The sequence below is a fragment of the Streptomyces sp. NPDC008121 genome, from assembly GCF_042957155.1.
In the GTDB taxonomy this organism is placed as follows: domain Bacteria; phylum Actinomycetota; class Actinomycetes; order Streptomycetales; family Streptomycetaceae; genus Streptomyces.
Map to the genome: position 1 here is coordinate 230,687 of NZ_JBIBHT010000006.1, position 57,671 is coordinate 288,357.

A 57,671-nucleotide genomic window follows, 5' to 3' on the forward strand; every position below is an offset into this window, starting at 1 on the left:
GCCGAATGGCACACCGCCGGGGCCACCCCCGTCACCCGCGCACCCCTCCCGGACGACCTGCTGGGCACCGCCCTGCTACCACTGCGCGTGGCCGGCAAGACGAAGGGGCAACTGGAGGTGCTGGCCGCCGCCGAGCAGGTGGTGGTCGCGCTCCGCTCGGTCTTCGCCTGCGACCCGCAGCCGCGCCGGATGCGGGCACCCGTCCCGACGGGGGAGGGGCGGCTGCACCGCGGCTGCGGCAATCTCGCCGAGGTCCTCCATCGCACCCGCACCGGCTGCCCGCGCCGCCACGCGAGGCTGGCCGCGATCGCGAGCGCCGGCTGCGCCGGGCCGGTGACCGGGCTCGGCGTCGAGGAGCTGCCCGACGACACCGTACGAGCCGTACTGGAACGGGCGGCCAGGACCGCGGACTTCCAGCGGACAGAGGGGGCGGCCCCGACGGAAGAGAGGGGAGGGGCGGAGGGCTCACCGGAGGCGGCGCGGCTCCTGGCCGCGACTCCGCTGGGCAGGCTCGGCGACGGCGAACTGCGCTATCTGGCCCTCGCACTCGTCCTGCTCACCGGTCCCGGCGTGCTCGCCATGGACCAACTCGCCGAGGTTCCCGACGCGATGAAGACCCTGTCCGTTCTCGTCGACGGCGTCGACCGGGGCCTCGACCGGCGCCAGGTGCGGGCGCTGCTCGGACTCGCCGCCGACATCTGCGCCGACGGCCACATCCGGCTCGTCGGAACGATCGGGGAGGCGGCCGCGGCGGAAGCCCGGGAGACGCCCGGGGTGTCGGTGGTAGACCTGGAGCCGTGAGTGAACTGGATGTAGCGGGATTGCAGCGCAGGCTGGCCGAGTTCGCCGCCTCGCGGGAGTGGCAGCCGTTCCACAAGCCGAAGAACCTGGCGGCGGCGCTGAGCGTGGAGGCGGCCGAACTGCTGGAGATCTTCCAGTGGTTGACCCCCGAGGAGGCGGACCGGGTGATGGAGGACCCGGAGTCGGCGCACCGGGTCGCCGACGAGGTAGCGGACGTACTGGCGTATCTGCTCCAGTTCTGCGGCTCCCTCGGCGTCGATCCGCTCGCCGCGCTGGCGGCCAAGATCGACCGCAACGAACTGCGTTTCCCCGTCGGCCGACCGCCGGGACGGGCCGGGCGCGCTGTCGAAGAGGGTGATCGTCACTCTTCGGAGTGATCGGCTTCGCCCTGCCGAGCTTCCTGTCCACAGATTTCCGAATTCCTCTGGAGTTTGGGCTCAGGGTCATTCACTCTGGGTAATGAATGAGTGGGCAGTAAGTCGTACGAACGGGGGCCGCGGACATGGAAGCGGAGCGACTCATCGCGACCGGCAGGCACGCGCTGGCGCAGAGCCGGACGGCGTTGGACATCGTGGCGGAGGCCTGGCAGACCCAGGCCCTCGCCCAGGCGATAGGGAGCCATCTCGCGCTCAGCGGACCGCTGGAGTTGCGGGGCGAGGCGCGCGGACTCAGTGAGATCGGCGGGGTGCGCGGGACGGTCGACCATCCCGTGTTGCGGGCGGGCGGCCTCAGAGCCACCCAGCTCACCGAAGTCGGTAACGCCTGCGCGGCGTTGACGGCGCTGAGCGCCCTGCTCGGAGAGGTGGGGATCGCCCTCGTCGGGGTGGCCTGTGCCACGGACGAGGAGGGCCTGTACTGGCAGTGCATCGAGGCGATCGACGCCGCCGACGAGTCGAACGACCGGGTCTGCGGGATGCTGCGCCGGATCGCCGTGCGCGACCGGGACCGGCCGCCCGACCCGGCCCGCGGTCGGACGGGACCGATGGCGGGCTCACCGTGAACGCGGGGCGCCGGAGAGGGGTGTGCAGGGACGCGGCAGGGGGCGACCGGGGTCGCGAGAGCGGCGGTCCTTCCCGGAGACGTCGGGCGCGGGAGTGTCGCGACGGCCACGGCCACCGCTGTCCGGGCGGGCGGCGACGCCCCGTTTGGTCAGGGGCGGCCGGAGCGCCGTCAGGCAGGCCGGCCCGGTCGGATGGACGGGGACGGGGACGGGGACCGGGCGGGCTGGAACGAGCACGTCGGTACGGCGGGCCGGAGGTGAGGGAGGGGTCAGAAGGAGAGGCCGCCGGCCCGAGGGGGCGCGGCGGGTCCGTCGGCCGGGCCGTCCGCGGGATTCCGCGTCTCCTGGGCGCCTCGCCGGCTCTCCGGACTCTCCTGTCCTTCCTGGCGGTCCGCGGAAGACTGCAGGTCGGCGTCCAGTCGAGAGAGGTCGGCGGTCAGCGCCGCCATCAGCTCCTCCATCTGCTGGAGCAGGCCCTTGGGGGCGCCGGTGCCCTTCTGCTCGGGGACGGACGGGTGCGCCGGCTGCTCGGGCGTCGTCCGTTCGGGAGCGGCTTCCTGGGACATGGCGGCCTCCTCGGCCCAGGCCCCTCCGGCAAGGAGGGACCACACGTGAGAACGACGCGCCGACAGGGGCCGCCGGCGCGCGGGCCGGGCGGTCCGGCTCCGCCCGGGCAACGACGGGTGCCGGGCCACGGTCACTGGCCCGGTGGGCCGTGGCAGGCCGGAAAGGGGATATTCACCCGCCCGGGCACGTGGAGACCGCCTGCTGACGTACCGGTTGACAGGCCACCCGAAGGTGCAGGATGGAGGCATGGATCTTCGAATCTTCACCGAGCCCCAGCAAGGGGCCGACTACGACACCCTGCTCACCGTCGCCAAGGCGACCGAGGACCTCGGCTTCGACGCCTTCTTCCGCTCGGACCACTACGTCAGCATGGGCTCCGGCGACGGTCTGCCCGGGCCGACCGACGCCTGGATCACCCTGGCCGGTCTGGCCCGGGAGACCCGGCGGATCCGCCTCGGCACCCTCATGACCGCGGGCACCTTCCGGCTTCCGGGAGTCCTGGCCATCCAGGTCGCCCAGGTCGACCAGATGTCCGGCGGCCGAATCGAACTGGGCCTGGGCGCGGGCTGGTTCGAGGAAGAGCACCGGGCCTACGGAATCCCGTACCCCAAGGAGAAGTTCGGCCGGCTCGAGGAGCAGCTGGCGATCGTCACCGGGCTGTGGGGCACGGAGGTCGGCAAGAAGTTCTCGTACGAAGGGGAGTACTACCAGCTCACCGATTCACCGGCGCTGCCGAAGCCGGCGCAGTCCAAGGTTCCGGTGCTCATCGGCGGACACGGTGCGACCCGCACCCCGCGGCTGGCCGCGCGGTACGCCGACGAGTTCAACATCCCGTTCGCCTCGCTGGAGGACAGTGACCGGCAGTTCGGCCGCGTCCGCGCCGCGGCCGAGGCGGCCGGCCGTCCCGCCGACGACCTCGTGTACTCCAACGCGCTGGTGGTGTGTGTCGGTAGGGATGACGCCGAGGTCGCCCGCCGGGCCGCGGCCATCGGGCGCGAGGTGGAGGAGCTCAAGGCCAACGGTCTGGCCGGCTCTCCCGCCGAGGTCGTCGACAAGATCGGCCGGTACGGCGCGATCGGGGCGTCCCGGATCTACCTCCAGGTCCTCGACCTGGACGACCTGGACCACCTGGAGCTGATCTCCTCCCAGGTCCAGTCGCAGCTCACCGACCGGAAGGAGTAAACGAAGGGGGAAGCAACAGCAGGGACGTGACCGTAGGGGGAGGACGGCAGGGAGGACACCGTCATGACCGCCACGCCAGAGCCGGACCCGTACTCGTACCCGAGGCCGGAACCGGAGCCGGGGCCGGGCCCGGGGCGGGGCCGCTCTCTGGCCGAAGCGCTGGCCGCGGAGGTGCTCGTCCTCGACGGGGGCCTCTCCAACCAGCTCCAGGCGCAGGGCTGCGACCTCTCCGACGCACTGTGGTCGGCACGGCTGCTCGCCGACGGGCCCGAGCAGATCGAGGCCGCGCACACGGCGTACGTCCGCGCCGGTGCTCGGGTGCTGATCACCTCCAGCTACCAGGCCACCTTCGAGGGCTTCGCCCGGCGGGCGTTCGACCGGGCGGGAGCGGCGCGGCTCTTCGCCCGGAGCGTGGAGTTGGCGCGGGAGGCCGCCGACGCTGCCCAGGCGGAGGAGAGCGGGGCGGCCGCGGGGGTGCGGCGACGGCAGGTGTGGGTCGCCGGGTCCGTGGGGCCGTACGGGGCGATGCTCGCCGACGGCAGTGAGTACCGGGGACGGTACGGGTTGTCGGTCCGGGAGCTGGAGCGGTTCCACCGGCCGCGGGTCGAGGCGCTCGTGGCGGCCGGACCCGACGTGCTGGCGGTGGAGACGGTGCCCGACACCGACGAGGCCGAAGCGCTGCTGCGGGCGGTCGAGGGGTGCGGGGTGCCGGTGTGGCTCTCGTACACCATCGACGGAGAGCGGACCCGGGCCGGGCAGGGGCTGACGGAGGCGTTCGCGCTCGCGGCCGGCAACGACCAGGTGGTCGCGGTGGGGGTCAACTGCTGCGAGCCGGAGGACGCCGCCCGGGCCGTTCCGGTCGCCGCGGCGACCGGGAAGCCGGTGGTCGTCTACCCCAACAGCGGGGAGCGGTGGGACGCGCGGGCGCGGGGCTGGCGCGGGCCCGTCACCTTCGACGCCGAGTCGATGCGGGAGTGGCCGGCGGCCGGGGCGCGGCTCCTGGGTGGCTGCTGCCGCGTCGGGCCCGACCGGATCGCCGGGCTGGCCGCCGCCGTGGCGCCCCGGCCCTGAGGAAAATGCCTGGTCGCGGGGGCGGTGGCGGACCATACTCGGACGTGTGTTCCTGACGATCAGTACCACCGGCACCCATGAACGTCCCGCGACCGATCTGGGCTTTCTGCTGCACAAGCATCCCGACCACGCGCAGACGTTCTCGACCTCGCACGGCACGGCTCACGTCCTCTACCCCGAGGCGTCCGTCGAACGGTGCACCGCCGCCCTCCTCCTCGAGGTGGACCCGGTGGCGCTGGTGCGGCGCGGCAAGGGCAAGGGCCGGGGCGGTGCCCCCGACTCGGCGCTCGCGCAGTATGTGAACGACCGGCCCTATGCCGCGTCCTCGCTGCTCGCGGTCGCGCTCGCCACCGTCTTCAAGAGCGCCCTGCGCGGGGCGTGCAAGGCGATGCCCGAGCGGGCCGCCGAGCCGCTGCCGCTGCGCATCGAGATCCCGGCCCTCCCGGCCCGTGGGGGAGGCGCCGAACTGGTCCGCAAGCTGTTCCGCCCGGCCGTCGAGGGCGGGGGCGGGGGCGGGGCGCCGCGCTGGGACACGGTCGAGGCGGAGCCGGTGGCGCTCGACACCGCGTTCCCCGAGTGGGGCGATTCGCGCTATGTGCGGCTCGTCCTCGAAGGGGAGATGCGGCTCGCCGACGCGCTCAACCAGCTCTATGTCCTGCTGCCGGTGCTCGATGACGCCAAGCACTACTGGGTGGCGCCGGACGAGGTCGACAAGCTGCTGCGCGCCGGTGACGGCTGGCTCGCCGAGCACCCCGAGCAGAAGCTGATCACCAGCCGTTATCTCTCCCGCCGCTGGAGCCTGACCCGTGAGGCGATGGAGCGTCTGGAGCTGGTGCGGCTGGCCGAGAGCGAGGGCGTGGACGTCGACGAGGTCGACAACGCCGTCGACGAGACGACGGACACCGACGAGCGGCCGGTGCCGCTCGCCGAGCAGCGGCGCGAGGCGATCCTCGCCGCGCTGCGGTCCGCCGACGCGGCCCGGGTACTCGACCTCGGATGCGGACAGGGCCAGTTGGTGCAGGCGCTCCTCAAGGACGTGCGCTTCACCGACATCGTCGGCGTCGACGTGTCCGTACGGGCGCTGACGATCGCCGGGCGCCGGCTCAGGCTGGAGCGGCTCGGCGAGCGGCAGGCCGGCCGGGTGAAGCTGATCCAGGGCTCGCTCGCGTACACCGACAAGCGGCTGACGGGCTATGACGCGGCGGTGCTGAGCGAGGTCATCGAGCACCTCGACCTGCCGCGGCTGCCGGCGCTGGAGTACGCCGTGTTCGGCTCGGCCCGGCCCCGCACGGTCATCGTGACCACCCCCAACGTCGAGTACAACGTCCGCTGGGAAACGCTGCCCGCCGGACACGTCCGGCACGGCGACCACCGCTTCGAATGGACCCGGAAGGAGTTCCGCGACTGGGCGGCCGGCGTGGCGGAACAGTACGGCTACACCGTCGAGTTCAGCCCGGTCGGGCCGGACGACCCGGAGGTCGGTCCGCCCACCCAGATGGCCGTCTTCTCGCAGGAGACGAACGACACCCGGACGGCCGGCCGGGGCGTCAGGACCGACGCCGACGACAAGACCGACCCCGACGACAAGACCGACAGCGACCGCACGACCGACCATGACAGCCGGAACACCCGGACCATCACGAAGGAGGACACGGCATGACCGACACCGTCCGCACGCTGCCCGTCACCGACCTGTCCCTCGTGGTCCTGATCGGTGCCAGCGGCTCCGGCAAGTCGAGCTTCGCCCGGCGCCACTTCAAGCCGACCGAGGTCGTCTCCTCCGACTTCTGCCGCGGGCTCGTCGCCGACGACGAGAACGACCAGAGCGCCAGCCGCGACGCCTTCGACGTCCTGCACTACATCGCGGGCAAGCGACTGGAAGCCGGCCGGCTGACCGTCGTCGACGCCACCAACGTGCAGCAGGAGTCCCGGCGCCAGCTCGTCCAGCTGGCGCGCCAGTACGACGTCCTGCCGATCGCGATCGTGCTCGACGTCCCCGAGGAGGTGTGCCAGGCGCGCAACGCGGCCCGCCCCGACCGGGCGGACATGGGACGCCACGTCGTCCAGCGCCACCGCCGCGAACTGCGCCGTTCGCTGCGCGGTCTGGAGCGCGAGGGCTTCCGCAAGGTCCATGTGCTGCGCAGCGTCGAGGAGGTGGAGGCGGCCGAGGTCGTACGGGAGAAGCGGTTCAACGACCTGCGGCACCTCGCCGGCCCCTTCGACATCATCGGCGACATCCACGGCTGCCGCTCCGAGCTGGAGACCCTGCTCGCCAAGCTCGGCTATGTGGACGGCCACCACCCCGAGGGACGGACGGCCGTCTTCGTCGGCGACCTCGTCGACCGGGGCCCCGACAGCCCGGGCGTCCTGCGCCGCGTCATGGGCATGGTCGCGGCCGGCGACGCGCTCTGCGTGCCCGGAAACCACGAGAACAAGCTCGGTCGCTGGCTCAAGGGCCGCAAGGTCCAGGAGACCCATGGCCTCGCCGAGACCATCGAGCAGCTCGGACACGAGAGCGAGGAGTTCCGCACGGAGGTCGGCCGGTTCATCGACGGACTCGTCAGCCACTACGTCCTCGACGAGGGCCGGCTGGTCGTCTGCCACGCCGGTCTGCCGGAGAAGTACCACGGCCGTACCTCCGGCCGGGTGCGTTCGCACGCGCTGTACGGGGACACCACCGGCGAGACCGACGAGTTCGGGCTGCCCGTGCGCTACCCGTGGGCGGAGGAGTACCGCGGCCGGGCGACCGTCGTCTACGGCCACACCCCCGTGCCGAACACCTCCTGGATCAACAACACCATCTGCCTCGACACGGGCGCCGTCTTCGGCGGGAAGATGACCGCGCTGCGCTGGCCGGAGCGCGAACTCGTGGACGTACCGGCGGAGAAGGTCTGGTACGAGCCGGCCAGGCCGCTGGCGACCGAGGCGCCCGGCGGGCACCAGGGACGTCCGCTCGACCTGGCCGACGTGCACGGCCGCAGGGTCGTGGAGACCCGGCGGATGGGCAACGTCTCCGTGCGGGAGGAGAACGCCGCGGCGGCCCTGGAGGTCATGAGCCGGTTCGCCGTCGACCCTCGGCTGCTCGCCTACCTCCCGCCGACGATGGCGCCGACCGCGACCTCGAAGGCGGAGGGTTATCTGGAGCACCCGGCGGAGGCGTTCGCGCAGTACGCCGGCGACAAGGTCGAGCGGGTCGTGTGCGAGGAGAAGCACATGGGCTCGCGGGCCGTCGCGCTCGTCTGCCGGGACGCGGAGGCCGCACGGGAGCGGTTCGGCGTGGAGGGGGCGACCGGCTCGCTGCACACCCGCACCGGACGGCCGTTCTTCGACGATCCCTCGGTGACCGAGCAGGTCCTGGACCGGCTGCGGACCGCCGTCTCGGCCGCCGGACTCTGGGACGAGTTCGACACGGACTGGCTGCTCCTCGACGGCGAACTGATGCCGTGGTCGCTGAAGTCGGCCGGGCTGCTGCGCTCGCAGTACGCGGCCGTCGGCGCCGCCTCGCGCGCCGTCTTCCCCAGCGCGCTCGGCGCGCTGGAGCGGGCCGTGGCGCGGGGCATCGGCGGCGAGACCGAGGCGCTCCTGTCCAAGCAGCGGGAACGGGCGGCGGACGCGGAGGCGTTCACCGAGGCGTACCGCCGCTACTGCTGGCCGACCGAAGGGCTCGACGGGGTGCGTTTCGCGCCGTTCCAGGTCCTCGCCGTGCGGGGCCGCTCGCTGGCGGCCGTGCCGCACGACGAGCAGCTCGGGTGGCTGGACCGGCTGGTCGAGCACGACCCGACCGGCCTGCTCCAGGTCACGCGCCGGCTGATCGTCGACACGGGCGACGAGGAGTCGGTGCGGGCCGGTGTCGAGTGGTGGCTGGAGATGACGGCGGCCGGCGGCGAGGGCATGGTCGTCAAGCCGCTGGCGGCGCTGGTCCGGGGCGGCGACGGCCGGCTGGTCCAGCCGGGCGTGAAGGTCAGGGGACGGGAGTACCTGCGGATCATCTACGGCCCGGAGTACACCCGCCCGGAGAACCTGGAGCGCCTGCGCAACCGCTTCCTCGGCCACAAGCGCTCGCTGGCCCTGCGCGAGTACGCCCTCGGGCTCGAGGCGCTGGATCGGCTGGCGGAAGGGGAGCCGCTGTGGCGGGTGCACGAGGCCGTGTTCGCCGTGCTCGCGCTGGAATCGGAGCCGGTGGATCCGCGGTTGTGAACCGGGCGCGGAGGCGGGGCGGAGGCGGGGCGGAGGCGGGCCGGCGGCCCAGGGACGACGAGTCGGCCCCGCCTCCGCCCCGGTCACCGGTGACCGCCACCGGTGACCGGCCCCGCCGTCCCTGGACCGCCGGCCGCCCCCGCCCCCAGGAGCGGGTATTCGCCGGTATCTCGTCGCGGAGACGGCGTACGGCGGTTCGCTCCGTCAGGATGGGGGAATGGGATTCCATGTCGACTCCGAGACCGGGCGGCTGCGCCGCGTCATCCTGCACCGGCCCGATCTGGAACTGAAGCGGCTCACACCCACCAATCGGGACGTCCTCCTCTTCGACGACGTGTTGTGGGTGCGGCGGGCCCGCCATGAGCACGACGGTTTCGCGGACGTCCTCCGGGACCGCGGGGTCGAGGTGCACCTCTTCGGCGATCTGCTGCGGGAGGCGCTGGAGCTGCCCGAGGCCCGTTCGCTCGTACTGGACCGGGTGTTCCACGAGAAGGAGTACGGACCGGCCGCCGCCGACCATCTGCGCGCCGCCTTCGACGCTCTCCCACCGGCCGCGCTCACCGAAGCGCTCGTCGGCGGGATGACGAAGCGTGAGTTCCTGGCCGCGCACCGGGAACCGACCTCGGTGCGGTTCCACGTCATGGACCTGGACGACTTCATCCTCGGGCCGTTGCCGAACCACATCTTCACCCGCGACACCTCCGCCTGGATCTACGACGGCGTCTCCATCAACGCCATGCGCTGGCCCGCCCGCCAGCGCGAGACGGTCCACTTCGAGGCGATCTACAAGCACCACCCACTGTTCACCGGCCCCGCGGCCGGGGCGTTCCACCACTGGTCGGAGGGGCAGGCCGACTACCCCTCGACGATCGAGGGCGGCGACGTCCTGGTCATCGGCAACGGCGCGGTCCTGATCGGCATGAGCGAGCGGACCACCCCGCAGGCGGTCGAGATGCTGGCCCGAGGCCTGTTCGCCGCCGGCTCGGCGCGGACGATCGTCGCGCTCGACATGCCGAAGCGGCGCGCGTTCATGCACCTCGACACCGTGATGACGATGGTCGACCACGACACCTTCACGCAGTACGCGGGGCTCGGCATGCTCCGCTCGTACACGATCGAGCCGGGCGACGAGGGCCAGTCGCTCCGGGTCACCGACCACCCGCCGGAGCAGATGCACAGCGCGATCGCGGCGGCGCTCGGTCTGCAGGACATCCGGGTCCTCACGGCGACCCAGGACGTCCACGCGGCGGAGCGCGAGCAGTGGGACGACGGCTGCAACGTCCTCGCGGTGGAACCGGGGGTGGTGGTGGCGTACGAGCGGAACGTCACCACCAACACCCATCTTCGCAAGCAGGGCATCGAGGTGATCGAGATCCCGGGCAGCGAGCTGGGGCGGGGGAGGGGCGGCCCCCGTTGCATGAGCTGCCCGGTGGAGCGGGACGCCGTGTGACGAGGGCGAGCCCGTCCCCGTGCTCGGGGACGACCCGATCCCGGGCTGGGCCGGCGTCGCCCGGCGGGCCTTGACGGCATGCCCTGACGCTACGGGACGCCGTGTGAGGGCGGGCCCGGCGGCGTACCGTGACGCTGTGTGACGGCGGGCCCCGGGCGGCATACCGACGGCCCCGGGCCGACGGAGCCAGGTGGGAGGGGAGCCGGTTCAGTGGCCCGCATCACTGTATAGGAATACTGGCCTACGTATAGACTTCCATCGTCAACCGTCGCCGTCCCCGTTCGCGAATACAGGAGCGCCCCCATGGCCACTGACCTCATCGGCCGCCACTTCCTCAAGGAGCTGGACTTCACCGCCGAGGAGTTCCGCGGTCTGATCGCCCTGGCCGCCGAGCTGAAGGCGGCGAAGAAGGCGGGCGCCGAGGTCCAGCGGCTGCGCGGCAGGAACATCGCCCTGATCTTCGAGAAGACCTCGACCAGGACCCGGTGCGCCTTCGAGGTCGCCGCCGCCGACCAAGGGGCCTCCACCACCTACCTCGACCCGTCGGGATCGCAGATCGGGCACAAGGAGTCGGTGCGGGACACCGCCCGTGTCCTCGGCCGGATGTTCGACGCCATCGAGTACCGGGGCGACAGCCAGGCGAACGTCGAGGAGCTGGCCGTCTCGGCGGGCGTCCCCGTCTACAACGGCCTGACGGACGACTGGCACCCCACCCAGATGCTCGCCGACGTCCTCACCATGACCGAGCACGCGGACAAGCCGCTGGACGCGATGGCCTTCGCCTACCTCGGCGACGCCCGCTTCAACATGGGCAACTCCTACCTGATCACCGGGGCCCTGCTCGGCATGGACGTCCGTATCGTCGCCCCCGCGAGCTACTGGCCGGCCGACGAGGTCGTCGCCCGCGCCCGCAAGCTCGCCGAGACGAGCGGCGCCACGATCACCCTGACCGAGGACGTCGCCGAGGGGGTGCGCGGCGCCGACTTCGTCGCCACCGACGTGTGGGTGTCCATGGGTGAGCCCAAGGAGGTCTGGGACGAGCGGATCGCCGCCCTCTCCCCGTACGCGGTCACGATGGACGTCCTGCGCGCCACCGGGAACCCGGCCGTGAAGTTCCTGCACTGCCTGCCCGCCTTCCACGACCTCGGCACGGTCGTCGGGCGGGACATTTACGCCCGGCACGGTCTGACCGAGCTGGAGGTCTCCGACGAGGTCTTCGAGTCCGAGCACTCCGTGGTCTTCGACGAGGCCGAGAACCGCATGCACACCATCAAGGCCGTCCTGGTCGCCACGCTGGCGGGCTCCGGCAGCGGTCGTTAGCCGGCGGGTTCGGCGGTGTCCTTGTCGTGCCTCGGCGGTGTCTGGGCCCCGGGTTCGGCGGTCTCTCGGCCGCACCTCGGCGTACCTCACCCCATCGCCTCCGCATATGCCGCACGATCTTCGTGCACACCTCTGTTCCGCCGGGGGCGTCGAATGGCAGGGTGTCGGTAGGCGGTTCTCCGCTCTCCCCTCCTCGGGAGACGGGCCGCGCCGGCCCTCCTTCGCGTCGCTCGCGGGAGTGAGCCGCACCGCACCTCCCGGCTCCCCACGGGAGGCACGGTGCATGCCCGCACCACTTCCCGTGCGTACGCTCACCCCTCCTCGGGGCGGCGCTGCCGCGGCAGCGCCGGAAGCGTGAACCAGACCGCCTTCCCCTCGGGCGTCGGGCGGTGCCCGCAGTCACTGCTCAAGGCGCGGATCAGCAGCAGACCCCGGCCGTGCTCCTGCCAGGGATCCGGCTCCTCGCCCGGCCCCGGACAGGCCAGTTCTCCGGGCCCCATCGGGCGCCGGTCGTGCACCTCGACCTGGCAGCCGCCGGGCAGCAGCTCCACGACCAGCTCGATGGGGTCCTCGTCGTCCGTGTGCTCGACGGCGTTCGCCACCAGTTCGGCGGTCAGGAGCTCGGCCGTGTCCCTGTCGGCGCGGGCGTCGAGCTCCGCCATCGCGGTACGGATCAGCGCGCGGGCGATCGGGACGGCGGCCGTGGTGTGCGGCAGCTCGATGCGCCAGCAGGCGGGGCCGGGGCCGGGGGCTGGGAACACGGCGGGTCCGTTCGGGCTGGAAGGCTGACAGCGGGGGAGCGGGCGGGGAGCGCGCACGTGGTCCGGGCGCGGAACGCACGTGGTCTAAACGTCTTACTTTCAACCTTACGAAGTCAAAAACGGGTCGCCAGAGGCGGACGCCCGGGAGGGCGTGGACCTGATGTCGCCCGAGCGCGGGACCTTCGCCCGGTGGCGTACCGACGCCCGTCTTGTTGCGCGTTCATGACGACAGTCACATATCAGTGATAAGGTTCCCTCGGTGATGCCGTGTACACGCGCGCTGAGGGAGGCCGTCCCGTATGAGCCCTTTCACCGGTTCCGCACCCCGCACCGACGACTGGCGGCATCTGCGCCTGGACATCGACGACGGGGTCGCCACCGTCACGCTCGCCCGCCCCGAGAAGCTGAACGCCCTCACCTTCGGCGCCTACGCCGACCTGAGGGACCTCCTCGCCGAGCTGTCCCGGGAGCGTGCCGTGCGCGCCCTCGTCCTCGGCGGTGAGGGGCGCGGCTTCTGCTCGGGCGGGGACGTGGACGAGATCATCGGCGCGACCCTCTCCATGGACACGGCCCAGCTGCTCGACTTCAACCGGATGACCGGTCAGGTCGTGCGCGCGATCCGCGAGTGCCCGTTCCCGGTGATCGCCGCCGTCCACGGCGTCGCCGCAGGGGCGGGCGCGGTCCTCGCCCTCGCCGCCGACTTCCGTATCGCCGACCCCAGCGCCCGCTTCGCCTTCCTCTTCACCCGGGTCGGCCTCTCGGGCGGCGACATGGGGGCCGCGTACCTGCTGCCGCGGGTCGTCGGACTCGGGCACGCCACCCGGCTGCTGATGCTCGGCGAGCCCGTCCGGGCCCCCGAGGCGGAACGCATCGGCCTGCTCAGCGAACTCACCGAGGAAGGCGGCGTCGATGCCCGGGCCGCCGAGCTCGCCCGGCGCCTCGCCGACGGCCCCGCCCTCGCCTACGCGCAGACGAAGGCGCTCCTGACGGCCGAGCTGGACATGCCCCTCGCCGCCTCCGTCGAACTCGACGCCGCCACGCAGGCGCTGCTCATGAACGGGGAGGACTACGCGGAGTTCCACGCGGCCTTCACGGAGAAGCGGCCCCCGAAGTGGCAGGGCCGCTGACATGGCGGACCCGCACGCTCCGACTCCCGCGGACCGTCCGACTTCCGAGCGCGCTCCGACTCCCGCGTACGCTCCGACTCGCGCGCGGCCGCAGGCCGCCACAGACGCCACGGCCCGGCCGGACGCGACAGACCCAGCGCTCTCGCCCGCCCCGCCGGAGGCGCCCCGCCGCCCCCTCCGGGTCGCCGTCATCGGGGGCGGGCCCGGTGGGCTCTACGCCGCCGTGCTGCTCAAGCGGCTCGACCCGGAGCGGGAGGTCACCGTCTGGGAGCGGGGCGCTCCCGACGACACCTTCGGCTTCGGCGTCGTCCTCTCCGACGAGACCCTCGGCGGCATCGAGCACGCCGACCCCGCCGTCCACCGGGCGCTGCAGGACGAGTTCGTCCGGTGGGACGACATCGACATCGCCCACCGCGGGCACCTGCTCACCTCCACCGGTCACGGCTTCGCCGCCCTCGGCCGGCGCCGCCTCCTGGAGATCCTGCACGCCCGCTGCACCGAACTCGGCGTACGGCTCCGCTTCCGCACCCCCGCCCCGCCCGCCGCCGAGCTGGCCGGCACCCACGACCTGGTCGTGGCGGCCGACGGCGTCCACAGCGCGACCCGCGAGGCCCACGCCGACGTCTTCCGTCCCCGGCTCACCACCCACCGATGCCGCTACATCTGGCTCGCCGCCGACTTCGCCTTCGACGCCTTCCGCTTCGAGATCGCCGAGACCGAACACGGCGTGATGCAGCTCCACGGCTACCCCTACTCCCGCCCCACGCCCGGCCCAGCCTCCCCCGACACCGACACCGACACCGACACCGGCACCCCCGCCCCCGCCTCCGCCTCCGCCGGAATGGACGCCCCCGCGCCCGGCGCCTCCACCGTCATCATCGAGATGCGCGAAGAGGTCTGGCAGGCGGCCGGTTTCGACGAACTGGACGATACGGAGTCCATCGCCCGCTGCGCCAAGTTCTTCGCCGACACCCTCGGCGGCCGCCCCCTGCGCTCCAACAACTCCGTCTGGACCGCGTTCCGTACGGTCGTCAACGAACGCTGGTCGCACGGCCCGATCGTGCTGCTCGGCGACGCCGCCCACACCGCCCACTTCTCGATCGGCTCCGGCACCAAGCTCGCCGTCGAGGACGCCCTCGCGCTCGCCGCCTGCGTCGAGGAACAGCCCACCCTCGCCGAGGCGCTCGCCGCCTACGAGACCGAGCGCCGGCCGGTCGTGGAGTCCACCCAGCGCGCTGCGGCCGCCAGCCTGCGCTGGTTCGAGGAGGTCGAGCGGTACCTCGACCAGCCGCCCCGGCAGTTCGCGTTCAACCTCCTCACCCGCAGCCGTCGCGTCACCCACGACAACCTGCGGCTGCGTGACCCCGCCTTCACCGACGCGGTCGAGCGCTCCTTCGGCTGCCCGCCCGGCACCCCGCCGATGTTCACCCCCTTCCGGCTGCGCGGACTGACCCTCCGCAACCGTGTCGTCGTCTCCCCGATGGACATGTACGTCGCCGAGGACGGCGTCCCCGACGACTTCCACCTCGTCCACCTGGGGGCCAGGGCCCTCGGCGGCGCCGGGCTCGTGATGACCGAGATGGTCTGCGTGAGCCCCGAGGGCCGGATCACGCCCGGCTGCACCGGTCTCTGGACGGACGAGCAGGCCGAGGCGTGGAGCCGCGTCACCTCGTTCGTGCACACCAGATCACCCGGCACCGCGATCGGCGTCCAGCTCGGCCATTCCGGACGCAAGGGCTCCACCCGCCGGATGTGGGAGGGCATCGACCAGCCGCTCCCGGACGGCAACTGGCCCCTCACGGCCGCCTCCCCGCTCCCGTACCGCCCCGGCGTCAACCAGATCCCGCACGCGCTGGACCGGGCCGGGAGGGCAGCCGTACGGCGGGAGTTCACGGAGGCGGCCCGCCGCGCGGCCCGCTGCGACTTCGACCTGCTCGAACTGCACTGCGCCCACGGCTATCTGCTCTCCGGCTTCCTCTCCCCGCTGACCAACCGCAGGGACGACGCCTACGGCGGACCGCTCGAGAACCGGCTGCGCTTCCCCCTCGAAGTCTTCGACGCGGTACGGGAGGTATGGCCCGACGAGCGGCCGATGACGGTCCGGATCTCGGCCACCGACTGGGCGGACGGCGGCACGACCGACGAGGACGCGATCGGCATGGCCCGCGCCTTCGCCGCCCACGGCGCCGACGCCATCGACGTCTCCACCGGCCAGGTCGTCCCCGACGAACGCCCCGAGTACGGACGCTCGTACCAGACCCCGTACGCCGACCGGATCCGCGGCGCCGTCTCCGTCCCGGTCATCGCCGTCGGCGCGATCTCCTCCTGGGACGACGTCAACTCCCTGCTGCTCGCGGGCCGCGCCGACCTGTGCGCGCTGGCCCGCCCGCACCTCTACGACCCGCACTGGACCCTGCACGCGGCGGCCGAACAGGACTACCGCGGACCCGGGGCACCGTGGCCCGACCCGTACCGCGCGGGCAGCCGCACACCGCCCACGGGCCGCACCGACGCGCCCAAGCCGCGTCTCGCCCTGCACCTCGGCCCCTGACCGACGGACGGCGACCGGCCCCCGACCGACGGACGGCAACCGGCCCCTGACCGACGGACGGCGACCGGATCCTCACGGCCGCCTCCCCGGCGGCCGGCCGTCACCCCGCGTCGACGGAAACCCCCTGGACGAATGCCTCGCCGGCGTCGCGCAGCCTCTCGTGCAGCTCCGCGAACACCTCCGCCGAGCGGCCGCCGGGCCAGTCGGAGGGCAGCAGTTCGGAGGGCAGGACGGGGTCGGCGTACGGGAGGCGGCGCCAGGAGTCGAGGGCGAGGAGATAGTCCCGGTAGGCGTCCTCCGCCGTCCCCGGAGCGGCCCGCCAGGCGCGCAGCACCGGTTCGTGGGCGGCCAGGAACTCCTCGTGCAGCGCGGCGATCGAGGGCAGGTCCCACCAGCGGGCCACCGCCTCCGCCGTCGCGGCGTAGCCCAGGTGCTCGCCGCGGAAGAGGTCGACGTACGCAGAGAGCTCCAGCCGCTCCAGGGTGTGCCGGGTCTCCTCGTGGAGCCGCGCCGGGGCGATCCAGACGCCGGGAGCCGCCGTGCCGAATCCCAGCCGGGCCAGGCGCGACCGCAGCAGATGGCGCTTGTGGCGCTCGGACTCGGGGACCGAGAAGACGGCGAGGACCCAGCCCTCTGACAGTTTCGGTTCGGTACGCGAGTAGATCCGGCGGTCGCCGTCGGCCAGGAGCTGGCGGGCGTCGTCGGAGAGGGCGTAACCGGCGGCCCCGTCCGCCGTTCGTCGCGGCAGCAGCAGGCCCCGGCGCTTCAGCCGCGACACCGACGACCGCACCGAGGGCGCGTCGACGCCCAGCGCCGCGAGGAGGCGGATCAGCTCGGCCACGGGCACCGGCGACCCGTCGCGCGCCAGGCCGCGGCCGTACGCGCCGTAGAGCGAGACGATCAGGGAACGGGGGGTGTGCTGCTCGACCACGTGATCACTCTAGGGGTGTCCTGCCGATCGGGCCGGGCTCGGGTCCCGCCGCCGGGCCGGCCTCGCCCCCGGTGTCGTCGGTGCGGAGTCGGAAGCGCTGGAGCTTCCCGGTCGCCGTACGGGGCAGGGCGTCCAGGAAGACGATCTTCCGGGGGCTCTTGTACGGCACCAGGCGGGCCCGTACGAAGGTGCGCAGCGCGGTCGCCGTCTCCGCGTCGCGCGGCACCCCCTGGCGCACGACCGTGTACGCGACGACGATCTGGCCGCGCAGCTCGTCCGGACGGCCCACCACCGCCGCCTCCACCACGTCGGGGTGGGCGAGGAGGGCTTCCTCTACCTGGGGGCCCGCGATGTTGAAGCCCGCCGAGATGATCATGTCGTCGGCGCGGGCCACGTACCGGAAGTAGCCGTCCTCGTCCCGGACGTAGGTGTCGCCGGTGATGTTCCACCCGTCGCGGACGTACTCGCCCTGCCGGGGGTCGGCCAGATACCGGCAGCCGACGGGGCCGCGCACCGCGAGCAGGCCCTCCTCGCCGTCGGGGACCTCGGCGCCGGTGTGGTCCACCACCCGCGCCTGCCAGCCGGGGACGGGCCGGCCGGTGGTGCCCGGGCGGATGTCGCCGTCCGCGGCGGAGATGAAGATGTGGAGCAGTTCGGTGGCCCCGATGCCGTTGATGAGCTTGAGGCCGGTCCGCTCGTACCACGCCTGCCAGGTCGCGGCCGGCAGGTTCTCGCCCGCCGAGACGCAACGGCGCAGGGACGCGGTGAGCGCGCTCCGGCCCTTCTCGGTCGCGGGGTGGTGGTCGACCACGTTGCCGCCTTGGCCGCCTTGGCCGTCCCCGTCGACGCGGAGGGCGTCGCTGTCGTGGCCGGCGCTGTCGGGCTCGTGGTTGCCATCGACGTCGGGCTCGTCGCTCTTGCGGCCGTCCTGGCCGTCAGGGCCGTCGTGGCCGTTCAGTTCGTCCAGCATCAGCCGGTACGCGGTCGGTGCCGTGAACAGCACCGACACCCGGTGCTCGGCGACGGCCGCGAGGAGCTGCGCGGGGCCGGCCTGTTCCAGGAGCAGGGCGCTCGCCCCGGCGCGCAGGGGGAACACCACCAGACCGCCCAGGCCGAACGTGAAGCCGAGGGGCGGGGAGCCGGCGAAGACGTCGTCCGGGAGCGGCCGCAGGACGTGGGCGGAGAACGTGTCCGCGACGGCCAGCACGTCCCGGTGGAAGTGCATGCACCCCTTGGGCCGTCCGGTCGTCCCCGAGGTGAAGGCGATCAGGGCCACGTCGTCGGCCGCGGTGTCCACGGCTTCGTAGGCGGTGGGCTGGGCGAGGGAGAGGGAGAGCAGGTCGTCAGGGGAGTCCGCGCCGTACGTGGTGACGCGCAGGCCGGGGACCTCGGCCTTCACCAGCTCGTCGACCGACCGGATGTCGCACAGCGCGTGGGTACAGCGCGCCATCTCGCACATCACGGCCAGTTCGCGGGCGCGCTGCTGGGCCAGGACGGTGACCGCGACCCCGCCCGCCTTCATCACCGCCAGCCAGCATGCGGCCAGCCAGGGGGTGGTGGGGCCGCGCAGCAGCACGCGGTCGCCGGGCCGTACGCCCCGAACGGAGGTGAGGACGTGGGCGATCCGGTTCACCCGCTCCTGGAGTTGTCCATATGTCCAGACAAGGCCAGATCCGTCCCGGAAGGCGGGCCTTTCCGTGCCGAATCGTTCCACCGTGCGGTCGAGCAGTTCCGCCCCGCAGTTGAGCCGCTCGGGGTAGCGCAGCTCGGGAAGATCGAACAGCAACCGCGGCCACTGCCCGGCGGGCGGCAGATGGTCGCGCGCGAAGGTGTCGTGGTGGACCGAACCGGTCAGCTCCATGAGTTCGTCCCCTTGTCGTGGTGGGGTCGCCCAACGAGCGTATCGTGATGGTGACGACAGTCAACGGTGCGCGATAGAAGTGATCCGCAGACCTCGACGAGCGTGACAGTGAAGGTGACTGACGACGGTGACGGTGACGACGGAGGCAGGAGTCCGAATGTCCGCATTCTCGCTCGATCCCGCACAAACCGCCCGGTGTGCGGAGCTCCGCACCCTCGCGGCCGAACGCCTGCGCCCCCTCGCCGAGAAGGGCGAACCCGGCCGCGTCAACCGCCCCCTCGTCGCCGCGCTCGGCGAACTCGGTCTCCTCGCCCGCCTCTTCGAGGCCGGGGCCCTCGAGCTGTGCCTGCTCCGTGAGTCCCTCGCCCACGCGTGCACCGAGGCCGAGACCGCGCTCGCCCTCCAGGGGCTCGGCGCCCACCCGGTCGCCGCCGCCGGCACCCCGGCGCAGCGCGACCGCTGGCTCCCGGAGGTCACCGCGGGCCGGGCCGTCGCCGCCTTCGCGCTCTCCGAGCCCGACGCCGGTTCCGACGCCGCCGCGCTCGCCCTCGAAGCCCGTCCCGACGGCTCCGGCGGCTGGCTCCTGCACGGCGAGAAGCGCTGGATCTCCAACGCCCCCGAGGCCGACTTCGCCACCGTCTTCGCCCGGACCACCGCGGGTGCCGGTTCCCGCGGGGTCACCGCCTTCCTCGTCCCCGCCGACCGGCCGGGCCTCACCGGCAGCCCTCTGGACATGCTCTCCCCGCACGCCATCGGCACCCTGGTCTTCGACGGCGTCCCCGTCGGCCCGGACGACGTCCTCGGCGAGGTCGACCGCGGCTTCCGGGTCGCCATGAACACCCTCAACCGCTTCCGCCCCAGCGTGGGCGCCTTCGCCGTCGGCATGGCCCAGGCGGCCCTGGACGCCACCCTCGCCCACACCGCGGGCCGCACCGCCTTCGGGGGCGTCCTGCGCGACCTCCAGGCGGTCGCCCATCAGGTCGCCGAGATGGCCACCCGTACCGAAGCCGCGCGGCTGCTCGTCTACGCGGCCGCGGCGGCGTACGACGCGGGCGCTACGGACGTCCCCAAGCGCGCGGCGATGGCGAAACTCCTCGCCACGGAGACCGCCCAGTACGTCGTCGACGCCGCCGTCCAGCTCCACGGCGCCCGCGCGCTGCAACGCGGCCACCTGCTCGAACACCTCTACCGCGAGGTGCGTGCGCCACGCATCTACGAAGGGGCCTCCGAGGTCCAGCGCACGATCATCGCCAAGGAGCTGTACGGGTGACGAGGAAACCGCGCCGCCCGCGACGGCCCGGGAGCCGTGCGGCCCTCGGCCGAGATCGGGAACCTCGCCGCCCGCGACGATCCGGGAGCCGTGCGGCTCTCGGTCGACTCTGGGAACCGCGCCGCGCCCCGACGATGAAGGAGCTGGACCGATGACGCCCCTCCACCGGCACAATCCCGCCGAGCTGTCCCCGCCCACCGGCTTCTCCCACGCCGTCACCGCCACAGGCTCCCGCCTGGTCTTCCTCGCCGGGCAAACCAGCCTCGACCGCGACGGCAAGGTGGTGGGGGAGGCCCTGCCCGAGCAGTTCGAGACCGCGCTCACCAACCTCCTCACCGCCCTCCGGCACGCCGGCGGCTCACCGGCCGACCTCGCACGCGTCACCGTCTACGCCACCGATGTCGCCGACTACCGCCGCCACGCGCACGAACTCGGGCGCATCTGGCGGCGGTTGGCCGGGCGCGACTTCCCCGCGATGGCCGTCGTCGGGGTCGTACGGCTGTGGGACGAGCAGGCGCTGGTGGAGCTGGACGGCTTCGCCGTCCTGCCCTAGGCGGCGGCGCCGCGGGCGCCGAACTCCTGCGGTGGGGGCGGCCGGACGCCCGCCCGCCCCCCGGACGGCTCCCGCGCTTGATCAACTGGTCACTCGCCGGAGGCGGGCTTACGGTCGAATGGTGGGTCGACCGGCCTACGGATCCCACCACGCGAGGGCGCGATGCGCCATGAGTACCCCCAAGCCGACGACGCCAGCACAGACCGCCGCCTCCCAGCGCCGGGGCGGCGGCAACGGGATCGCGCTTCTCGTCATCGCCTCCTGTCAGCTGATGGTCGTCCTCGACATCACGATCGTGAACATCGCGCTGCCGCACATCCAGAGCTCGCTCGAGTTCTCCACGACGAGCCTGTCCTGGGTGGTCAACGCGTACACCCTGACCTTCGGAGGCCTGCTCCTGCTCGGCGGGCGGGTCGGTGACATCCTCGGCAGGCGCCGGGTCTTCATCTTCGGCGTCCTCCTCTTCGGACTCGCCTCGCTGCTCGGCGGTCTCGCCCAGAACTCCTGGCAACTCCTCGCCGCCCGTGCGCTGCAGGGCGTCGGCGGCGCGATCGCCTCGCCGACCTCACTGGCGCTGATCTCCACCACCTTCACCGAAGGCCCGGAACGCAACCGGGCGTTCGGCGTGTTCGCGGCCGTGTCCGCGGGCGGTGGCGCGATCGGTCTGCTCGCCGGCGGCGTCCTGGTCGAATGGCTCGACTGGCGCTGGGTCTTCTTCGTGAACGTCCCGATCGCCGTGCTCATCGCCGTCGCGGCGCCCCGCTTCATCAAGGAGTCCGAGCGCCACTCCGGCCACTTCGACCTCACCGGCGCACTCACCGCCACCCTCGGCATGGTGGCGTTGGTCTACGGGTTCATCCGCGCCGCCCAGGAGGGCTGGCGAGATCCCCTCACTCTCGGCTCCTTCGGCCTGGCCGTCGTCCTGCTGGTCGTCTTCATCCTGGTCGAGCGGCGGTCCCGGCAGCCGATCACGCCGCTGCACATGTTCGCCGACCGCAACCGTGCGGGCACGTACGCCATCATGCTCTGCCTGGCCGCAGCGATGTTCGGCATGTTCTTCTTCCTGACCCTCTTCGTGCAGAACGTCCTCGGCTTCACCCCCTTGCAGGCCGGCCTGGCGTTCCTGCCGGTCAGCGCGGTGATCGCGGTCGGGGCGGGGCTCGCCTCGCAGCTTCTGCCGAGGTACGGGCCGAAACCCTTCATGGTCGTCGGCTCGCTCCTCGCCGCGGCCGGGCTGTCCTGGCTGACGCTCACCGACGTCCACTCCACCTATCTGGGCAGCATCCTGGGGCCCATGCTCATCTTCAGCCTCGGTATGGGCATGCTCTTCGTCTCGCTGACCCTGATGGCGCTCTCCAACGTGCGGCCGGCGGAGTCCGGCGCCGCGTCCGGACTGCTCAACGCCACCCAGCAGGTGGGCGGTTCGCTCGGCCTCTCGATCCTGGTGACCGTCTTCGGCACGGCCAGTCGCAACGAGGCGGAGAAGCAGCGGCTGGCCTACCTCTCGCAGGCCGACCCGCTGGAGAAGGCGCAGTTCGCGAGAACGGGCCAGCTGCCGCCGCCGTGGAGTGACGAGGTCCTGACCTCCGGCGTCTCCCTGGCCTTCATCGTCGCGGCCGCCTTCGCGATCGTCGCCGCGGTGGTCGCCCTGGTCGCGATCCAGGTCCGGCCCTCGGACCTCGAACGCCTCAAGGGCGGGGTGGGCCCACCGGGCGTCGGCTGACCGGCCGGGGGCCCGCCCTCGTCACCTGGCCTCCATGGCAATGCGTCACCCGGCCGCCGCCCCACCCGCCGATCACCCGGCCACAAAGCGCCCCCCGTCACCCGCCGTCACCCGGTCGCATCGCACCCGGCGTGCGATCCGACCCGGGTGGCGTCGCCGCGCGTGCCGCGCCCCGCTCCCCGCCCGAGGATGGGGGGATGGACGTCACCGAGGTACTCCTGCCCGGCCTCGGCCTGCGCTACGAGTTCACCAACCACCAGGGCGAGCGCATCGGCGTCGTGGCCCGCCGGACCGGCGAGTACGAGCTGATCGTCTACGACCGGGACGATCCCGACGAGGGCCGCTCCGTCCTCGAGCTCACCGGGGAGGAGGCCGACACCATCGCCGAGATCCTCGGGGCGCCGCGGATCGCGGAACGGTACGCCGGGCTGGCCGAGGAGGCGCCCGGGCTGCGGTCCGGGCAGGTCGGGGTCCGTGCCGGAAGCCGCTTCGACGGCCGTCCGCTGGGCGACACCCGGGCGCGGACCCTGACCGGCGCGTCCGTCGTCGCCGTGGTCCGGCAGGGGATCGTGCTGCCCTCACCGGCCCCGCAGGAGATCCTGCGGGGCGGGGACGTCCTCGTGGTGATCGGCACCCACGAGGGCATCGCGGGCGTGGAACAGATCATCCGGGGCTGACCGTGCACACCTCGGTCGCCCTGCTGCTGGAGCTCGGCGTCATCCTCGCCGCGCTGAGCCTGCTCGGCACCCTGGCGCGCCGCCTGACCCTCTCGCCGATCCCCCTCTACCTGCTCGCGGGTCTCGCGATCGGCGAAGGGGGCATCGCCCCCGTGCCCGCCGCAGGTCCGTTCGTCGAGGCGGGGGCCGCCATCGGGGTGGTCCTGCTCCTGCTTGCGCTGGGCCTGGAGTTCTCGCTACCGGAGTTCGCCGTCGGCATGCGCAAGCGCGTGCCGTCCGCCCTGGTCGACCTCGTCCTGAACGCCGCGCCCGGCGCGGTGGCCGGCCTGCTGCTCGGCCTCGACGGCGTCGGGGTGCTCGCCCTGGCCGGGGCCACCTACATCTCCTCCTCCGGCATCGTCGCCCGCCTCCTGGCGGACCTGCGGCGCCTCGGCAACCGGGAGACCCCGGCCGTGCTGTCGGTCCTCGTCATGGAGGACTGCGTCATGGCCCTCTATCTGCCGGTGCTCGCCGTCCTCGCCTCCGGCGGCCAGTGGTGGCAGGCGGTCCTGAGCACCCTCGCGGCGGTCGGCGCCGTCCTGGCGGCCGCCACCGTCTCGTACCGCTGGGGGCACCACCTCGGCAGACTGCTCGCCCACCCGGACGCCGAACAGCTCATGCTCCGCGTGCTCGGCCTGACCCTGATCGTGGCGGCCCTGGCCGAACTCGTCCACGCCTCGGCGGCCGTCGGCGCCTTCCTCGTCGGCCTCACCCTCACCGGGGAGACCGCGACCCGCGCGCGGGCCGTCCTGATCCCCCTCCGGGACCTCTTCGCCGCGGTGTTCTTCCTGGCCATCGGCCTGTCCGTCGACCCGGACGACCTGGTCCCGGCCCTCCCCGCGGCGCTGGCGCTGGCCGCGGTCAGCAGCGTCACCAAGGTGCTCACCGGCCGGTACGCCGCCGCCCGGGACGGCGTGGGGCGCCGCGGCCGGCTCCGGGCGGGGACGGCGCTGATCGCCCGCGGCGAGTTCTCCCTCGTCATCGTGGGCCTCGTCGGCACCGCCCACGGCTTCCTCGGCCCGCTGGTCACGGCGTACGTCTTCATCCTCGCCATCCTCGGCCCGGTCCTCACCCGCCTCGTCGGCGCCGTCCCCCTCGGCCGGAGCCACCCACCCCGCGCGGACGCCCAGGAGGGCGCCACCTGACGGGCCGGCCGTCCGCGCCCGGGTTCGTGATGCGTCGGCATGTCGACTTCCTCCGGCTGTGCGCGATCGCTCAGGGGAGGGTTGTCCACCGCGCGTAATACGTATAACCTCGCTAGCCATCAGGTGCTCGCAGCCCGTCGGACCGGCCCTCGACGCCCCACGGCCGCGACCGCGTCCAGCCCGCACCCACGGAGGTGACCACCCGTGAACCGTCCGCTCCCGGCCACCCACCGGTGCCTCCGCCGCCTGCCGGCCTTCGGCGATCACTCCTACCGCTGCGACCTGTACGCCTAGCGGGTGCCTTGGTGCCTTGGTGATCCTGCCGGGATCGCCGAGACACCCCCGAGGACCGCAGGCGCCGCCCCCGGTTCGCCCCCACGGAACCGGGCGGCGGCGTCCTGCTGCTCCGTACACGCCCCCGCCATCCCAGGAGTGACATGTCCGCCACCGCCGCACCCCGTCTCCAGCACGCAGGCACCGACTGGGCCCTGCGTCACATGCCCCTGCTCACCTCGACCGTCCGACGCCACGCCGCCGTCCTGGCCGGCAAGCGCATCGCGATGTGCCTGCACGTCGAGCCGAAGACCGCGGCCCTGGTCGCACTGCTCCGGGAGGCCGGCGCCGAGGTGACCCTCACCGGCTCGCCCGGCACCACGCAGGACGACACCGCCGACGCCCTGCGCGCGGTCGGCACCACCGTGTTCGGGCGGCGCGACGACGGCCTGTCCGAGCACCGCCGCAACATCGACCGCGTCCTCGGCTGCGACCCCCACCTGATCCTCGACAACGGCGGTGACCTGACCGTCGCGGCCCTCGCCCGGGGCGGGCTGCCGCACCTGATCGGCGGCACCGAGGAGACCACCACCGGCGGCCTGCGCCTCCGGGCCCTGCCGGCCCCGCCGCCGTTCCCCGTCGTCGTGATCAACGACAGCAGGCTGAAGCTCCTGGTCGAGAACGAGCACGGGGTCGGCCAGAGCGTCGTCCAGGGCTTCATGAACGCCACCAACCTCATGCTGCCCGGCGCCCGCGCCACGGTGGTCGGCTACGGGCCCTGCGGCCTCGGTACGGCGAACACCCTGGCCCGGCTCGGGGCCAGGGTCGCGGTCGCCGAGACCGACCCTTACCGGGCCCTGGAGGCGGTGATGCACGGCCACCAGGTCGGCGACCTCGCCACCCTGCTGCCGCGCACCCGGCTGCTCTTCCTGGCGACCGGACATCCCGCCGTCATCGGCCCGGACGCCCTCGACGTGCTCGCCGACGGGACGATCATCGCCGGTGTCGGCCACCAGCCCTGGGAACTGGACGCAGACGCCCTCGCCGCACGGACGGCCTCGGTCACCCGTTACGGCTCGGCCGGCGACGAACGCGCCGTGCACCGGCTCCGGGACGGCCGCGAGATCACCGTGCTGACCGGCACCCGGATGATCAACCTGACGGCCGCCAAGGGCAACCCCATCCAGGCCATGGACCTGGGCCTCACCCTCCAGGCCCGCAGCCTCGCCGCCGTCGCCACTCTGCCGCTCACCCCGGGCGTCCAGCCGATACCGGCCGACGTCGATCGCGAGATCGCCACCGACCTCCTCGGCCATCTCACCGCCTGACCGCCTGACCGCACGACTTCACCAAGGAACCCGCACCATGAGCACCTCCGCCGCTCCTCCGGCCCTCGACACCGAGACGCTCCGACGACTGCCCAAGGCCGTCCTCCACGACCACCTCGACGGAGCTCTGCGCCCGGCCACCCTCGTGGACCTCGCCGCGTCCGTCGGCCACCGACTGCCCACCGCCGATCCGGACGCCCTCGCCGCCTGGTACGTCGAGGCCGCCGGCTCCGGCGACCTGGTCCGCTACATCGCCACCTTCGAACACACCCTCGCCGTCATGCAGCACCGCGAAGGCCTGCTGCGCACCGCCGAGGAGTACGTGCTCGACCTCGCCGACGACGGTGTCGTCTACGCCGAGGTCCGCTACGCGCCGGAGCTGATGCTCAGGGGCGGACTGACCCTGCCCCAGGTCGTCGAGACGGTCCAGGAGGGCCTGGCGGCCGGCATGGCCAAGGCGGCCGCGGCCGGTACCCCGGTCCGGGTCGGCACCCTGCTGTGCGGCATGCGCATGTTCGGCCGTACCCGGGAGATCGCCGATCTCACCGTGGCCTTCCGCGACGCCGGCGTCGTCGGCTTCGACATCGCCGGAGCCGAGGACGGCTTTCCGCCCGCCGACCACCTGGACTCCTTCGAGTACCTGCGCGCCGCGAGCATGCCGTTCACCATCCACGCCGGAGAGGCCCACGGACTGCCCAGCATCCACCAGGCGCTCCAGGTCTGCGGCGCCCAGCGCATCGGCCACGGCGTGCGCATCATGGAGGACATCACCGACGGCCGCCCGGGGCCGCTCGCCGCCTGGGTGCGCGACCGGCGCGTCGCCCTGGAGATGTGCCCCACCTCCAACCTCCAGACCGGCGCCGCCGTCTCCATCGCCGAGCACCCCATCACCGCCCTGCGCGACCTCGGTTTCCGGGTCACCCTCAACACCGACAACCGCCTGGTCTCCGGCACCACCATGACCCGCGAGATGTCCCTGCTGGTCACGGAGGCCGGCTGGGGACTCGACGACCTGCGCGCGGTCACCGTCAACGCCGTCAAGAGCGCCTTCCTCCCCTTCCAGGAGCGCAGCGCCCTCATCCGCGACGTGGTCCTGCCCGGCTACGCGGCAGCCGCCTGAACCCCGCCCGCCACCCCTTGGAGTCCCTCATGGCACCGCGCATCGAGGACCTGCGCCTCGGCTTCGTCGGTCACGGCCGCCACGCCCGCGCCAACCTCTACCCCGCCCTCCACCTGGCCGGCGCCCGCCTCACCAGCATCGCCACGCGCCACGAGAGCGCGGCCCGGACCGCCGCCGCCCTGCACGGCGCCGAACACGGCCACGGCGATCACCGCCGGATGCTGGCCCAGGACGCCCTGGACGCCGTGTTCGTCAGCGTCGCGCCCGAGGACCAGGCCGCGGTCACCGAGGACTGCCTGCGCGCCGGTGCCCACGTCTTCGTGGAGAAGCCGCTCGGCCTGAACGAGGAGGAGGCCCGTCGGGTCGCCGCCACGGCCGAGCGGTACGACCGTCAGGTGATGGTCGGCTTCATGAAGCGGCACGCCCCCGCCTACCGCAAGGTCGCCGAACTCATCGCCGACGAGGAGACCTTCGGCCGGGTGCTGTCCTTCAACGGGCTGTTCGCCTTCAGCCCCTGGACGGACACCCTGCGGGACGACACCTATCTCCTGTTCGGCGCCGTCCACGTGGTCGACCTGGTCCGAGGCCTGTTCGGCGAGGTCACGGACGTCACCGGCTTCAGCAACTCCCGGGGCGCCGACATCAGCATGACGCTGACCCTCCGTTTCGGCAGCGGTGTCATCGGCAACCTCACCTTCGCCGGGGTCCCCGCGTGGAGTCGCGAACAGGAGGAGCTCACCGTCACCGGACAGCACGGCTTCGTCCGCGCCGAGAACCTCACCACCCTCACCCACCACCACACGCGCCCCACCGCCGCAGGGGACGGAGGCACCGAGCCGTGGCAGACCCTGGGCGAGGAGACCGTGACCACCCGGTCCGTCAACTCCCCGGCCTCCGGCGGCCACCAGGACCTCTACCTCCGCGGTTTCGTCGGCGAGGTGCGCCACTTCCTCGACACCGTGCGGCTCGGCACCGCTCCGGTCACCTCGGCCGCCGACAACGCGGCCACGATGGCCCTGTGCGACACCGTGCTGCGCACCGTGCGCCGGGGCTGACGGCCATCCCGAGCCGGTGAGCGTCTTCAGGCGGTCCACACAGCCGCCAGAGAGTCCCACGGACACCGCCGCGCCCCCCGTCGGCCGGCACGAACACTGGCCGACGGGGGGCAGCGGCGGTGCTGCCGCGTCAGATGTCCCGGAAGATCTCGATCTGCGCGCCCACCGAGTTCAGGCGCTCCGCCAGCTCCTCGTACCCCCGGTTGATGACGTAGACGTTCCGCAGCACCGACGTGCCCTCGGCCGCCATCATCGCCAGGAGGACGACCACCGCCGGGCGCAGGGCCGGCGGGCACATCATCTCCGCGGCGCGCCAGCGGGTCGGGCCCTCGACGAGGACGCGGTGGGGGTCGAGGAGCTGGAGGCGGCCGCCGAGGCGGTTGAGGTCCGTGAGGTAGATCGCGCGGTTGTCGTAGACCCAGTCGTGGATCAGGGTCTTGCCCTGCGCGGTCGCCGCGATGGCCGCGAAGAACGGCACGTTGTCGATGTTGAGGCCGGGGAACGGCATCGGGTGGATCTTGTCGATCGGCGCCTCCAGCTTGGAGGGGCGGACCGTCAGGTCGACCAGCCGGGTGCGGCCGTTGTCGGCGGCGTACTCGGGGGTGCGGTCGTGGTCCAGGCCCATCTCCTCCAGGACCGCGAGCTCGATCTCCATGAACTCGATCGGGACCCGGCGGATCGTCAGCTCCGACTCCGTGACCACGGCGGCGGCCAGCAGGCTCATCGCCTCGACCGGGTCCTCGGAGGGGGAGTAGTCGACGTCCACGTCGATCTGCGGGACGCCGTGCACGGTCAGCGTGGTGGAGCCGATGCCGTCGACCCGTACGCCCAGCGCCTCCAGGAAGAAGCACAGGTCCTGGACCATGTAGTTGGAGGAGGCGTTGCGGATGACGGTGACACCGTCGTGGCGCGCGGCGGCGAGCAGCGCGTTCTCGGTCACCGTGTCGCCGCGCTCGGTCAGCACGATCGGGCGGTCGGGCGAGACGGACGCCTCGACCTGGGCGTGGTAGAGGCCCTCGGTCGCGGTGATCTCCAGGCCGAAGCGGCGCAGCGCGATCATGTGCGGCTCGATCGTGCGCGTACCGAGGTCGCAGCCGCCGGCGTAGGGCAGCCGGAAGCGGTCGAGGCGGTGCAGCAGCGGGCCGAGGAACATGATGATCGAGCGGGTGCGGATCGCGGCCTCGGCGTCGATCGACTCCATGTCCAGCTCGGCCGGCGGCACGATCTCCAGGTCGACGCCCTCGTTGATCCAGCGGGTGCGCACGCCGATGGAGTTGAGGACCTCCAGGAGCCGGAAGACCTCCTCGATGCGGGCGACGCGGCGCAGGACCGTGCGGCCCTTGTTGAGGAGCGAGGCGCAGAGCAGTGCGACACAGGCGTTCTTGCTCGTCTTGACGTCGATGGCGCCGGAGAGCCGGCGCCGTCCGACGACCCGCAGATGCATGGGTCCGGAGTAACCCAGCGAGACGATCTCGCTGTCGAGCGCCTCGCCGATGCGGGCGATCATCTCAAGGCTGATGTTCTGGTTGCCGCGTTCGATCCGGTTGACGGCGCTCTGGCTTGTGGCCAAAGCCTCGGCGAGCTGCGTCTGAGTCCAGCCACGGTGCTGGCGGGCGTCACGGATGAGCTTGCCGATGCGTACGAGGTAGTCGTCTGCCATGGCGTCACGTTATCTCAGATATGAGATGACGCTCGCGGGGGGCTGGGCCGTCAGGGTGACGAACCGTGGGCAGTGGGGTGACGCGGTTCGTAGAGCGGGAGTTCGGCGCCGCTCGGCATCCGGACGGCGGCGAGGAGCCCCCACCCCTGGTCGGTGATGGGCCGTGAGATCTCGGTCCCGCGGTCTTCGAGCGTGGTGAGCGTGGCCGTGATGTCGTCGCACATCAGATAGAACTCGTGCTTCGGCTCGCCGGCGGAGGGGTGCACCGCGACCTCGGCCGGCGGCAGCCGGAAGACCAGCCAGCCCTCGCCCGCGTCGACGTGGTCGAACCGGAGCACGTCGCGGAGGAAGGCGCGGTCCGCCTCGGCGTCCGGGGTGTAGAGAATCACATGCGCGCCGCTGAACATGGTCCGATCGTCGCGTGGGCCCCATGATGCGGCAATCGCTCCGCCGCCGTCCGGGGTCCCGGGCGCATGCCCCGGGGCATGCCGGGCATGACCGCGCGGCGGTCATGTACTAGAGTTATCTCGACATCGAGATATCTGCCGAAAGACGCACCGCAGCCGCGCCAGCCGGTAAGGGTTACCTAACTAAGTCTTACCTTAGCGGATCGGCGAGGAGCCATCGCGGCAGGATGCGGTCAGAACGCGCACATTGATGAAGGAGACTGTCGTGTCGGCGAACAGCTTCGACGCCCGCAGCACGCTGCGCGTGGGCGACGAGTCGTACGAGATCTTCAAGCTGGACAAGGTCGAGGGCTCCGCGCGCCTCCCCTACAGCCTGAAGGTGCTCCTGGAGAACCTGCTCCGCACCGAGGACGGCGCGAACATCACCGCCGACCACATCCGTGCGCTCGGCGGTTGGGACTCGCAGGCTCAGCCGAGCCAGGAGATCCAGTTCACGCCCGCCCGCGTGATCATGCAGGACTTCACCGGTGTGCCCTGCGTCGTCGACCTCGCCACCATGCGCGAGGCCGTCAAGGAGCTCGGCGGCGACCCGGCGAAGGTCAACCCGCTCTCCCCGGCCGAGCTGGTCATCGACCACTCCGTCATCGCCGACAAGTTCGGCACGAAGGAAGCCTTCGGCCAGAACGTCGAGCTGGAGTACGGCCGCAACAAGGAGCGCTACCAGTTCCTGCGCTGGGGCCAGACCGCCTTCGACGACTTCAAGGTCGTCCCGCCCGGCACCGGCATCGTCCACCAAGTGAACATCGAGCACCTGGCCCGCACGGTCATGGTCCGCAACGGCCAGGCGTACCCCGACACCCTCGTCGGTACCGACTCGCACACCACCATGGTCAACGGCCTCGGCGTGCTGGGCTGGGGCGTCGGCGGCATCGAGGCCGAGGCCGCCATGCTCGGCCAGCCGGTCTCCATGCTCATCCCGCGCGTCGTCGGCTTCAAGCTGACCGGCGAGCTGCCGGCCGGCACCACCGCCACCGACCTCGTCCTCACGATCACCGAGATGCTGCGCAAGCACGGCGTCGTCGGCAAGTTCGTCGAGTTCTACGGTGAGGGCGTCGCCGCCACCTCCCTCGCCAACCGCGCCACCATCGGCAACATGTCGCCCGAGTTCGGCTCCACCGCCGCGATCTTCCCGATCGACGGCGAGACCCTGAACTACCTCAAGCTCACCGGCCGCTCCGAGCAGCAGGTCGCGCTCGTCGAGGCGTACGCCAAGGAGCAGGGCCTCTGGCTGGACCCGGCCGCGGAGCCCGACTTCTCCGAGAAGCTGGAGCTCGACCTCTCCACGGTCGTCCCCTCCATCGCCGGCCCGAAGCGCCCGCAGGACCGCATCGTCCTCGCCAACGCCGCCCAGCAGTTCGCCCAGGACGTCCGCAACTACGTGGACGACGTGGACGAGGCGGGCAAGGAGTCCTTCCCGGCCTCCGACGCCCCGGCGAACACGCCGAACGGCGCCCCGTCGAAGCCGGTCACCGTCACGGCCCCCGACGGCTCGACCTACGAGATCGACCACGGCGCCGTCACCGTCGCCGCGATCACCTCCTGCACCAACACCTCGAACCCGTACGTGATGGTCGCCGCCGCGCTCGTCGCGAAGAAGGCCGTCGAGAAGGGCCTGACCCGCAAGCCGTGGGTCAAGACCACCCTCGCCCCGGGCTCGAAGGTCGTCACCGACTACTTCGACAAGGCGGGCCTGACCCCGTACCTCGACAAGGTCGGCTTCAACCTCGTCGGCTACGGCTGCACCACCTGCATCGGCAACTCCGGCCCGCTGCCGGAGGAGGTCTCCCAGGCCGTCAACGAGCACGACCTCGCGGTCACCTCGGTCCTCTCCGGCAACCGGAACTTCGAGGGCCGGATCAACCCCGACGTCAAGATGAACTACCTGGCCTCCCCGCCGCTGGTCGTCGCGTACGCCCTCGCGGGTTCCATGAAGGTGGACATCACCAAGGACGCGCTCGGCATCGACACCGAGGGCAAGCCGGTCTACCTCGCGGACATCTGGCCCTCCGAGGCCGAGGTCAACGACGTCGTCGCCAACGCGATCGGCGAGGACATGTTCAACAAGTCCTACCAGGACGTCTTCGCAGGCGACGCCCAGTGGCAGGCGCTGCCGATCCCGACCGGCAACACCTTCGAGTGGGACGCCGAGTCCACCTACGTCCGCAAGCCCCCTTACTTCGAGGGCATGACGATGGAGACCACCCCGGTCTCCGACATCGTCGGCGCGCGCGTCCTGGCCAAGCTGGGCGACTCGGTCACCACCGACCACATCTCCCCGGCCGGTGCCATCAAGGCCGACACCCCGGCCGGCCAGTACCTCACCGAGCACGGTGTGGAGCGTCGTGACTTCAACTCCTACGGCTCGCGCCGGGGCAACCACGAGGTCATGATCCGCGGCACCTTCGCCAACATCCGCCTGCGCAACCAGATCGCGCCGGGCACCGAGGGCGGCTACACCCGCGACTTCACGAAGGAAGGCGCCCCCGTCTCCTTCATCTACGACGCCTCCCGCAACTACATCGAGCAGGGCACCCCGCTCGCGATCCTGGCGGGCAAGGAGTACGGCTCCGGCTCGTCCCGCGACTGGGCCGCCAAGGGCACCGCGCTCCTCGGCGTCAAGGCCGTCATCGCCGAGTCGTACGAGCGCATCCACCGCTCGAACCTCATCGGCATGGGCGTCCTTCCGCTCCAGTTCCCGGAGGGCGCCTCGGCGGCCTCCCTCGGCCTGACCGGTGAGGAGACCTTCTCCTTCACCGGTGTCGAGGAGCTGAACAACGGCACCACCCCGCGCACGGTCAAGGTCACCACGGACACCGGTGTCGAGTTCGACGCGGTCGTCCGGATCGACACCCCCGGCGAGGCGGACTACTACCGCAACGGCGGCATCATGCAGTACGTGCTCCGGAACCTGATCCGCGGCTGACCCACCCGGTCACCGGCACGACGGACCGGCCGCCACCCCGCACGGGGTGGCGGCCGGTCCGCGTCGTTCCGGAGCCCTATCCTGCGCGCCATGGACGACGACCACGGCCACGACGGCACCGCCGGCCCCCGCCCGGACGGCGACCCGGACGGCGATCTGGACCGGCTCGACCGGGAGGCGCTCGTCGCCGAGGCGCGGCGGCTGCGCGCCGCGATCCGCGCCCACCGGGACAGCTCGGGGCACGACCTCTGCTGGCATCACCCGCAGTTGTGGGGGCTGCTGCCCGAGCGCGTCGAGCCCGACGTGGCGGTCCCGCCCTGGCCCCGCTTCCTCCGCGGCTGCGTCCGCTACCGCGAGGCCCTGGACCGCGAACTCCCGGCCGCGCCCGCGCACGACCGGGAGTACGAGGGCCCGAAGCCCGGCCTGAAGTCCGGCCCGACCGGTCCGCAGCCCGGCCCGGGACCGTCCTAGGACAGCAGCTCCACCTCCGCCAGCGTCCCGCCCCCGCCGGCCGTCACCAGGCGGTACTTCCCGTACGTCCCCGGCGTGGCGACCGAGAAGGCCCGGGTCTGGCGGTCCCAGGTGAAGGACTGGCCCGTCCGCCGGTCCAGGTCCTTCCAGGTCACGCCGTCCGCCGAGCCCTGCAGGACCCAGCCGGCCGGCGCCTCGGCCCGTGCGGACGAGGTGAGCGTGTACTGCACCGCCCGGACCGGCTTCGCCACCGGCAGCTCCACCGAGGCGACCGGGCCGGCCGTGGCGGAGGTGTCGTCGAAGAGCGGACCGGCCCCGGCGATCGCGTCCGTGCGCGGGACGGGCACCCGGTCGTCCCGGGTGATCGAGACCGGGCCGGCGTTCGCGCCCGTGCCCCAGGCCGACGGCTTTGGACCCATGTCGAACGTCAGCGTGCCGCCCCGGGACAGCAGGGCGTGCGGCAGCGCGGTGGAGTTCCACCGCTGACCGTTCACCCGCACCCCTTGGACGTAGAGGTTCCGCGCGCTGTTGCGCGGTGCCTCGACGACCAGCGTGCGGCCGTTGTCGAGACGGAGCGTCACCTTCTTGAACAGCGGCGAGCCGATCGCGTACTCCCCGCTGCCCATCACCAGTGGATAGAAGCCGAGCGAGGAGAAGAGGTACCAGGCGGACTGCTCGCCGTTGTCCTCGTCGCCGTGGTAGCCCTGGCCGATCTCGCTGCCGGTGTAGAGCCGGGACAGCACCTCGCGCACCTTCTCCTGCGTCTTCCACGGGGTCCCGGCCGCGTTGTACATGTACGGGACGTGGTGGGCGACCTGGTTGGAGTGGCCGTACATCCCCATCCGGACGTCACGCGCCTCGGTCATCTCGTGGATGACGCTGCCGTACGAGCCGACGAACTCGGGGCTCGCCGTCTCCGGGGTGGAGAAGTAGGTGTCCAGCTTCGCCCCGAGCCCCGAGCGGCCGCCGTACAGGTTCGCCAGACCGCGCGAGTCCTGCGGGGCGGTGAAGGCGTAGCCCCAGCCGTTCGTCTCGGTGTAGTCGTGGCCCCAGATCCTCGGGTCGTACTCCGCGGAGGGCACCCGCCACGCGCCGGCCAGGTCGCGGCCCTGGAAGAAGCCGGCCTTCGCGTCGAAGAGCGAGACGTACTTCCGGGCGCGGGAGAGGAAGTACGCGGCCTCCTCCTGGTACCGCTTCTGGCCGGTCTTCTTGTACAGCGCCTCGGCCATCCTCGCGATGCCGTAGTCGTTGAGGTAGCCCTCGAGGGACCAGGAGAGACCCTCGTGCGTCTCGGTCGAGGCGTAGCCCAGGAACGGGGAGGTCTCCATGCCCTTGCGGCCGACGCCACGGCTCGGCGGGACGACGGTCGCGTTCTTCAGCGCGGCCTCGTACGCCGCCTTCGCGTCGAAGTCCACGCCCTTGACGAAGGCGTCGGCGAACGCCACGTCGGAGGAGGTGCCGGTCATCAGGTCGGCGTAGCCGGGGGAGGACCAGCGGGAGATCCAGCCGCCGTCCTTGTACTGCTGGACGAATCCGTCGACCAGTTCGCCGGCCTTCCTCGGGGTGAGGAAGGAGTAGGCGGGCCAGGTCGTGCGGTAGGTGTCCCAGAAGCCGTTGTTGACGTACACCTTCCCGTCGACGATCTTCGCGCCGGTGCGGGTGGGGGTGTCCGGACCGGTCATGGGGGAGAAGGGGCTGGCGTACCGGTGCTTGCCGTCGACCTTCTCGAAACCGGAGTTCGGGTAGAGGTAGAGGCGGTACAGGCTGGAGTAGAGGGTGACGAGCTGGTCGTGGGTGGCGCCCTCGACCTCCACCCGGTTCAGGATCGCGTCCCAGGCGTCCTGCGCCCGGTCCTTCACCCGCTCGAAGCGGGTGCCGGCCGGGATCTCGTCGGCGAGGTTCGCCTTCGCCTGGTCGACGGAGATCAGAGAGGTGGCCAGCCGCAGCGTCACCGTCCGGTCCGCGCCCGCGTCGAAGCGGAAGTGGCCCTTCACGCCCTGCGCGGCGGAGGCGGTGACCGGCGCGTCGAAGACGCCGTACACGAACATCCGGGTCGCGCCGGCCGACAGGCCGCTCTTCACGTCGGAGTAGCCGGTGAAGGAGCCGGTCGCGGCGTCGAGGGTGAGGCCGCCCTCCTCGGTGACGTTGTCGAAGACGACGCTCGCGTCGTCACCGGGATAGGTGAAGCGCATCGCGGCCGCGTGATCGGTCGGCGCCATCTCGGCCTTGAGACCGTTCTCGAACGTGACGCCGTAGTAGTGCGGCCGGGCCGTCTCCTTCTCGTGGCGGAAGGCGAGACCCCGCTTGACCCGGTCGCTCTCCGGAGTGCCGGCGGCCGCGGACGGCATCACCTGAAAGGTCTGCCGGTCGCCCATCCACGGGCTCGGCTCGTGGCTGGCGGCGAACGCCTGGACGGTGGGGAGGTTGTCGGCGTTGTTCCCGCGCGCGTACTCGTACAGCCAGCTCTTGGAGGCCGCGTTGGTCACCGGCGTCCAGAAGTTGAAGCCGTGCGGGACGGCGGTGGCGGGGAAGGTGTTGCCCCGGGAGAACGCGCCGGAGGAGTGGGTGCCGCGGGTGGTCGAGGCGTAGTCGGAGAGCCGCGCCGGGCGCTTCTCCGGCGCCTCGGGCCGCACGGTGATGTCGTCGATCCAGCCCTGGAACTTCGACGGCCCCGCCGGGGAGTCGTACGCCACCAGGATCCGGTCCACGGTCTTGCCGGCCGCGACCGTCCCGATCGCCGCGTTCACCTGGTTCCACTGGTTGACGTAGAGCCGCTTGGCGGCGGCCTGGCCCTGCGGGGTGAGCGCGCCGCCGTGCGTGTCGGTGGCGCGCAGCCCGCTGAGATAGGTGCCGTCGGTGAAGGCCAGGTCCACGGAGACGTGGGTGGCGGGGTAGTCGAGGTCGGTCTCGGCCAGCGACGGGAAGATCCGGTACGACAGCTCGGTGTCCCGGCCGACGGCCGTGTTCACGTCGAAGACCTTGTTGTACGAGTACGCCCGTCCGGCCGCCTTGTGCGTACCGGCGTAGCGCAGCGCCCGCGTGCCCGTGAAACCGGCGTTGGCCTTGGCCGTGGGGGAGCCGCCGGGGCCGCGGTCCACGTGGCTGCGCATCTCGGGCGGGACGGGGGCGGAGGTGTCCCCGTTCGAGAACTGAACGTCGGCGAGCTGGGTCAGGCCCGCGCCACCGTTCCGGGTGACCTCCAGCCGGTAGTGGGCGTAGGCCGTGTCCCCGGTGAAGTCGTACGTCTTCGTCTCGAAGCGTTTGGCGAAGGCCTGGCCCTCCCGGGTGTCGAGGACCTTCCACTCCTTGCCGTCGGCGGAGCCCTTCAGGGTCCAGTCGCGCGGGTCGCGCTCGGCCGCGTCGTTCGCCGAGGTCAGCGCGTACGTCACGACCTTCACCGGTGCGTCGAGGTCGAACTCGATCCAGGCCGTGGGCTCGAAGACCAGCCATTTCGTGCCGGGCTGGAGGTCGACCAGGTTCTCCTTGGTCTCGCCCCCGGCCGCGTTCTCGCCGCTGGCGCGCAGCCCGGTCACCTTGTCGGTGACGTTGCCGGGGATGCCACTGGCGAAGCCGCCGTCGACGCCGGAGGCCCGCTCCGTGCCGTCCCGGCCCACCTCGACGGTGTTCCGCCAGGTCGGCTGGGTCTCGTCCGCCTCGAAGGAGGTGGTGAACTCCCGCTCGAAGGGCCCGGGTCGGGACGGGGCGGCGTAGGCGGGGGAGGGTGCGGCGGTCGCCAGGAGTGCGGCGGCCGCGAGGAGGGCGGCGGCCTGTGCGCGCCGCGTCCCGGGCCGCCGTCCGCGCCCGAAGCGGGGCGGAGACGGCGGCCCGGACCTGTCCCTGAGCGTCTCCCTGAACGTGTTCCCGTGGGTGTGCCGTGGGCTCGGTCCGGTGTGAAGTGGGGCCTGCATTCGGTGTCGTCACTCCCGCCGCTCGTTTTAGACAACGTTGTCAATCGAAACGCGCAGGCTCCAGTAGGGGTCCAAGTGACGGGGTGTGTCAAGGGTGTTCGCGACAACGCGAGGGAGAAACCGGTGCAGATGCGGCGCGGATATCCCCGAGGTCTCAACTAGGGAAAGACTGCCGTCCAAACCGGCTTTCGATCTTGCTCAGTTGACGGGAAATGGACTATACCTGTCGGCGCACGACCCAAGCTGCATTCGAATGCGGTGGCGGGGCCCTTCGCCTGAGGCGAGCAGTACGGGCGACCGGTACACCGCCTGAGTCCTGAATGAAGGCGAGGACTTGAGCATGGGATCCACCTCCGCGCACACCCACGAGGGCCTCGGCCGACGCGATCTGATCAAGCGCTCCGCCGCTCTCGGTCTGATCTCCGTGCCGACGATGAGCTTCCTGTCCGCCTGCGCCTCCGGCGGTGGTGGCAGCACGGAAGAGAACAAGCCGAAGGGGAAGGTGTCCAAGGACAACCCGTTCGGGGTGGCCAAGGGCGGCAAGATCGACGTCGTCGTCTTCAAGGGCGGCTACGGCGACGACTACGCCAAGGCGTGGGAGGCGAGCTTCGACAAGAAGTGGGGCGTCACTGCCACCCACACCGGCACGCAGGAGATCACGGGCAAGCTCCAGCCGCGCTTCAACGCCGGCAACCCGCCGGACATCGTCGACGACTCCGGCGCCCAGAAGATCAAGATCGACGTGCTGTACAAGAACGGCCAGCTGCTCGACCTCGCCGAGGTCCTCGACGCGCCTTCGGTCGACGACCCCGCCAAGAAGGTCCGCGACACGCTCATTCCCGGCACGCTCGACCCGGGCCTGCAGGAGGGCAAGGTCGTCGCGCTCAACTACATCTACACGGTGTGGGGCCTGTGGTACTCCGGCAAGCTCTTCCGCGAGAAGGGCTGGAAGGAGCCGAAGACCTGGGACGAGTTCCTGGCCATCTGCAAGGACGCCACCGCCCAGGGCATCGGCGGCCTCGCCCACCAGGGCAAGTTCCCGTACTACATCAACGTCGCCATCATGGACCTGATCGCCAAGAAGGGCGGTCTGGAGGCCATGAAGGCGATCGACAACCTCGACCCCAAGGCGTTCGTCGGCTCCGCCGCCGCCAAGGAGGCCGTCGAGGCGATCTACGAGGTCGTGGAGAAGGGCTATCTGATGCCCGGCACCAACGGCCTGACCCACACCGAGTCGCAGACCCGCTGGAACCAGTACAAGGCCGTGTTCATCACCAGCGGTTCGTGGCTGGAGAACGAGCAGCTGAAGCAGACGCCGGCCGACTTCGACATGAAGTTCATGCCGATGCCGCTGCTGCCCGGTTCCGTCATGCCGTACGAGGCGATCCGCGCCGGCTCCGGCGAGCCCTTCATCATCCCGTCCAAGGCCAAGAACCTCGCCGAGGCCAAGGAGTTCATGCGGATGATGCTCTCCAAGGAGTGGTCGACGCTCTTCGCCAAGGAGGCCAACTCCCTCACCATCCTCCAGGACGGTGTGGACCCGAGCGTCAAGCTGCGGCCGGGCACGCAGTCGACGGTCGAGGTGTCCAAGAAGGCCGGCACCCACACCTTCCGCTACCTCTACACCGAGTGGTACAGCGAGATGGACACCGCCATCCAGAACGCCTCCAACGAGCTGATGGCGAAGCGCATCCAGCCCGCGGAATGGCTCAAGCGCGCCCAGGCGGCGGTGGACAAGGCCGCCAAGGACCCGGCGGCCAAGAACAACCGCCGCGACTGACCACGCTTCCACTGCCGTACATCGCCGGGGACACCAGGGGCAGGAACGCCATGCGCAAAGGGCAGCACCGGTTCGTCGCGGGATTTCTCCTCATACCCGTGGCGCTCTATCTGGTCTTCGTCATCTGGCCGTACATCCAGACGTTCGGCTACTCGCTGACCGACTGGAAGGGCCAATCGCAGACCTTCTCGTTCGTCGGGCTCGACAATTACGTCGCGCTGTTCGAGGACGACATCTTTCTGGGGGCCATCTGGCACAACATCCTGTTCCTGGTGTTCATCCCGGTGATCACCATTCTGCTCGCCCTCTTCTTCGCCTTCATGGTGAACGCGGGCGGGCGGAGCCGGGCCGGCGGTGTCTCGGGCGTCGCCGGAGCCAAGTTCTACAAGATCGTCTACTTCTTTCCGCAGGTCCTGTCCCTGGCGATCCTCGCGGTGCTCTTCGGAGCCGTCTACCGCAGCGACACCGGCGGCATGCTCAACGGCTTCCTCCTGAAGCTCGGACTGATCGACGAGGCCACCCCCGTCGAATGGCTCAACGAGCCGAACTTCGTCCTCTGGGCGCTGATGGCGATCGTCGTCTGGCACGGGGTGGGCTTCTACCTGGTGCTGTTCTCGGCCGCCATGCAGTCCATCCCGCGGGACGTCTACGAGGCCGCGCTCATCGACGGGGCCACGCGCACCCAGTCCTTCTTCCGCATCACGCTCCCGCTGCTGTGGGACTCGGTGCAGACGGCCTGGGTCTATCTCGGCATCGTCGCGATGGACATGTTCGTCCTCGTCTCCACCATGACCTCGGGCGAGTTCGGCGGCGGCCCCGACCACGCCAGCGAGACGATGTCGACGGTGATGATGCGGAACTTCCTCTACTACGGAAAGAGCGGCTACGCCTGCGCCATGGGCGTGATCATGCTGCTGCTGACCCTGATCGTGTCCGTGGTCACGCTGCGCGCCACCCGCCGCGAGCGCCTCGAGTTCTGAGCGGGAGAGCCAACGATGAGTGCACCCACCCAAGACACCGTCTCCAAGGACGGCACGCTGCCCCGGCAGCGCGCGGCGGGCGGCCGGGGCGACGGCCCCCGGGGCCCCCGCAGCGAGGGCGTCGTCCTGAACGTCTTCTCCCACGGCTTCCTCGCCCTGTGGGCCCTGCTGATCGTCCTGCCGCTGCTGTGGCTGGTGCTCAGCTCCTTCAAGACCGACTCCCAGATCGCCGGCTCCGCCTTCGGCTGGCCGAGCAACTGGTCGCTGGACGTCTTCTCCCGCGCCTGGGAGAAGGGCATCGGCGACTACTTCGTGAACACGGTCGTCGTCCTGGCGTTCTCGGTGCCCCTGACGATGCTGTTCGGCTCGATGGCCGCCTACGTCCTGGCCCGCTACCAGTTCTGGGGCAACCGGCTCGTCTACTACTTCTTCGTCGCCGGGGCGATGTTCCCCGTGTTCCTCGCCCTCGTCCCGCTCTTCTTCATGGTGAAGCTGCTCGGGATGCTGAACACGTACCACGGGCTCATCCTCGTCTACATCGCGTACTCGATGCCCTTCACCGTCTTCTTCATGCACGCGTTCTTCCGGACGCTGCCCACGGCCGTCTTCGAGGCGGCGATCCTGGACGGGGCCTCGCACACCCGGGCCTTCTTCCAGGTGATGCTCCCGATGGCCAAGCCGGGCCTGCTCAGCGTCGGCATCTTCAACACGCTCGGGCAGTGGAACCAGTTCGTCCTGCCGACCGTGCTGATGCAGCCGCAGAGCGGTGACGACCCCGAGCGATACGTCCTCACCCAGGGGCTGATCCAGCTCCAGCAGCAGCAGGGATACGCCTCCGACCTGCCGGTCCTCTTCGCCGGCGTGACGATCGCCATGATCCCGATGCTGGTGGTGTACCTGTCCTTCCAGCGGCAGGTCCAGGCCGGTCTCACCTCGGCCACGCTCAAATAACGATCCACCCCGCCCGCGCGGGCACGAGGCCCCGGAGGGACGCCCCTCTCCGGGGCCTCGCGCATGTCCGCCCCCGGGGGCGCGTTAGCTCATCCGAGCCTCGCCCCGCTCAAGGTCTTGACGGGGAACACCCCGAACAGCTCATCTTAGAGTTCACAAGTTGGAGAAGAGGCCGGGGCCTGGCGGGCGCGGCCCCTGCAGGCGGGAGTGGATGAGTCGATGGAGACTCCGGGGTCGCAGACATCTCTGCACAGGGCCAATCTCGAACGGGTCGTGCGCGCGGTCCGCATGGCGGGCTCGCTCACGCAGGCGGAGATCGCCCGTGCGACCGGTCTGTCGGCCGCGACGGTCTCCAACATCGTGCGGGAGTTGAAGGACGGCGGGACCGTCGAGGTCACCCCCACCTCCGCCGGCGGCCGCCGCGCCCGCAGCGTCTCGCTCTCCGGCGACGCGGGCATCGTCATCGGCGTCGACTTCGGCCACACCCACCTGCGGGTCGCCGTCGGCAACCTGGCCCACCAGGTCCTCGCCGAGGAGTCCGAGCCGCTCGACGTCGACGCCTCCTCCGCGGAGGGCTTCGACCGGGCGGAGACGCTGGTCAAACGGCTGATCGCGGCCACCGGCATCGGCCAGGACAAGATCGTCGGCGTGGGCCTCGGCGTGCCGGGCCCCATCGACGTCTCCTCCGGCACCCTGGGCTCGACCTCCATCCTTCCGGGGTGGACCGGCATCAACCCCGCCGACGAGCTCTCCGGCCGCCTCGGCGTGCCCGTGTACGTCGACAACGACGCCAACCTCGGCGCGCTCGGCGAGCTGGTCTGGGGGAGCGGCCGCGGGGTCAGGGACCTGGCGTACATCAAGGTCGCCAGCGGCGTCGGCGCCGGGCTCGTGATCGACGGGCGCGTCTACCGCGGCCCCGGCGGCACGGCCGGCGAGATCGGGCACATCACCCTCGACGAGTCGGGCCCGGTCTGCCGCTGCGGCAATCGCGGCTGCCTGGAGACCTTCGCGGCCGCCCGCTACGTCCTGCCGCTGCTCCAGCCCGGCCACGGCCCCGATCTGACCATGGAGCGGGTCGTCCAGCTGGCGCGCGAGGGGGACCCCGGCTGCCGCCGTGTGATCGCCGACGTGGGCCGCCACATCGGCAGCGGTATCGCCAACTTGTGCAACCTGCTCAACCCCAGCCGGGTGGTCCTCGGCGGCGATCTCGCGGAGGCCGGGGAGCTGGTCCTGGCGCCCATCCGGGACTCCGTCTCGCGGTACGCGATCCCCAGCGCCGCCCGCCAGCTCTCCCTGGCCCCCGGGGCCCTCGGCGGCCGCGCCGAGGTGCTCGGCGCGCTGGCTCTCGCGCTGAACGAAATGGGCGATTCGACCCTGTTGGAGAGCGCCCTCCCCGCCGCCGCGCCGGCCTCGACGCCTGCCTTCACTTAGATAACGGATGGCACCGTTGTCATCTCGTTAAGGATTTACTCCTTGACGTCGACCGTGCGGCCGAGTTGACTTCCAGCCACCTCGGCCGCAATGTCGCGGCCTCGTCAGGGAGGCAAACCCACATGAACGCATTGACGCGCCGCGTCGTCATAGGCACGGCCGCGGTTTCCATGGCCCTCTCCGTCGCCGCCTGTGGCAAGGCGGGCGACAGCGACTCGGGTAACGGGAGCGGCGGCGACGGCAAGACCATCGGTCTGCTGCTTCCGGAGAACAAGACCACGCGTTACGAGACCTTCGACCGCCCGATCATCGAGGCGAAGATCAAGGCTCTCTGCTCGGACTGCGAGGTCAAGTACAACAACGCCGCGCAGGACACCGAGACGCAGAAGAAGCAGTTCGACGCGCTCGTCACGCAGGGCGTGAAGGTCATCATCCTGGACTCGGTCGACTACAAGGCCACCAAGTCCTGGGTGCAGCAGGCCGAGAAGAAGGGCGTCAAGGTCGTCGCGTACGACCGCCTGGCCGAGGGCCCGATCTCCGCCTACGTCTCGTACGACAACGAGAAGATCGGCCGCCTGCAGGGCGAGGGCCTGGTCAAGGCGCTCGGCGCGCAGGCCAAGGAAGCCAACGTTGTCATGATCAACGGCTCGCCGACCGACCCCAACGCCCCGCTGTTCAAGAAGGGCGCCCACAGCGTCCTCGACACGGCCGTCAAGAAGGTCGTCTACGAGCAGGACATCCCGGACTGGTCCCCGGACGAGGCCAACAAGAAGATGGGCGCCGCCATCGACTCCCTGGGCAAGAGCGGCTTCCAGGGCGTCTACTCGGCCAACGACGGCATGGCCGGCGGCATCATCACCGCCCTCTCCAAGCAGGGCATCAAGGTCCCGGTCGGCGGCCAGGACGCCGAGCTCGCCGGTCTGCAGCGCATCCTGAAGGGCGACCAGTCCTTCACGATCTACAAGCAGATCAAGCCCGAGGCCGAGACCACCGCCGAGATCGCGGTCCGCCTGCTCAAGGGCGAGAAGATCGACGACCTGGTCCCCACCAAGGTCACCAGCCTGACCGGTGAGTTCAAGGACATCCCGGCGAAGCTGTACGACGCGCAGGTCGTGACCAAGGAGAACATCGGCTCGACGATCATCGCCGACGGTGTCTACGAGGCCGCGGCGCTCTGCGCCGGCGAGTACAAGGCCGCCTGCGACGCGGCGGGCATCAAGTAACACCCGCTGCCGGTACCGCCCTTCGGACTCCACCCACCCCCTCCGAACGGCCCCGGTCCGGTCCGGCGCACCCCGCCCCGTTCCACGCCCCGCAAGCGGGGGCGGGGCGCCGGACTTCTCCACAGCCCCCTCTGTGCTCCCCCCTGTACCACCATCCCCGCCGGTCAGGCGGCGAAGGAGATGATTCACGTGTCCGCTACGCCCGTGCTGGCGTTGCGCGGAGTCTCCAAGCGGTTCGGCGCCGTCCAGGTGCTCACCGATGTCGAACTGGAGATCCATGCCGGAGAGGTCGTCGCCCTGGTGGGCGACAACGGCGCCGGCAAGTCGACCCTCGTCAAGACGATCTCGGGTGTCCACCCGATCGACGAGGGCACCATCGAGTGGGACGGCCGGCCCGTCCAGATCACCAAGCCGCACGACGCCCAGAACCTCGGAGTCGCCACCGTCTACCAGGACCTGGCGCTCTGCGACAACCTCGACGTCGTCGCCAACCTCTTCCTCGGCAGCGAGCTGCGTTCCGCGTCCGTCCTCGACGAGATCGCCATGGAGAAGCGCGCCAAGGAGCTCCTGGACACGCTGTCCATCCGCATCCCGTCGGTCCGCATCCCCGTCGCGGCGCTCTCCGGCGGTCAGCGGCAGGTCGTCGCCATCGCCCGCGCCCTGATCGGCGACCCCAAGATCGTCATCCTGGACGAGCCCACCGCCGCCCTCGGCGTCGAGCAGACCGCACAGGTGCTCGACCTCGTGGAGCGGCTGCGCGAGCGCGGCCACGGCGTCATCCTCATCAGCCACAACATGGCCGACGTGCGCGCCGTCGCGGACCGCGTCGCGGTCCTGCGCCTCGGCCGCAACAACGGCGACTTCCCGGTCGCCGAGACCAGCCACGAGACGATCATCGCGGCCATCACGGGCGCCACGGACAACGCCGTGACCCGTCGCCAGGCGCGCCAGGCCACGAAGGAGGACGCGAAGTGAGCGACCTCGCCAAGACCCCCAAGCCCCGGACCCCCGAGACCCCCGCAGGGGCCACGGGCCCCGCGGCCGGCTCCGCCGCCCCGATACCCGCCGTCGACCCGCGCCTGCTGGTCCGCGAAGAGGGCCTCAAGGGCTACTGGACCGAGTTCAACCGCAAGATCCGCGGTGGTGAGCTGGGCTCCCTCCCCGTCGTCCTCGGCCTGATCGTCATCGCGATCGTCTTCCAGGTCCAGAACGGCAACTTCCTCTCCGCGAGCTCCGTCGCGAACATCGCCGTCTACTCCTCCGGCCTCGGCATCATGGCCGTCGGCATCGTCTTCGTCCTCATCCTGGGCGAGATCGACCTGTCGATGGGCTCGGTCGCCGGCGTCGGCGCGGCCGTCTGGGCCGTGCTCAACGTCACCAACGGCGTGAACGACCTGCTGTCGGTCGTCATCGCCGTCATCGCCGGTCTGCTCATCGGTCTGCTCCACGGCTTCTTCTTCGCGAAGATCGGCGTCCCGGCCTTCGTGGTCACCCTCGCCGGCTTCCTCGGCTGGAGCGGTCTGCAGATCTGGCTGATGGGCAAGGAGGGCTCGATCAACGCCCCCTCCGGTTCCATCGTGGAGAACCTCACCGCGTACTACTTCGAGGACAAGGCGGCCGCCTACGGCCTCGCCCTGGCGGCGGTCCTCGCCTACGCCGGCTCGCTGCTCCTCGACGCCAAGCGCCGCAAGGCCGCCGCACTGCCGTCCCGCCCCTCCAGCGAGATCGTGCTCCGCACGGCGATCGTGGCGGTCCTCTGCTTCGTCGTCGCCTACGTCCTGAACGAGCCCGAGGGCGCCCGCGGCCTGCCGCTGGCCCTCGTCCTCTTCCTCGCCGTACTGGTGATCGCCGACTTCGTCGCCCGCCGCACCCTCTTCGGCCGCAAGGTCTTCGCGGTCGGCGGCAACGCCGAGGCGGCCCGCCGCGCCGGCATCAACGTCGACCGGATCCGGATCGTCGTCTTCGGCCTCTCCGGCATGCTCGCCGCCTTCGGCGGCCTCTTCGTGGCCAGCCTCTCCGGCGGCGCCACCAAGAGCCTCGGCAGCGGCAACACGCTGATGCTGGTCATCGCGGCCGCCGTCATCGGCGGCACCAGCCTCTTCGGCGGCCGGGGCAAGGTCTGGTCGGCGCTCCTTGGCATGATCGTCATCCAGTCGATCCAGCAGGGCCTGAACATGATCGGCATGGCCAACGAGATCCAGTACATGATCACCGGCGCGGTGCTCCTCGCCGCCGTCGTGATCGACTCGGTCTCCCGGCGCACCCAGAAGACCGCGGGACGCGCGTAACGCTCACCACAGTGCCCGGCGCCGGAGAACCGGCGCCGGGCACTGCTGCGTCCAGGACTGTGAACGCCCGCGCGCCCCGCGGCGTGTCGGCCACCCGGGTGACGCGGAAACGCCGCCCGATGACGACGCCGCCGGGCGGAACATTAGACTCGACAAATCGGCAAGCTCGACCAGCTCAAACGCAAGGAGGCACGGGTGGCTCTGCTGACCCGTATCAGGGGACCGCGCGATCTGGACCGGCTCTCCCCGGAACAGCTGGAGCAGCTGGCAGAGGAGATCCGGACGTTTCTCGTGGACGCCGTCTCCAAGACCGGCGGTCATCTCGGGCCCAACCTGGGCGTGGTCGAGCTGACCATCGCCCTGCACCGCGTCTTCGACTCCCCGAAGGACAAGGTCCTCTTCGACACCGGCCACCAGAGCTACGTCCACAAGCTGCTCACCGGCCGCCAGGACTTCTCCAAGCTCAAGATGAAGGGCGGCCTCTCCGGCTACCCCTCGCAGGCCGAGTCCGAGCACGACGTCATCGAGAACTCGCACGCCTCGACGGTCCTCGGCTGGGCCGACGGCCTGGCCAAGGCCAACGAGGTCCTGAAGAAGGACGACCACGTCGTCGCCGTGATCGGCGACGGGGCCCTGACGGGCGGCATGGCCTGGGAGGCGCTGAACAACATCGCCGCGGCCAAGGACCGCCCGCTCGTCATCGTCGTCAACGACAACGAGCGGTCCTACGCCCCGACGATCGGCGGCCTCGCCAACCACCTGGCCACGCTCCGCACCACCGACGGTTACGAGCGTTTCCTGGCCCGCGGCAAGGACATCCTGGAGCGCACGCCCGTCGTCGGGAAGCCGCTCTACGAAACCCTGCACGGCGCCAAGAAGGGCCTGAAGGACTTCATCGCCCCCCAGGGCATGTTCGAGGACCTCGGCCTGAAGTACGTCGGCCCCATCGACGGCCATGACATCGAGGCCCTGGAGTCGGCCCTGACGCGCGCCAAGCGCTTCGGCGGCCCGGTGATCGTCCACTGCCTCACCGAGAAGGGCCGCGGCTACCAGCCGGCCCTCCAGGACGAGGCCGACCGCTTCCACGCCGTCGGCAAGATCCACCCGGACACCGGCCTGCCGATCGCCTCCTCCGGCGCCGACTGGACGGGCGTCTTCGCCCAGGAGATGGTCGAGCTCGGCAAGGAGCGCGAGGACATCGTCGCGATCACCGCGGCCATGCTCCAGCCCGTCGGGCTCGACAAGTTCGCCAAGGCGTTCCCGGAGCGGGTGTACGACGTCGGCATCGCCGAGCAGCACGCCGCGGTCTCCGCGGCCGGCCTCGCCACCGGCGGCCTGCACCCCGTCTTCGCGGTCTACGCCACCTTCCTCAACCGCGCCTTCGACCAGGTCCTGATGGACGTGGCCCTGCACAAGTGCGGCGTCACCTTCGTCCTGGACCGGGCCGGCGTCACCGGCACCGACGGCGCCTCGCACAACGGCATGTGGGACATGTCGATCCTCCAGGTCGTGCCCGGCCTGCGGCTCGCCGCGCCGCGCGACGCCGACCAGGTCCGCGCCCAGCTCCGCGAGGCCGTGGAGGTCACCGACGCCCCGACCGTCGTCCGCTTCTCCAAGGGCGCCGTCGGCCCCGCCGTCCCGGCCCTGCGCCGCGTCGGCGGCATGGACGTGCTGCGCGAGTCCGGCGCCGACACGCCCGACGTCCTCCTGGTCTCCGTCGGCGCGCTCGCGCCGATGTGCCTGGAGATCGCGGACCTGCTCGACGCCCAGGGCATCACCACCACCGTCGTCGACCCGCGCTGGGTCAAGCCCGTCGACGAGGCGCTCGCCCCGCTCGCCGAGCAGCACCGCGTCGTCGTCACGGTCGAGGACAACAGCCGCGTCGGCGGAGTCGGCTCGGCCGTCGCGCAGGCCCTGCGCGACGCAGGCGTGGACGTCCCGCTGCGCGACTTCGGCATCCCGCCGCGCTTCCTCGACCACGCCTCCCGCAAGGAGGTCATGGCCGAGATCGGGCTGACCGCGCCGGACATCGCCCGTCAGGTCACCGGCCTGGTCTCGCGCCTCGACGGCCGCTACGAGGACAGCGAGCGGGCCGTGGAGCCCGCCCGCGACTGACACCCCCGCCCCGCCCGCGGCCGGCACCCGCGGGCCGTCTCCGGCGCCCGGCGGGGACGCCCGGCACCGGCGACGGAGCGTGACCGCATTGGGCCGGTCGGACCACCCCACGGGGTGGCCGACCGGTCCTTTCGTGTGAAACCGGTTCCGTCGGCGCGCGCCACCCCCCTGCCGTCTCGATCATGGGTCTGTGACCGACGGCACGGAGGTACGACGGTGAGCACGGACCAGAAGCCGCCCCAGGCGAGCACCGGCATGTTCCGGACCAAGACGGTCGAGCAGTCGATCCGCGACACGGAAGAGCCCGAGCACGCACTCAAGAAATCACTCTCCGCCTGGGACCTGACCGTCTTCGGCGTCGGGGTCATCATCGGCACCGGCATCTTCGTGCTCACCGGCAAGGTGGCCAAGGAGAACGCGGGCCCGGCGACCGCCCTGGCCTTCGTCGCCGCCGGCATCGTCTGCGCGCTCGCGGCCCTGTGCTACGCCGAGTTCGCCTCGACGGTCCCGGTCGCCGGATCCGCGTACACCTTCGCGTACGCCTCCATCGGCGAACTGCCCGCCTGGATCATCGGCTGGGACCTCGTCCTGGAGTTCGCCCTCGGTACGGCGGTGGTCGCCGTCGGCTGGTCGGGCTACGTCCGGTCCCTGATGGACAACATCGGCTGGCACCTACCGGCGGCACTCGAAGGCCCCGACGCGGCGGGCGGCACCTTCGACATCCTGGCCTTCCTGCTGGTCCTCGTCCTGACCGTGATCCTGGTCATCGGCATGAAGCTCTCCGCCCGGATCACCGCGCTCGTCGTCGCCATCAAGGTGACCGTGGTCATGATCGTGATCGTCGCCGGTCTGTTCTTCATCGTCGGCGACAACTACTCGCCGTTCATCCCGCCCTCGGTGACCCCGCCCGCCGGCTCGGGCTGGGACGCCCCGCTGGTGCAGACGATCTTCGGCTACGAGCCGAGCAACTTCGGCGTCATGGGCATCTTCACCGCCGCGTCCGTCGTCTTCTTCGCCTTCATCGGCTTCGACGTGGTGGCCACCGCCGCCGAGGAGACCAAGCTCCCGCAGCGGGACATGCCCCGCGGCATCCTCGGCTCGCTCCTCATCTGCACCGTGCTCTACGTCGCCGTCGCCCTCGTCGTGACCGGCATGCAGCACTACTCCGAACTCTCGGTCAGCGCCCCGCTCGCGGACGCCTTCAAGGCCACCGGGCACCCCTTCTACGCCGGCGTCATCAGCTTCGGCGCCGCCGTCGGCCTCACCACGGTCTGCCTCATCCTGCTCCTCGGCCAGACCAGGGTGTTCTTCGCGATGAGCCGCGACGGCCTCCTGCCGCGCTTCTTCTCCGTCACGCACCCCCGCTTCCGGACGCCGTACCGGCCGACGATCCTGCTGGGTGTGATCATCGCGATCGTCGCCGGCTTCACCAGCATCAACGAGCTGGCGACCCTGGTGAACATCGGCACCCTGTTCGCCTTCGTCGTCGTGGCCGTCGGCGTGATGGTGCTGCGCCGCAGCCGCCCCGACCTGCCCCGCGCCTTCCGCACCCCGTGGGTGCCGGTGCTGCCCATCCTGTCCATCGCCGCCTCGTTCTGGCTGATGCTCAACCTGCCGGGCGAGACCTGGTTCCGCTTCGCCGTCTGGATGGCGATCGGCGTCGTCGTCTACTTCCTGTACGGACGTGGCCACAGCCGCCTGGGCAAGGCGGGGCCCGGGGCGACCTACTGACGGACGGCGCGAGGGCCCACGCAACGGGCCCCGTGCTCGCCCACCCGTCGCCGCAGCTCCCGGTCGGCCGTGACCACCACACACGGCCGGCCGCCGGCGTTCCCGGCCAGCTCGACGATCAGGTCGTCACCGCTCCCGGGCGCCTCCTCGACCCGTACGCCCGGGACCGACTCCACGCCCCGCGCCGCGCCCTCCACGACCAGGACGACCTCGAAGGGCCCGCCCTCGGGCACCGGGCCGTTCACGAGCCGGTCGCGCAGCCGCTCGGCGGCGCCGCGCCGGTCCCGCCACCACCCGTCGGGCACCGACCCGACCACGTTGGCGCCGTCGACGATGAGCAGGGGCGGTTCCGTACGGTCCATGACGCCAGGATGTCAGCCGCCGGTCGCGGGGGACTTCTTCGCCGAGGCGGGGATCGGCGCGTCCTCGCGGATCGCCTTCCACAGCCGGGACGCGTTCGGCTCGGCCGCGACAACCCGGTTCGGGTCCTTCTTGTCGTACGCCACCGGCAGCATGATCGTCTCCATGCTGCCCGGGTCGACGCCGTTCATCGAGCGGGCGAACTCGCTCAGCGCGGTCAGCGAGGCCAGTTCGGAGTCGGTGGTGAGCGCCTTGGTCGCCGAGTCGGCGATCCGGAACGACTTGGTCGGGCTGCCCAGCAGGTCCTGCTTCTTCACCTCGGCGAGCAGGGCCGTCAGGAACTTCTGCTGGTTCCCGATCCGGCCGAGGTCGCTGCCGTCCTTGACGCCGTACCGGGTCCGGACGAACGCGAGCGACTGCTCGCCGTCCAGCCGCTGCGGACCGGCCGCGAGGTCGAGGCCGCCGGGCCCGTTCTGGATCGGCTCGTCGAGGTCGACGGTGACCCCGCCTATCGCGTCCACCAGGTCCTTGAAGCCGGCGAAGTCGATCTCCATGTAGTGGTCGAGCCGGACGCCGGACATCTTCTCGACCGTCTTCACGACACAGGCCGGGCCGTACTGCGCGTACACGGAGTTGAACATCACCCGCTGCGCCGACGGGGCCGTGCCGCCGCCGGTGTCCCGGCAGGCGGGCCGGGTGACGAGCGTGTCGCGCGGGATGCTGATCGCGGTGGCCCGGGTCCGGCCCTCGGGTATGTGCACCACCAGCGCGGTGTCCGAGCGGGCACCGGCGACCTTGCCGCCGTCCAGCGCCGCGTTGGCACCGGCACGCGAGTCCGAGCCGAGCACCAGCAGGTTCTGCCCGGCGGTCGGCAGCCGCGGCGGGCGGTCGTCACCGAGCGCCTTGTCGAGGTCGACGCCCTTGATGTTGCCGTCGATGCTGGAGTAGCCCCAGTACCCGGCGGCGGCCGTGCCCACCACGACGATCAGCAGGGTCCAGAGCAGCGCGCGGCGCACGCGCTGCCCGCGCGTGCGGGGTCTGCGCCGGGTGGCGCGCCCCTGGGGCGAGGTCGAGTTCTCCGTCATGGGTTCGCACTATAGACAGCCGTGCGACTCCCGTTCCCCGTACGGGTATACGGACGTCCGCCCGGACGCGCCCGGGGCTCGGAAGCGTCCGGGCGCACGAGCGGCGGCCCCGGCACCGCGAGGGGTGCCGGGGCCGCCGGTTCGCGTCGGCGCGCCCTCGGGTTACGCCGGGACGCTCGCCACGCCCTGCGCCAGGAACGGCTTGCCGTTCACCCGCTCGGAGACGCCCTCACGGTCCAGGTACGGCGTGATGCCGCCCAGGTGGAAGGGCCAGCCCGCGCCGGTGATGAGGCAGAGGTCGATGTCCTGCGCCTCGGCGACGACACCCTCCTCCAGCATCAGGCCGATCTCCTGCGCCACCGCGTCCAGGACGCGGTCGCGGACCTGCTCCTCGGTCAGGACGGTGTCGCCCTGCTCGAGGAGGGCGGCGACCTCGGGGTCCAGCTCCGGCTTGCCGGAGTCGTAGACGTAGAAGCCGCGCTTGCCGGCCTTGACGACGGCCGCCAGGTTCGGGGAGACGGTGAAGCGGTCCGGGAAGGCGCGGTTCAGGGTCTCGGAGACGTGCAGACCGATGGCCGGGCCGACCAGCTCCAGGAGGACCAGCGGCGACATCGGCAGGCCGAGGGGCTCGATGGCCTTCTCCGCCGTCTCGACGGGGGTGCCCTCGTCGATGACGTTCTGGATCTCGCCCATGAAGCGGGTCAGGATGCGGTTCACGACGAACGCCGGGGCGTCCTTGGTGAGGACCGCGGTCTTCTTCAGCTTCTTCGCCACGCCGAAGGCGGTGGCGAGCGAGGCGTCGTCCGTCTGCTCGCCGCGCACGATCTCCAGGAGCGGGAGGATCGCGACCGGGTTGAAGAAGTGGAAGCCGACCACGCGCTCCGGGTGCCGGAGCTTGGAGGCCATCTCGGAGACCGACAGCGAGGAGGTGTTGGTGGCGAGGATCGCGTGCGCCGGGGCGACCGCCTCGACCTCCGCGAACACCTTCTGCTTGACGGACATCTCCTCGAACACGGCCTCGATGATGAAGTCCGCGTCCGCGAAGCCCTCGGCCTTGTCCAGGACACCGGAGACCAGGCCCTTGAGACGGTTGGCCTTGTCCTGGTTGATGCGGCCCTTGCCGAGCAGCTTCTCGATCTCGGCGTGGACGTAGCCCACACCCTTGTCGACGCGCTCCTGGTCGATGTCGGTCAGGACGACCGGCACCTCCAGGCGGCGCAGGAAGAGCAGGGCGAGCTGGGAGGCCATCAGACCGGCGCCGACGACACCGACCTTGGTGACCGGGCGGGCCAGCGACTTGTCCGGGGCACCGGCCGGCCGCTTGGCGCGCTTCTGCACCAGGTTGAAGGCGTAGATGCCGGAGCGCAGCTCGCCGCCCATGATGAGGTCGGCCAGGGCCGTGTCCTCGGCGTCGAAGCCCTTCTGCAGGTCGCCGTCCTTGGCCGCCTCGATGATGTCGAGGGCGCGGTACGCGGCCGGGGCGGCGCCGTGCACCTTGGAGTCGGCGATGAACCGGCCCTTGGCGATGGCCTGGTCCCACGCCTCGCCGCGGTCGATCTCGGGACGCTCCACGGTGACCGACCCGTTGAGGACGGAGGCCGTCCAGATCAGCGACTGCTCCAGGAAGTCGGCGCCCTCGAAGATCGCGTCAGCGATGCCGAGCTCGAAGACCTGCTTGCCCTTGAGCTGACGGTTCTGGTTCAGCGAGTTCTCGATGATGACCGAGACGGCCTTGTCGGCGCCGATCAGGTTCGGCAGGAGCGCGCAGCCGCCCCAGCCGGGGACCAGACCGAGGAAGACCTCGGGCAGCGAGAAGGCCGGCAGGGCCTTGGAGACGGTGCGGTAGGTGCAGTGCAGACCGGCCTCGACACCGCCGCCCATCGCGGCGCCGTTGTAGTACGCGAAGGTCGGTACGGCGAGCGACGACAGACGCTTGAAGACGTCGTGGCCGCCCTTGCCGATGGCGAGCGCGTCCTCGTGCCGCTTCAGCAGCTCGACGCCCTTGAGGTCGGCGCCGACCGCGAAGATGAACGGCTTGCCGGTGAGGCCGACGCCGACGATGGAGCCCTCGGACGCCTCCTTCTCGACCTGGTCGATGGCGGTGTTCAGGTTCGCCAGCGACTGGGGGCCGAAGGTGGTCGGCTTGGTGTGGTCGAAGCCGTTGTCCAGCGTGATCAGCGCGAACCGGCCCGCACCCGCGGGCAGGTCGAAGTGCCGTACGTGGGCGCTGGTGACGACCTCGTCGGGGAAGAGCTCCGCGGCGCCCTTCAAAAGCTCGGCGGTGGTGCTCACTTGCCCTCCCAGTGGGGGTTTTCCCAGATGACCGTGGCGCCCATGCCGAAGCCGACGCACATCGTGTTGAGGCCGTAACGGACCTGCGGGTTCTCCTCGAACTGGCGGGCCAGCTGCGTCATCAGACGGACGCCGGAGGAGGCGAGCGGGTGGCCGTAGGCGATCGCGCCGCCGTACTGGTTGACGCGGGCGTCGTCGTCGGCGATGCCGTAGTGCTCCAGGAACGCCAGGACCTGGACCGCGAAGGCCTCGTTGACCTCGAAGAGGTCGATGTCCTCGATCGAGAGACCGGCCTGGGCCAGCGCCTTCTCGGTCGCCGGGATCGGGCCGTAGCCCATGACCTCGGGCTCGACGCCGGCGAAGGCGTACGAGACGAGGCGCATCTTCACCGGGAGACCGTTCTCGCGGGCGAAGTCCTCGGAGGCGATGATCGAGGCGGTGGCGCCGTCGTTGAGACCGGCGGCGTTACCGGCGGTGACGTTGCCGTGGACGCGGAACGGCGTCTTCAGGTTGGCCAGCGACTCCAGGGTGGTGCCCGGGCGCATCGGCTCGTCGGCGGTGACCAGGCCCCAGCCGGTCTCGCCGGCCTCGGCGTTGGTGCGGCGGACCGAGATCGGCACCAGGTCCTGCTGGATCTTGCCGTCGGCGTACGCCTTGGCGGCCTTCTCCTGCGAACGCACGGCGTACTCGTCGGCGCGCTGCTTGGTGATGCTCGGGTAGCGGTCGTGCAGGTTCTCGGCGGTCATGCCCATGAACAGGGCGGACTCGTCGACCAGCTTCTCGCTGACGAAGCGCGGGTTCGGGTCGACGCCCTCGCCCATGGGGTGGCGGCCCATGTGCTCGACACCGCCGGCGATGACGGCGTCGTACGCGCCGAAGGCGATGGAGCCGGCGACCGAGGTGACGGCGGTGAGGGCACCGGCGCACATGCGGTCGATGGAGTAGCCCGGGACGGACTGCGGCAGCCCGGCGAGGATGCCGGCGGTGCGGCCGAGGGTCAGACCCTGGTCACCGATCTGCGTCGTCGCGGCGATGGCCACCTCGTCGATCTTCGCGGGGTCGAGGCCGGGGTTGCGGCGCAGCAGCTCCCGGATGGCCTTCACGACGAGGTCGTCGGCGCGGGTCTCGTGGTAGATGCCCTTCGGGCCCGCCTTGCCGAACGGGGTGCGGACGCCGTCGACGAAGACGACGTCCCTGACGGTACGAGGCACGATGGCTCTCCTCCAGGTGCGGGATGGCACTGCACTGCTGCGGCGCACGCCTAAGCGCGCGCTTGCTGACCCCATGCTACTTGCGGGTAACCAGGCTGCCCAGCCCCTGGGGGCGGAGCGGCGAAGGTCACACCCGGAAAGCCGAACGGGAGAGCCCCCGGCGCGGCGCGCCGAGGGCTCTCTCCGTCACGGAGTACGGGCTGTCACGCGGTCGTCGACAGCGCGGCGGCCAGGAGTGGGGTCACCAGCTCCACCTGCCAGGGCCGGGCGCCGTAGCCGGTCAGGGCCTCGGCGACCGCCTCGGCGGTCGGCGGGGCCGGCGGCTCCCAGCACACGCGCCGGACCGTGTCCGGGGTGATCAGGTTCTCCTGCGGGAGGTTCAGCTCCTCGGCGAGGGCCGAGACCGAGGCGCGGGCCGCCGAGAGGCGGGCGGCCGCCACCGGGTCCTTGTCGGCCCAGGCGCGCGGCGGGGGCGGGCCCGTGAGCGGCTGGCCGGGCTGGGGGAGTTCGGTGTCGGGGAGCGCCTTGGCGCGGTCCACGGCCGCCTGCCACTGCTCCAGCTGACGGCGGCCCATCCGGTGGCCGAAGCCGGGCAGCGCCGACAGGGCGGCCACGGTCGCCGGGACGGCCAGCGCCGCCTCGACGATCGCCGCGTCGCTCAGCACCTTGCCCGGCGAGACGTCCCGCCGCTGGGCGATCCGGTCCCGGGCCGTCCACAGCTCGCGGACCACGGCCATCTGGCGACGGCGCCGCACCTTGTGCATGCCGGAGGTGCGCCGCCAGGGGTCCTTGCGCGGCGGCGCGGGCGGGGCCGCGGCGATCGCGTCGAACTCCTGCAGGGCCCACTCGAGCTTGCCCTGCCGGTCCAGCTCCTTCTCCAGTGCGTCACGCAGGTCGACGAGGAGCTCGACGTCCAGCGCGGCGTACCGGAGCCAGGGCTCGGGCAGCGGGCGGGTGGACCAGTCCACCGCGGAGTGGCCCTTCTCCAGGGCGTAGCCGAGGACGGACTCGACCATCGCACCGAGGCCGACCCGGGGGAAGCCGGCGAGCCGGCCGGCCAGCTCGGTGTCGAAGAGCCGCGTCGGCACCATGCCTATGTCGCGCAGGCAGGGGAGGTCCTGGGTCGCCGCGTGCAGGATCCACTCGGTCCCGGTGAGCGCCTCGCCGAGGCCCGATAGATCGGGGCAGCCGACCGGGTCGATGAGGGCGCTGCCCGCGCCCTCGCGGCGCAGCTGGACGAGATAGGCCCGCTGGCCGTAGCGGTAGCCGGAGGCGCGCTCGGCGTCGACGGCGACGGGGCCGCGGCCGGCCGCGAAGGCGGCGATCACCTCGGCGAGGGCCTCGTCGGTCGCCACGACGGGCGGGATGCCCTCGCGGGGCTCCAGCAAGGGGGTCGGCAGCCCGTTCGCAGGGACGTCGTCGTCCGGAGGGGCGCCCCCGGTGGTTCGCAGTGCGGTGTCTGCTGCGGTCTCTTGGGCGTCGGTCACCTGTCAAGGGTATCTGCGAACGGCAAGCGCCTGCCGACGGAACGTTCCGTCGACAGGCGCCGATCTTCTGTCAGCCGTTCAGGGGGCCGCCCGGGTCAGTGGATGATCCCGGTGCGCAGCGCCACCGCGACCATGCCGGCCCGGTCCCCGGTGCCCAGCTTGCGGGCGATCCGGGCGAGGTGGCTCTTGACGGTCAGTGCGGACAGGCCCATCGAGACGCCGATGGCCTTGTTCGACTGTCCCTCGGCGACCAGACGGAGAACTTCGACCTCACGGCCGGAGAGCTCGCGGTAGCCGCCCGGGTGGCTCGGGGCACCCGGGGGGCGGCGGTGGCCGAGGCGGGCTGCCGCGGCGCCGATGGGGGCGGCGCCGGGGCGGGTGGGATGCCCGATGTTCGTACGCGTACCGGTGACGACATAGCCCTTGACGCCGCCGGCCAGGGCGTTGCGCACGGCGCCGATGTCGTCGGCCGCGGAGAGGGCGAGGCCGTTGGGCCACCCCGCGGCGCGGGTTTCGGACAGCAGCGTGAGGCCGCTGCCGTCGGGAAGGTGGACGTCGGCCACGCAGATGTCGCGGGGGCTTCCCACGCGGGGGCGGGCCTCCGCGATGGAGGACGCCTCGATGACGTCGCGTACTCCAAGGGCCCACAGGTGGCGGGTGACGGTGGAGCGGACGCGCGGGTCGGCCACGACGACCATCGCGGTCGGCTTGTTCGGGCGGTAGGCGACCAGGCTTGCGGGCTGCTCGAGGAGAACGGACACACGGCCTCCTGGGGAGATGCGGGACGGAGCCGGCTCGGGGAAGAAGCCGGGGGCGACCCGAGCGGTGAAGGGGTCAATGACCTCTTCGGCAGCTGGGGCGCCCGCCTTTAGGGAATGATCACGATTTGGTGAGTAACAATTCGGGCAATTCGGACGGGTGATCGATCATCCTACGAGTGATCCTCACCCGGGGGCTGTCCCGAAGCCGCCCGCGGACCCCGCTGCGGACCCTCCGGACGGGACCTCCGGCACACGCCCTAAGCCTGCTGCGGGCCCCGGCGCTGGGGCAGGGAGACGACGCCCGCGCCCGGGGCGGTGCCCTCCGTCTGGTCGGGCGAGGACGGCGGGAGGCCCGCGATCTGGCAGAGCAGATCGCACCAGGCGGCCAGGTGCGAGCCCGTGTCCGGGACCCCGCCGAGTCCTTCCTGCGGTGTCCAGGACGCCCGGATCTCGATCTGGGTCGCGGGACGGCGGTCCGCGAGTCCCCCGAAATAGTGGGAACCGGCCATCGTCACGGTGCCGCTCGCCTCCGCGAACAGCAGGCC

At 71.5% G+C, this 57,671-nt stretch carries 44 protein-coding genes (2 of these 44 running past the window's edge); 30 read left to right on the plus strand and 14 right to left on the minus strand.

What is annotated here, in order from left to right:
• The 3 genes from ACFZBD_RS21440 to ACFZBD_RS21450 form a co-directional block, all read left to right on the plus strand.
• Window positions 1-801, plus strand: the 3' portion of a protein-coding gene (locus ACFZBD_RS21440) for an AAA family ATPase (protein ID WP_391141627.1). It extends 459 nt beyond the left edge of the window; 801 of the gene's 1,260 nt are visible here — the last part of the coding sequence; the start codon falls outside the window, past its left edge; it ends in the stop codon at window positions 799-801.
• Window positions 798-1,178, plus strand: coding sequence for a MazG-like family protein (locus ACFZBD_RS21445; RefSeq protein ID WP_391141629.1), 381 nt, complete (start codon window positions 798-800; stop codon window positions 1,176-1,178). Before ACFZBD_RS21440 ends, ACFZBD_RS21445 begins: the two co-directional genes overlap by 4 nt.
• Window positions 1,179-1,303: 125 nt before the next feature.
• A complete protein-coding gene (locus ACFZBD_RS21450; RefSeq protein ID WP_391141632.1) occupies window positions 1,304-1,801 on the plus strand; it encodes a DUF6099 family protein in 498 nt (165 codons plus the stop codon).
• A gap of 269 nt (window positions 1,802-2,070) precedes the next feature.
• On the opposite strand, the gene ACFZBD_RS21455 is transcribed toward ACFZBD_RS21450, so the two are convergent.
• On the minus strand, window positions 2,071-2,367 hold the full coding sequence (locus ACFZBD_RS21455) for a hypothetical protein (protein ID WP_391142246.1): 297 nt from the start codon (window positions 2,365-2,367) through the stop codon (window positions 2,071-2,073).
• Window positions 2,368-2,614: 247 nt separating this feature from the next.
• On the opposite strand from ACFZBD_RS21455, the gene ACFZBD_RS21460 reads away from it, so the two are divergent.
• The 6 genes from ACFZBD_RS21460 (at window position 2,615) to argF (ending at window position 11,588) form a co-directional block, all read left to right on the plus strand.
• Window positions 2,615-3,550 (plus strand): TIGR03560 family F420-dependent LLM class oxidoreductase, encoded by a 936-nt coding sequence (locus tag ACFZBD_RS21460; RefSeq protein WP_391141634.1) that lies wholly within the window; start codon window positions 2,615-2,617, stop codon window positions 3,548-3,550.
• A gap of 63 nt (window positions 3,551-3,613) precedes the next feature.
• Window positions 3,614-4,621 (plus strand): homocysteine S-methyltransferase, encoded by a 1,008-nt coding sequence (mmuM, locus tag ACFZBD_RS21465; RefSeq protein ID WP_391141636.1) that lies wholly within the window; start codon window positions 3,614-3,616, stop codon window positions 4,619-4,621.
• Between the two features lie 46 nt (window positions 4,622-4,667).
• Window positions 4,668-6,281 carry a 3' terminal RNA ribose 2'-O-methyltransferase Hen1 gene (locus tag ACFZBD_RS21470; protein WP_391141638.1) on the plus strand — a complete coding sequence of 538 codons (1,614 nt, stop codon included), beginning with the start codon at window positions 4,668-4,670 and terminating at the stop codon, window positions 6,279-6,281.
• Window positions 6,278-8,818, plus strand: a complete 2,541-nt coding sequence (locus ACFZBD_RS21475; protein ID WP_391141640.1) for a polynucleotide kinase-phosphatase — start codon at window positions 6,278-6,280, stop codon at window positions 8,816-8,818. The genes ACFZBD_RS21470 and ACFZBD_RS21475 overlap by 4 nt, the downstream gene beginning before the upstream one ends.
• Before the next feature lie 217 nt (window positions 8,819-9,035).
• Window positions 9,036-10,268 carry an arginine deiminase gene (locus ACFZBD_RS21480; RefSeq protein WP_391141642.1) on the plus strand — a complete coding sequence of 411 codons (1,233 nt, stop codon included), beginning with the start codon at window positions 9,036-9,038 and terminating at the stop codon, window positions 10,266-10,268.
• A gap of 303 nt (window positions 10,269-10,571) precedes the next feature.
• Entirely contained in the window at window positions 10,572-11,588 is a 1,017-nt protein-coding gene (argF, locus tag ACFZBD_RS21485; RefSeq protein WP_391141644.1) for an ornithine carbamoyltransferase, read from the plus strand.
• Between the two features lie 311 nt (window positions 11,589-11,899).
• Here the strand turns inward: argF and ACFZBD_RS21490 are convergent, their stop codons facing one another.
• Entirely contained in the window at window positions 11,900-12,349 is a 450-nt protein-coding gene (locus tag ACFZBD_RS21490) for an ATP-binding protein (RefSeq protein WP_391141646.1), read from the minus strand.
• 299 nt (window positions 12,350-12,648) lie between these two features.
• On the opposite strand from ACFZBD_RS21490, the gene ACFZBD_RS21495 reads away from it, so the two are divergent.
• Window positions 12,649-13,476, plus strand: a complete 828-nt coding sequence (locus tag ACFZBD_RS21495) for an enoyl-CoA hydratase family protein (RefSeq protein ID WP_391141647.1) — start codon at window positions 12,649-12,651, stop codon at window positions 13,474-13,476.
• Between the two features lies 1 nt (window position 13,477).
• Window positions 13,478-16,027 (plus strand): FAD-dependent monooxygenase, encoded by a 2,550-nt coding sequence (locus tag ACFZBD_RS21500; RefSeq protein ID WP_391141649.1) that lies wholly within the window; start codon window positions 13,478-13,480, stop codon window positions 16,025-16,027.
• Window positions 16,028-16,127: 100 nt separating this feature from the next.
• On the opposite strand, the gene ACFZBD_RS21505 is transcribed toward ACFZBD_RS21500, so the two are convergent.
• Both ACFZBD_RS21505 and ACFZBD_RS21510 read right to left on the minus strand, forming a co-directional pair.
• On the minus strand, window positions 16,128-16,958 hold the full coding sequence (locus ACFZBD_RS21505; RefSeq protein WP_391141651.1) for a PaaX family transcriptional regulator C-terminal domain-containing protein: 831 nt from the start codon (window positions 16,956-16,958) through the stop codon (window positions 16,128-16,130).
• A 4-nt stretch (window positions 16,959-16,962) separates the two neighbouring features.
• Window positions 16,963-18,819, minus strand: coding sequence for an AMP-binding protein (locus tag ACFZBD_RS21510; protein WP_391141654.1), 1,857 nt, complete (start codon window positions 18,817-18,819; stop codon window positions 16,963-16,965).
• A 157-nt stretch (window positions 18,820-18,976) separates the two neighbouring features.
• Between ACFZBD_RS21510 and ACFZBD_RS21515 the strand changes: the two genes are divergently transcribed.
• The 8 genes from ACFZBD_RS21515 (at window position 18,977) to ACFZBD_RS21550 (ending at window position 28,002) form a co-directional block, all read left to right on the plus strand.
• Entirely contained in the window at window positions 18,977-20,089 is a 1,113-nt protein-coding gene (locus ACFZBD_RS21515) for an acyl-CoA dehydrogenase family protein (RefSeq protein ID WP_391141656.1), read from the plus strand.
• Between the two features lie 151 nt (window positions 20,090-20,240).
• On the plus strand, window positions 20,241-20,642 hold the full coding sequence (locus ACFZBD_RS21520) for a Rid family hydrolase (RefSeq protein ID WP_391141658.1): 402 nt from the start codon (window positions 20,241-20,243) through the stop codon (window positions 20,640-20,642).
• A gap of 169 nt (window positions 20,643-20,811) precedes the next feature.
• Window positions 20,812-22,365 (plus strand): DHA2 family efflux MFS transporter permease subunit, encoded by a 1,554-nt coding sequence (locus tag ACFZBD_RS21525; protein WP_391141659.1) that lies wholly within the window; start codon window positions 20,812-20,814, stop codon window positions 22,363-22,365.
• Between the two features lie 197 nt (window positions 22,366-22,562).
• Window positions 22,563-23,042 carry a TrkA C-terminal domain-containing protein gene (locus tag ACFZBD_RS21530; protein WP_391141662.1) on the plus strand — a complete coding sequence of 160 codons (480 nt, stop codon included), beginning with the start codon at window positions 22,563-22,565 and terminating at the stop codon, window positions 23,040-23,042.
• 2 nt (window positions 23,043-23,044) lie between these two features.
• Window positions 23,045-24,226 carry a cation:proton antiporter gene (locus tag ACFZBD_RS21535; RefSeq protein ID WP_391141665.1) on the plus strand — a complete coding sequence of 394 codons (1,182 nt, stop codon included), beginning with the start codon at window positions 23,045-23,047 and terminating at the stop codon, window positions 24,224-24,226.
• A gap of 437 nt (window positions 24,227-24,663) precedes the next feature.
• Window positions 24,664-25,827: an adenosylhomocysteinase gene (locus tag ACFZBD_RS21540; RefSeq protein WP_391141666.1), complete on the plus strand. Its 1,164-nt coding sequence runs from the start codon at window positions 24,664-24,666 to the stop codon at window positions 25,825-25,827.
• 37 nt (window positions 25,828-25,864) lie between these two features.
• Entirely contained in the window at window positions 25,865-26,947 is a 1,083-nt protein-coding gene (locus tag ACFZBD_RS21545; RefSeq protein ID WP_391141668.1) for an adenosine deaminase, read from the plus strand.
• Between the two features lie 29 nt (window positions 26,948-26,976).
• Window positions 26,977-28,002, plus strand: coding sequence for a Gfo/Idh/MocA family oxidoreductase (locus ACFZBD_RS21550; RefSeq protein WP_391141671.1), 1,026 nt, complete (start codon window positions 26,977-26,979; stop codon window positions 28,000-28,002).
• 130 nt (window positions 28,003-28,132) lie between these two features.
• Here ACFZBD_RS21550 and ACFZBD_RS21555 read toward each other — a convergent pair whose 3' ends face one another.
• Together ACFZBD_RS21555 and ACFZBD_RS21560 are read right to left on the minus strand one after the other, a co-directional pair.
• The gene (locus ACFZBD_RS21555) at window positions 28,133-29,662 is read right to left on the minus strand and encodes a UDP-N-acetylglucosamine 1-carboxyvinyltransferase (protein ID WP_391141673.1); all 1,530 of its coding nucleotides are present in this window, start codon (window positions 29,660-29,662) and stop codon (window positions 28,133-28,135) included.
• A 50-nt stretch (window positions 29,663-29,712) separates the two neighbouring features.
• Window positions 29,713-30,069, minus strand: a complete 357-nt coding sequence (locus ACFZBD_RS21560; RefSeq protein WP_391141675.1) for a VOC family protein — start codon at window positions 30,067-30,069, stop codon at window positions 29,713-29,715.
• A gap of 265 nt (window positions 30,070-30,334) precedes the next feature.
• On the opposite strand from ACFZBD_RS21560, the gene acnA reads away from it, so the two are divergent.
• A complete protein-coding gene (gene acnA, locus ACFZBD_RS21565) occupies window positions 30,335-33,052 on the plus strand; it encodes an aconitate hydratase AcnA (RefSeq protein ID WP_391141677.1) in 2,718 nt (905 codons plus the stop codon).
• A gap of 90 nt (window positions 33,053-33,142) precedes the next feature.
• Window positions 33,143-33,523 carry a hypothetical protein gene (locus tag ACFZBD_RS21570; RefSeq protein ID WP_391141679.1) on the plus strand — a complete coding sequence of 127 codons (381 nt, stop codon included), beginning with the start codon at window positions 33,143-33,145 and terminating at the stop codon, window positions 33,521-33,523.
• On the opposite strand, the gene ACFZBD_RS21575 is transcribed toward ACFZBD_RS21570, so the two are convergent.
• Window positions 33,520-37,431 carry a GH92 family glycosyl hydrolase gene (locus ACFZBD_RS21575; RefSeq protein WP_391141682.1) on the minus strand — a complete coding sequence of 1,304 codons (3,912 nt, stop codon included), beginning with the start codon at window positions 37,429-37,431 and terminating at the stop codon, window positions 33,520-33,522. The genes ACFZBD_RS21570 and ACFZBD_RS21575 overlap by 4 nt on opposite strands.
• A 340-nt stretch (window positions 37,432-37,771) precedes the next feature.
• Here ACFZBD_RS21575 and ngcE point away from each other — a divergent pair, with 340 nt between their 5' ends.
• The 9 genes from ngcE to ACFZBD_RS21620 all read left to right on the plus strand — a co-directional run bounded on the left by ngcE (window position 37,772) and on the right by ACFZBD_RS21620 (window position 49,930).
• Window positions 37,772-39,211, plus strand: coding sequence for an N-acetylglucosamine/diacetylchitobiose ABC transporter substrate-binding protein (gene ngcE, locus ACFZBD_RS21580; RefSeq protein ID WP_391141685.1), 1,440 nt, complete (start codon window positions 37,772-37,774; stop codon window positions 39,209-39,211).
• A gap of 50 nt (window positions 39,212-39,261) precedes the next feature.
• Complete coding sequence (locus tag ACFZBD_RS21585; protein WP_391141687.1) at window positions 39,262-40,191, plus strand: ABC transporter permease subunit; 930 nt, start codon at window positions 39,262-39,264, stop codon at window positions 40,189-40,191.
• A 15-nt stretch (window positions 40,192-40,206) separates the two neighbouring features.
• Window positions 40,207-41,142 carry an ABC transporter permease subunit gene (locus tag ACFZBD_RS21590; protein ID WP_391141690.1) on the plus strand — a complete coding sequence of 312 codons (936 nt, stop codon included), beginning with the start codon at window positions 40,207-40,209 and terminating at the stop codon, window positions 41,140-41,142.
• Between the two features lie 219 nt (window positions 41,143-41,361).
• Window positions 41,362-42,573, plus strand: coding sequence for an ROK family protein (locus ACFZBD_RS21595; protein WP_391141693.1), 1,212 nt, complete (start codon window positions 41,362-41,364; stop codon window positions 42,571-42,573).
• Window positions 42,574-42,695: 122 nt separating this feature from the next.
• Entirely contained in the window at window positions 42,696-43,796 is a 1,101-nt protein-coding gene (locus ACFZBD_RS21600) for a substrate-binding domain-containing protein (RefSeq protein WP_391141696.1), read from the plus strand.
• A gap of 180 nt (window positions 43,797-43,976) precedes the next feature.
• Complete coding sequence (locus ACFZBD_RS21605) at window positions 43,977-44,771, plus strand: ATP-binding cassette domain-containing protein (protein ID WP_391141700.1); 795 nt, start codon at window positions 43,977-43,979, stop codon at window positions 44,769-44,771.
• A complete protein-coding gene (locus tag ACFZBD_RS21610; protein ID WP_391141702.1) occupies window positions 44,768-46,084 on the plus strand; it encodes a sugar ABC transporter permease in 1,317 nt (438 codons plus the stop codon). The genes ACFZBD_RS21605 and ACFZBD_RS21610 overlap by 4 nt, the downstream gene beginning before the upstream one ends.
• 195 nt (window positions 46,085-46,279) lie before the next feature.
• Window positions 46,280-48,199, plus strand: a complete 1,920-nt coding sequence (dxs, locus tag ACFZBD_RS21615) for a 1-deoxy-D-xylulose-5-phosphate synthase (RefSeq protein WP_391141705.1) — start codon at window positions 46,280-46,282, stop codon at window positions 48,197-48,199.
• 255 nt (window positions 48,200-48,454) lie between these two features.
• Window positions 48,455-49,930 carry an amino acid permease gene (locus ACFZBD_RS21620; RefSeq protein WP_391142213.1) on the plus strand — a complete coding sequence of 492 codons (1,476 nt, stop codon included), beginning with the start codon at window positions 48,455-48,457 and terminating at the stop codon, window positions 49,928-49,930.
• Here ACFZBD_RS21620 and ACFZBD_RS21625 read toward each other — a convergent pair.
• The 7 genes from ACFZBD_RS21625 to ACFZBD_RS21655 form a co-directional block, all read right to left on the minus strand.
• A complete protein-coding gene (locus tag ACFZBD_RS21625; protein ID WP_391141708.1) occupies window positions 49,924-50,292 on the minus strand; it encodes an NTP pyrophosphohydrolase in 369 nt (122 codons plus the stop codon). The genes ACFZBD_RS21620 and ACFZBD_RS21625 overlap by 7 nt on opposite strands.
• A gap of 12 nt (window positions 50,293-50,304) precedes the next feature.
• Complete coding sequence (locus ACFZBD_RS21630) at window positions 50,305-51,375, minus strand: LCP family protein (protein WP_391141711.1); 1,071 nt, start codon at window positions 51,373-51,375, stop codon at window positions 50,305-50,307.
• A 162-nt stretch (window positions 51,376-51,537) separates the two neighbouring features.
• Window positions 51,538-53,667: a 3-hydroxyacyl-CoA dehydrogenase NAD-binding domain-containing protein gene (locus ACFZBD_RS21635; RefSeq protein WP_391141714.1), complete on the minus strand. Its 2,130-nt coding sequence runs from the start codon at window positions 53,665-53,667 to the stop codon at window positions 51,538-51,540.
• Window positions 53,664-54,878, minus strand: coding sequence for an acetyl-CoA C-acyltransferase (locus ACFZBD_RS21640; protein ID WP_391141717.1), 1,215 nt, complete (start codon window positions 54,876-54,878; stop codon window positions 53,664-53,666). Before ACFZBD_RS21640 ends, ACFZBD_RS21635 begins: the two co-directional genes overlap by 4 nt.
• A gap of 203 nt (window positions 54,879-55,081) precedes the next feature.
• Window positions 55,082-56,365 (minus strand): HRDC domain-containing protein, encoded by a 1,284-nt coding sequence (locus ACFZBD_RS21645; protein ID WP_391141720.1) that lies wholly within the window; start codon window positions 56,363-56,365, stop codon window positions 55,082-55,084.
• Between the two features lie 95 nt (window positions 56,366-56,460).
• Entirely contained in the window at window positions 56,461-57,126 is a 666-nt protein-coding gene (locus ACFZBD_RS21650) for a response regulator transcription factor (RefSeq protein ID WP_064068756.1), read from the minus strand.
• A 257-nt stretch (window positions 57,127-57,383) separates the two neighbouring features.
• Window positions 57,384-57,671: the end of a DUF3000 family protein gene (locus tag ACFZBD_RS21655; RefSeq protein WP_391141723.1), read on the minus strand. 405 nt of this gene lie beyond the right edge of the window; 288 of the gene's 693 nt are visible here — the last part of the coding sequence; the start codon falls outside the window, past its right edge; the stop codon is at window positions 57,384-57,386.

What these genes read in the sequence shown, in the direction of transcription:
- ACFZBD_RS21630 (WP_391141711.1), bottom strand. Translation starts at nt 51,375, where the DNA reads ATGACGGAGAACTCGACCTCGCCCCAGGGGCGCGCCACCCGGCGCAGA.
- ACFZBD_RS21540 (WP_391141666.1), top strand. Translation starts at nt 24,664, where the DNA reads ATGTCCGCCACCGCCGCACCCCGTCTCCAGCACGCAGGCACCGACTGG.
- ACFZBD_RS21525 (WP_391141659.1), top strand. Translation starts at nt 20,812, where the DNA reads ATGAGTACCCCCAAGCCGACGACGCCAGCACAGACCGCCGCCTCCCAG.
- ACFZBD_RS21600 (WP_391141696.1), top strand. Translation starts at nt 42,696, where the DNA reads ATGAACGCATTGACGCGCCGCGTCGTCATAGGCACGGCCGCGGTTTCC.
- ACFZBD_RS21500 (WP_391141649.1), top strand. Translation starts at nt 13,478, where the DNA reads ATGGCGGACCCGCACGCTCCGACTCCCGCGGACCGTCCGACTTCCGAG.
- ACFZBD_RS21590 (WP_391141690.1), top strand. Translation starts at nt 40,207, where the DNA reads ATGAGTGCACCCACCCAAGACACCGTCTCCAAGGACGGCACGCTGCCC.
- ACFZBD_RS21625 (WP_391141708.1), bottom strand. Translation starts at nt 50,292, where the DNA reads ATGGACCGTACGGAACCGCCCCTGCTCATCGTCGACGGCGCCAACGTG.
- ACFZBD_RS21495 (WP_391141647.1), top strand. Translation starts at nt 12,649, where the DNA reads ATGAGCCCTTTCACCGGTTCCGCACCCCGCACCGACGACTGGCGGCAT.
- mmuM (WP_391141636.1), top strand. Translation starts at nt 3,614, where the DNA reads ATGACCGCCACGCCAGAGCCGGACCCGTACTCGTACCCGAGGCCGGAA.
- ACFZBD_RS21550 (WP_391141671.1), top strand. Translation starts at nt 26,977, where the DNA reads ATGGCACCGCGCATCGAGGACCTGCGCCTCGGCTTCGTCGGTCACGGC.
- ACFZBD_RS21510 (WP_391141654.1), bottom strand. Translation starts at nt 18,819, where the DNA reads ATGGAGCTGACCGGTTCGGTCCACCACGACACCTTCGCGCGCGACCAT.
- ACFZBD_RS21605 (WP_391141700.1), top strand. Translation starts at nt 43,977, where the DNA reads ATGATTCACGTGTCCGCTACGCCCGTGCTGGCGTTGCGCGGAGTCTCC.
- ACFZBD_RS21620 (WP_391142213.1), top strand. Translation starts at nt 48,455, where the DNA reads ATGTTCCGGACCAAGACGGTCGAGCAGTCGATCCGCGACACGGAAGAG.
- ACFZBD_RS21455 (WP_391142246.1), bottom strand. Translation starts at nt 2,367, where the DNA reads ATGTCCCAGGAAGCCGCTCCCGAACGGACGACGCCCGAGCAGCCGGCG.
- ACFZBD_RS21545 (WP_391141668.1), top strand. Translation starts at nt 25,865, where the DNA reads ATGAGCACCTCCGCCGCTCCTCCGGCCCTCGACACCGAGACGCTCCGA.
- argF (WP_391141644.1), top strand. Translation starts at nt 10,572, where the DNA reads ATGGCCACTGACCTCATCGGCCGCCACTTCCTCAAGGAGCTGGACTTC.
- ACFZBD_RS21575 (WP_391141682.1), bottom strand. Translation starts at nt 37,431, where the DNA reads ATGCAGGCCCCACTTCACACCGGACCGAGCCCACGGCACACCCACGGG.
- ACFZBD_RS21530 (WP_391141662.1), top strand. Translation starts at nt 22,563, where the DNA reads ATGGACGTCACCGAGGTACTCCTGCCCGGCCTCGGCCTGCGCTACGAG.
- ACFZBD_RS21585 (WP_391141687.1), top strand. Translation starts at nt 39,262, where the DNA reads ATGCGCAAAGGGCAGCACCGGTTCGTCGCGGGATTTCTCCTCATACCC.
- ACFZBD_RS21520 (WP_391141658.1), top strand. Translation starts at nt 20,241, where the DNA reads ATGACGCCCCTCCACCGGCACAATCCCGCCGAGCTGTCCCCGCCCACC.
- ACFZBD_RS21460 (WP_391141634.1), top strand. Translation starts at nt 2,615, where the DNA reads ATGGATCTTCGAATCTTCACCGAGCCCCAGCAAGGGGCCGACTACGAC.
- ACFZBD_RS21595 (WP_391141693.1), top strand. Translation starts at nt 41,362, where the DNA reads ATGGAGACTCCGGGGTCGCAGACATCTCTGCACAGGGCCAATCTCGAA.
- ngcE (WP_391141685.1), top strand. Translation starts at nt 37,772, where the DNA reads ATGGGATCCACCTCCGCGCACACCCACGAGGGCCTCGGCCGACGCGAT.
- ACFZBD_RS21560 (WP_391141675.1), bottom strand. Translation starts at nt 30,069, where the DNA reads ATGTTCAGCGGCGCGCATGTGATTCTCTACACCCCGGACGCCGAGGCG.
- ACFZBD_RS21555 (WP_391141673.1), bottom strand. Translation starts at nt 29,662, where the DNA reads ATGGCAGACGACTACCTCGTACGCATCGGCAAGCTCATCCGTGACGCC.
- ACFZBD_RS21475 (WP_391141640.1), top strand. Translation starts at nt 6,278, where the DNA reads ATGACCGACACCGTCCGCACGCTGCCCGTCACCGACCTGTCCCTCGTG.
- ACFZBD_RS21480 (WP_391141642.1), top strand. Translation starts at nt 9,036, where the DNA reads ATGGGATTCCATGTCGACTCCGAGACCGGGCGGCTGCGCCGCGTCATC.
- ACFZBD_RS21515 (WP_391141656.1), top strand. Translation starts at nt 18,977, where the DNA reads ATGTCCGCATTCTCGCTCGATCCCGCACAAACCGCCCGGTGTGCGGAG.
- ACFZBD_RS21570 (WP_391141679.1), top strand. Translation starts at nt 33,143, where the DNA reads ATGGACGACGACCACGGCCACGACGGCACCGCCGGCCCCCGCCCGGAC.
- ACFZBD_RS21450 (WP_391141632.1), top strand. Translation starts at nt 1,304, where the DNA reads ATGGAAGCGGAGCGACTCATCGCGACCGGCAGGCACGCGCTGGCGCAG.